This is a genomic window from Cupriavidus sp. HMR-1 (genome assembly GCF_000319775.1).
GTDB classification, from domain to species: Bacteria; Pseudomonadota; Gammaproteobacteria; order Burkholderiales; family Burkholderiaceae; genus Cupriavidus; species Cupriavidus metallidurans.
Window position 1 is genome coordinate 1 of record NZ_ANKP01000028.1, and the last position, 53,898, is coordinate 53,898.

Annotated in this window: 65 protein-coding genes (1 of these 65 only partly in view); 14 read left to right on the forward strand and 51 right to left on the reverse strand. The window is 65.6% G+C overall.

Annotation, left to right across the window (positions count from 1 at the left end; translation table 11 throughout):
• Positions 1-537: 537 nt before the first annotated feature.
• The 23 genes from D769_RS03055 to D769_RS03165 all read right to left on the reverse strand — a co-directional run bounded on the left by D769_RS03055 (position 538) and on the right by D769_RS03165 (position 16,008).
• A complete protein-coding gene (locus tag D769_RS03055) occupies positions 538-753 on the reverse strand; it encodes a hypothetical protein (RefSeq protein WP_008641998.1) in 216 nt (71 codons plus the stop codon).
• Between the two features lie 357 nt (positions 754-1,110).
• Entirely contained in the window at positions 1,111-1,953 is an 843-nt protein-coding gene (locus D769_RS03060) for a helix-turn-helix domain-containing protein (protein WP_008642000.1), read from the reverse strand.
• 94 nt (positions 1,954-2,047) lie between these two features.
• Complete coding sequence (locus D769_RS03065) at positions 2,048-2,809, reverse strand: hypothetical protein (RefSeq protein WP_152414917.1); 762 nt, start codon at positions 2,807-2,809, stop codon at positions 2,048-2,050.
• A gap of 84 nt (positions 2,810-2,893) precedes the next feature.
• The gene (locus D769_RS03070; RefSeq protein WP_008642004.1) at positions 2,894-3,319 is read right to left on the reverse strand and encodes a hypothetical protein; all 426 of its coding nucleotides are present in this window, start codon (positions 3,317-3,319) and stop codon (positions 2,894-2,896) included.
• Positions 3,320-3,744: 425 nt separating this feature from the next.
• Positions 3,745-4,512, reverse strand: coding sequence for a helix-turn-helix domain-containing protein (locus D769_RS03075; protein ID WP_008642006.1), 768 nt, complete (start codon positions 4,510-4,512; stop codon positions 3,745-3,747).
• On the reverse strand, positions 4,509-4,880 hold the full coding sequence (locus D769_RS03080) for a hypothetical protein (protein WP_152414918.1): 372 nt from the start codon (positions 4,878-4,880) through the stop codon (positions 4,509-4,511). The genes D769_RS03075 and D769_RS03080 overlap by 4 nt, the downstream gene beginning before the upstream one ends.
• An 81-nt stretch (positions 4,881-4,961) precedes the next feature.
• A complete protein-coding gene (locus tag D769_RS32195; RefSeq protein WP_008642008.1) occupies positions 4,962-5,420 on the reverse strand; it encodes a helix-turn-helix domain-containing protein in 459 nt (152 codons plus the stop codon).
• Between the two features lie 92 nt (positions 5,421-5,512).
• Positions 5,513-5,932, reverse strand: a complete 420-nt coding sequence (locus tag D769_RS32200) for a hypothetical protein (protein WP_008642009.1) — start codon at positions 5,930-5,932, stop codon at positions 5,513-5,515.
• Positions 5,933-6,288: 356 nt separating this feature from the next.
• Positions 6,289-6,981, reverse strand: a complete 693-nt coding sequence (locus tag D769_RS03095; protein WP_008642010.1) for a helix-turn-helix domain-containing protein — start codon at positions 6,979-6,981, stop codon at positions 6,289-6,291.
• A gap of 82 nt (positions 6,982-7,063) precedes the next feature.
• Positions 7,064-7,774, reverse strand: coding sequence for a hypothetical protein (locus D769_RS32205; protein WP_008642011.1), 711 nt, complete (start codon positions 7,772-7,774; stop codon positions 7,064-7,066).
• Between the two features lie 606 nt (positions 7,775-8,380).
• Positions 8,381-8,701, reverse strand: coding sequence for a hypothetical protein (locus D769_RS03105; protein ID WP_008642012.1), 321 nt, complete (start codon positions 8,699-8,701; stop codon positions 8,381-8,383).
• Positions 8,702-9,127: 426 nt separating this feature from the next.
• The gene (locus D769_RS03115; protein WP_008642013.1) at positions 9,128-9,529 is read right to left on the reverse strand and encodes a hypothetical protein; all 402 of its coding nucleotides are present in this window, start codon (positions 9,527-9,529) and stop codon (positions 9,128-9,130) included.
• 506 nt (positions 9,530-10,035) lie between these two features.
• Complete coding sequence (locus D769_RS03120) at positions 10,036-10,266, reverse strand: hypothetical protein (protein ID WP_008642014.1); 231 nt, start codon at positions 10,264-10,266, stop codon at positions 10,036-10,038.
• A 57-nt stretch (positions 10,267-10,323) separates the two neighbouring features.
• Complete coding sequence (locus D769_RS03125; protein ID WP_008642015.1) at positions 10,324-10,512, reverse strand: hypothetical protein; 189 nt, start codon at positions 10,510-10,512, stop codon at positions 10,324-10,326.
• A 402-nt stretch (positions 10,513-10,914) separates the two neighbouring features.
• On the reverse strand, positions 10,915-12,507 hold the full coding sequence (locus D769_RS03130; RefSeq protein WP_008642016.1) for an ankyrin repeat domain-containing protein: 1,593 nt from the start codon (positions 12,505-12,507) through the stop codon (positions 10,915-10,917).
• Positions 12,508-12,730: 223 nt separating this feature from the next.
• Positions 12,731-12,964 (reverse strand): hypothetical protein, encoded by a 234-nt coding sequence (locus tag D769_RS03135; RefSeq protein WP_008642017.1) that lies wholly within the window; start codon positions 12,962-12,964, stop codon positions 12,731-12,733.
• A 53-nt stretch (positions 12,965-13,017) separates the two neighbouring features.
• A complete protein-coding gene (locus tag D769_RS03140) occupies positions 13,018-13,293 on the reverse strand; it encodes a hypothetical protein (RefSeq protein WP_008642018.1) in 276 nt (91 codons plus the stop codon).
• A gap of 138 nt (positions 13,294-13,431) precedes the next feature.
• Positions 13,432-13,689 (reverse strand): hypothetical protein, encoded by a 258-nt coding sequence (locus tag D769_RS03145; protein ID WP_008642019.1) that lies wholly within the window; start codon positions 13,687-13,689, stop codon positions 13,432-13,434.
• Positions 13,676-13,990, reverse strand: coding sequence for a hypothetical protein (locus tag D769_RS03150; protein ID WP_008642020.1), 315 nt, complete (start codon positions 13,988-13,990; stop codon positions 13,676-13,678). Before D769_RS03150 ends, D769_RS03145 begins: the two co-directional genes overlap by 14 nt.
• A 43-nt stretch (positions 13,991-14,033) precedes the next feature.
• Positions 14,034-14,573: a hypothetical protein gene (locus D769_RS03155; protein ID WP_008642022.1), complete on the reverse strand. Its 540-nt coding sequence runs from the start codon at positions 14,571-14,573 to the stop codon at positions 14,034-14,036.
• 50 nt (positions 14,574-14,623) lie between these two features.
• Positions 14,624-15,238, reverse strand: a complete 615-nt coding sequence (locus D769_RS03160; RefSeq protein WP_008642024.1) for a hypothetical protein — start codon at positions 15,236-15,238, stop codon at positions 14,624-14,626.
• Positions 15,239-15,374: 136 nt separating this feature from the next.
• The gene (locus D769_RS32210; protein WP_155630251.1) at positions 15,375-15,542 is read right to left on the reverse strand and encodes a hypothetical protein; all 168 of its coding nucleotides are present in this window, start codon (positions 15,540-15,542) and stop codon (positions 15,375-15,377) included.
• Positions 15,543-15,546: 4 nt separating this feature from the next.
• Positions 15,547-16,008, reverse strand: a complete 462-nt coding sequence (locus D769_RS03165; RefSeq protein WP_008642025.1) for a hypothetical protein — start codon at positions 16,006-16,008, stop codon at positions 15,547-15,549.
• A 479-nt stretch (positions 16,009-16,487) separates the two neighbouring features.
• Here D769_RS03165 and D769_RS03170 point away from each other — a divergent pair, with 479 nt between their 5' ends.
• Together D769_RS03170 and D769_RS03175 are read left to right on the forward strand one after the other, a co-directional pair.
• Entirely contained in the window at positions 16,488-16,724 is a 237-nt protein-coding gene (locus D769_RS03170; protein ID WP_008642030.1) for a hypothetical protein, read from the forward strand.
• A 139-nt stretch (positions 16,725-16,863) separates the two neighbouring features.
• Entirely contained in the window at positions 16,864-17,121 is a 258-nt protein-coding gene (locus tag D769_RS03175; protein ID WP_008642032.1) for a hypothetical protein, read from the forward strand.
• 63 nt (positions 17,122-17,184) lie between these two features.
• Here D769_RS03175 and D769_RS03180 read toward each other — a convergent pair whose 3' ends face one another.
• Positions 17,185-17,502, reverse strand: coding sequence for a hypothetical protein (locus D769_RS03180; RefSeq protein ID WP_008642034.1), 318 nt, complete (start codon positions 17,500-17,502; stop codon positions 17,185-17,187).
• A 62-nt stretch (positions 17,503-17,564) separates the two neighbouring features.
• Positions 17,565-18,245 (reverse strand): LPD29 domain-containing protein, encoded by a 681-nt coding sequence (locus tag D769_RS03185; RefSeq protein ID WP_008642036.1) that lies wholly within the window; start codon positions 18,243-18,245, stop codon positions 17,565-17,567.
• Between the two features lie 629 nt (positions 18,246-18,874).
• Here D769_RS03185 and D769_RS03190 point away from each other — a divergent pair.
• The 3 genes from D769_RS03190 to D769_RS03200 all read left to right on the forward strand — a co-directional run bounded on the left by D769_RS03190 (position 18,875) and on the right by D769_RS03200 (position 22,497).
• Complete coding sequence (locus tag D769_RS03190) at positions 18,875-19,594, forward strand: hypothetical protein (RefSeq protein WP_008642039.1); 720 nt, start codon at positions 18,875-18,877, stop codon at positions 19,592-19,594.
• A gap of 119 nt (positions 19,595-19,713) precedes the next feature.
• Positions 19,714-21,579, forward strand: coding sequence for a DUF262 domain-containing protein (locus tag D769_RS03195; RefSeq protein WP_008642040.1), 1,866 nt, complete (start codon positions 19,714-19,716; stop codon positions 21,577-21,579).
• Positions 21,580-21,723: 144 nt separating this feature from the next.
• Positions 21,724-22,497, forward strand: coding sequence for a hypothetical protein (locus D769_RS03200; protein ID WP_008642042.1), 774 nt, complete (start codon positions 21,724-21,726; stop codon positions 22,495-22,497).
• A 90-nt stretch (positions 22,498-22,587) separates the two neighbouring features.
• Here the strand turns inward: D769_RS03200 and D769_RS03205 are convergent, their stop codons facing one another.
• The 20 genes from D769_RS03205 to D769_RS03295 all read right to left on the reverse strand — a co-directional run bounded on the left by D769_RS03205 (position 22,588) and on the right by D769_RS03295 (position 35,163).
• A complete protein-coding gene (locus D769_RS03205; protein WP_008642044.1) occupies positions 22,588-23,151 on the reverse strand; it encodes a hypothetical protein in 564 nt (187 codons plus the stop codon).
• A 169-nt stretch (positions 23,152-23,320) separates the two neighbouring features.
• Entirely contained in the window at positions 23,321-24,124 is an 804-nt protein-coding gene (locus D769_RS03210) for a hypothetical protein (protein WP_008642047.1), read from the reverse strand.
• A gap of 46 nt (positions 24,125-24,170) precedes the next feature.
• Positions 24,171-24,680, reverse strand: a complete 510-nt coding sequence (locus tag D769_RS30595) for an ankyrin repeat domain-containing protein (protein WP_008642049.1) — start codon at positions 24,678-24,680, stop codon at positions 24,171-24,173.
• Positions 24,681-24,693: 13 nt separating this feature from the next.
• A complete protein-coding gene (locus tag D769_RS03220; protein WP_008642052.1) occupies positions 24,694-25,047 on the reverse strand; it encodes a hypothetical protein in 354 nt (117 codons plus the stop codon).
• A 5-nt stretch (positions 25,048-25,052) separates the two neighbouring features.
• Positions 25,053-25,541, reverse strand: coding sequence for a hypothetical protein (locus tag D769_RS03225; RefSeq protein ID WP_008642053.1), 489 nt, complete (start codon positions 25,539-25,541; stop codon positions 25,053-25,055).
• A 273-nt stretch (positions 25,542-25,814) separates the two neighbouring features.
• The gene (locus D769_RS03230) at positions 25,815-26,138 is read right to left on the reverse strand and encodes a hypothetical protein (RefSeq protein ID WP_008642055.1); all 324 of its coding nucleotides are present in this window, start codon (positions 26,136-26,138) and stop codon (positions 25,815-25,817) included.
• 11 nt (positions 26,139-26,149) lie between these two features.
• Positions 26,150-26,974, reverse strand: coding sequence for a hypothetical protein (locus D769_RS03235; protein ID WP_008642056.1), 825 nt, complete (start codon positions 26,972-26,974; stop codon positions 26,150-26,152).
• A 16-nt stretch (positions 26,975-26,990) separates the two neighbouring features.
• Positions 26,991-27,230 (reverse strand): hypothetical protein, encoded by a 240-nt coding sequence (locus tag D769_RS03240; RefSeq protein ID WP_008642057.1) that lies wholly within the window; start codon positions 27,228-27,230, stop codon positions 26,991-26,993.
• Positions 27,231-27,406: 176 nt separating this feature from the next.
• Positions 27,407-27,640: a hypothetical protein gene (locus D769_RS03245; RefSeq protein WP_008642058.1), complete on the reverse strand. Its 234-nt coding sequence runs from the start codon at positions 27,638-27,640 to the stop codon at positions 27,407-27,409.
• A 137-nt stretch (positions 27,641-27,777) separates the two neighbouring features.
• Positions 27,778-27,942: a hypothetical protein gene (locus D769_RS32215; protein ID WP_008642059.1), complete on the reverse strand. Its 165-nt coding sequence runs from the start codon at positions 27,940-27,942 to the stop codon at positions 27,778-27,780.
• 15 nt (positions 27,943-27,957) lie between these two features.
• Positions 27,958-28,335, reverse strand: coding sequence for a hypothetical protein (locus D769_RS03250; RefSeq protein WP_008642060.1), 378 nt, complete (start codon positions 28,333-28,335; stop codon positions 27,958-27,960).
• Between the two features lie 214 nt (positions 28,336-28,549).
• Positions 28,550-29,128 carry an ankyrin repeat domain-containing protein gene (locus D769_RS30600; protein WP_008642061.1) on the reverse strand — a complete coding sequence of 193 codons (579 nt, stop codon included), beginning with the start codon at positions 29,126-29,128 and terminating at the stop codon, positions 28,550-28,552.
• 67 nt (positions 29,129-29,195) lie between these two features.
• The gene (locus D769_RS03260; RefSeq protein ID WP_008642062.1) at positions 29,196-30,041 is read right to left on the reverse strand and encodes an N-6 DNA methylase; all 846 of its coding nucleotides are present in this window, start codon (positions 30,039-30,041) and stop codon (positions 29,196-29,198) included.
• 45 nt (positions 30,042-30,086) lie between these two features.
• Positions 30,087-30,458 (reverse strand): hypothetical protein, encoded by a 372-nt coding sequence (locus D769_RS03265; RefSeq protein ID WP_008642063.1) that lies wholly within the window; start codon positions 30,456-30,458, stop codon positions 30,087-30,089.
• Positions 30,459-30,573: 115 nt separating this feature from the next.
• The gene (locus D769_RS03270; RefSeq protein ID WP_008642064.1) at positions 30,574-31,119 is read right to left on the reverse strand and encodes an ankyrin repeat domain-containing protein; all 546 of its coding nucleotides are present in this window, start codon (positions 31,117-31,119) and stop codon (positions 30,574-30,576) included.
• A 179-nt stretch (positions 31,120-31,298) separates the two neighbouring features.
• Positions 31,299-31,835, reverse strand: coding sequence for a hypothetical protein (locus D769_RS03275; protein WP_008642065.1), 537 nt, complete (start codon positions 31,833-31,835; stop codon positions 31,299-31,301).
• Positions 31,836-31,892: 57 nt separating this feature from the next.
• Positions 31,893-32,489 (reverse strand): ankyrin repeat domain-containing protein, encoded by a 597-nt coding sequence (locus tag D769_RS31635; RefSeq protein WP_008642066.1) that lies wholly within the window; start codon positions 32,487-32,489, stop codon positions 31,893-31,895.
• 37 nt (positions 32,490-32,526) lie between these two features.
• Complete coding sequence (locus D769_RS03285) at positions 32,527-32,931, reverse strand: ankyrin repeat domain-containing protein (protein ID WP_008642067.1); 405 nt, start codon at positions 32,929-32,931, stop codon at positions 32,527-32,529.
• A gap of 268 nt (positions 32,932-33,199) precedes the next feature.
• Positions 33,200-33,508: a hypothetical protein gene (locus D769_RS03290; protein WP_008642068.1), complete on the reverse strand. Its 309-nt coding sequence runs from the start codon at positions 33,506-33,508 to the stop codon at positions 33,200-33,202.
• A 437-nt stretch (positions 33,509-33,945) separates the two neighbouring features.
• Positions 33,946-35,163, reverse strand: coding sequence for a hypothetical protein (locus tag D769_RS03295; RefSeq protein WP_008642070.1), 1,218 nt, complete (start codon positions 35,161-35,163; stop codon positions 33,946-33,948).
• 157 nt (positions 35,164-35,320) lie between these two features.
• On the opposite strand from D769_RS03295, the gene D769_RS03300 reads away from it, so the two are divergent.
• The 4 genes from D769_RS03300 (at position 35,321) to D769_RS03310 (ending at position 40,513) form a co-directional block, all read left to right on the forward strand.
• Positions 35,321-37,924: an N-6 DNA methylase gene (locus D769_RS03300; protein ID WP_008642072.1), complete on the forward strand. Its 2,604-nt coding sequence runs from the start codon at positions 35,321-35,323 to the stop codon at positions 37,922-37,924.
• A 299-nt stretch (positions 37,925-38,223) separates the two neighbouring features.
• A complete protein-coding gene (locus tag D769_RS03305; RefSeq protein WP_008642073.1) occupies positions 38,224-39,066 on the forward strand; it encodes an endonuclease NucS domain-containing protein in 843 nt (280 codons plus the stop codon).
• Positions 39,063-39,779, forward strand: coding sequence for a hypothetical protein (locus tag D769_RS30605; RefSeq protein WP_008642074.1), 717 nt, complete (start codon positions 39,063-39,065; stop codon positions 39,777-39,779). Before D769_RS03305 ends, D769_RS30605 begins: the two co-directional genes overlap by 4 nt.
• Positions 39,776-40,513 (forward strand): hypothetical protein, encoded by a 738-nt coding sequence (locus tag D769_RS03310; protein ID WP_008642076.1) that lies wholly within the window; start codon positions 39,776-39,778, stop codon positions 40,511-40,513. The genes D769_RS30605 and D769_RS03310 overlap by 4 nt, the downstream gene beginning before the upstream one ends.
• A gap of 3 nt (positions 40,514-40,516) precedes the next feature.
• Here the strand turns inward: D769_RS03310 and D769_RS03315 are convergent, their stop codons facing one another.
• Genes D769_RS03315 through D769_RS03330 form a run of 4 tightly spaced genes read right to left on the reverse strand, consistent with a single transcriptional unit; the run spans position 40,517 to position 44,989 of the window.
• The gene (locus D769_RS03315) at positions 40,517-41,038 is read right to left on the reverse strand and encodes a hypothetical protein (protein ID WP_008642077.1); all 522 of its coding nucleotides are present in this window, start codon (positions 41,036-41,038) and stop codon (positions 40,517-40,519) included.
• Positions 41,035-41,808 carry an abortive infection family protein gene (locus tag D769_RS03320; protein ID WP_040010839.1) on the reverse strand — a complete coding sequence of 258 codons (774 nt, stop codon included), beginning with the start codon at positions 41,806-41,808 and terminating at the stop codon, positions 41,035-41,037. The genes D769_RS03315 and D769_RS03320 overlap by 4 nt, the downstream gene beginning before the upstream one ends.
• A gap of 5 nt (positions 41,809-41,813) precedes the next feature.
• Entirely contained in the window at positions 41,814-43,259 is a 1,446-nt protein-coding gene (locus D769_RS03325) for a piwi domain-containing protein (protein ID WP_008642081.1), read from the reverse strand.
• A gap of 2 nt (positions 43,260-43,261) precedes the next feature.
• Positions 43,262-44,989, reverse strand: coding sequence for an SIR2 family protein (locus D769_RS03330; RefSeq protein ID WP_008642082.1), 1,728 nt, complete (start codon positions 44,987-44,989; stop codon positions 43,262-43,264).
• Positions 44,990-45,341: 352 nt separating this feature from the next.
• Between D769_RS03330 and umuD the strand changes: the two genes are divergently transcribed.
• Positions 45,342-45,791, forward strand: coding sequence for a translesion error-prone DNA polymerase V autoproteolytic subunit (umuD, locus tag D769_RS03335; protein WP_008642084.1), 450 nt, complete (start codon positions 45,342-45,344; stop codon positions 45,789-45,791).
• 3 nt (positions 45,792-45,794) lie between these two features.
• Positions 45,795-47,075 carry a Y-family DNA polymerase gene (locus D769_RS03340; protein ID WP_008642085.1) on the forward strand — a complete coding sequence of 427 codons (1,281 nt, stop codon included), beginning with the start codon at positions 45,795-45,797 and terminating at the stop codon, positions 47,073-47,075.
• A gap of 23 nt (positions 47,076-47,098) precedes the next feature.
• Here D769_RS03340 and D769_RS03345 read toward each other — a convergent pair whose 3' ends face one another.
• Entirely contained in the window at positions 47,099-48,031 is a 933-nt protein-coding gene (locus D769_RS03345) for a hypothetical protein (protein ID WP_152414921.1), read from the reverse strand.
• Between the two features lie 281 nt (positions 48,032-48,312).
• Here D769_RS03345 and D769_RS03350 point away from each other — a divergent pair, with 281 nt between their 5' ends.
• From D769_RS03350 to D769_RS03360, 3 genes are all read left to right on the forward strand, one after another.
• A complete protein-coding gene (locus D769_RS03350) occupies positions 48,313-49,839 on the forward strand; it encodes a hypothetical protein (protein ID WP_008642090.1) in 1,527 nt (508 codons plus the stop codon).
• 71 nt (positions 49,840-49,910) lie between these two features.
• Entirely contained in the window at positions 49,911-50,585 is a 675-nt protein-coding gene (locus D769_RS03355; protein ID WP_008642091.1) for a hypothetical protein, read from the forward strand.
• Between the two features lie 176 nt (positions 50,586-50,761).
• Positions 50,762-53,599, forward strand: a complete 2,838-nt coding sequence (locus tag D769_RS03360) for a UvrD-helicase domain-containing protein (RefSeq protein WP_040010841.1) — start codon at positions 50,762-50,764, stop codon at positions 53,597-53,599.
• Between the two features lie 65 nt (positions 53,600-53,664).
• On the opposite strand, the gene D769_RS03365 is transcribed toward D769_RS03360, so the two are convergent.
• Positions 53,665-53,898, reverse strand: partial view of a type ISP restriction/modification enzyme gene (locus D769_RS03365; protein ID WP_008642093.1) — the end only. Its footprint extends 4,566 nt past the window's final position; only the last 234 of its 4,800 coding nucleotides appear in the window; its start codon lies beyond the right edge, outside the window; the stop codon is at positions 53,665-53,667.

Here is a 53,898-nt window from a genome sequence, read left to right on the forward strand (position 1 = left end):
CCGGGGTCGTCGGTGGTGCGGGTGCCGCTGCCGTGGGGATCGTGTCCGCGCCGGTGAGCCTTCCGGTCGTGGCGGTGGCCGCCGGCGTCGGTCTCGCCGTCAGCGCGGTGAGCGCCCTCTGGGACAGCATTTTCGACTGACCGGACAAGCGGGGCCCGTGCCAGGGCACCCGCTTGCCCCGCAGCCTCACCACCCTGCCTCAATGGCACTTGCCCTTGCGTTTCCGTATCGGCCCCGCCGGTAAAGCCTGCAGTCTTTCGACCTGGTGCACGTGGTTCTCGAATCCCCGCCGGTCCGATGGGCTCACCGGGACCGCCATCCGTCGTCCGTTGGGCGCCACGAGTTTTCCGTGTGTCTTGCCCTTCATGTAGGTCCACCCCTGCTTGACCAGCCCTGCCACGTGGCGGTGGAGGTCCTTGTCGTTCGAGTAGTGCGGTTTGCCCATGTTCGTGGTCCGTCCAGCGGAGCGGGACGCTCCGGTACGGACGAACCCACCGTCGCCGGTGGGCCCTGGGCCAACGGTGGTGCTGGTGGTGGTCAGGCCATCGCCGCGCTGTACTCCGGTTGGGTGTCAAGCGCCGCGCGGATGACGTAGCCCTCCGCGAAGCTGTCGGACGTCAGCATCGCCGCGTCCAGCTCATCGACCGAGAGGCCCAGGCCGCGGGCGATGGCTTCAGCCTTGGTGGGTGCTTCGGTGTAGCGATCGTCGTTGCCGGCGTAGAAGCGGAACAGGTTCCAGGTGGGGGTGCTCATGGCGGGGTCCTCGGGGTGGTGGCGGTGCGTCGATCGCGCTGCCTATAAGTCCAGTGTAGAGAAACACTCGGACCCGTCAACGGTTTGACACAGCGATTCGCCGGGCCATCCATTTGTATTTTTCAATGGTCCCGCCACCGCTATAGCAGCCGGTCTAACCGTGCCAGGGCACGGCCCAGATGGGTACGGTGGAGCCCCGCCCCGTGCCTTCGGCGAGGTTCGGGGTGGCCCGGGTCCGGCGTTGGAGTGCCGGGCGGAGCCCCGGCGGGGTTGGGGTCATGGGGCCCGGTCGTGCTGATTGCGACGCACTAACGACAAGCCCACCGCGACGGTGGGCCCTGGGTGCAGCGGCTGCGCTCAGCAGGTCTGCTCGATGCCCCCTTTGGGTTTGGGTCCCGTGCGCGCCTTGGCCTTCTGCATGAACTCGTCAAGGTCTTCTCGCCGGACCAACCGTCGGCCGTCGATCAGGACCGTGGCCAGTTGCCCTTTGTTCACGTACTGATGTGCGCGCTGTCGGGTGACGCCCAGCTCGCGGGCAACGTCCGACGGCGTCAGCATGCCGTTGGCCAGCGCCGCGAGCACCTCGGGCCCATTTGCCTTCGTGATACGTGACCTGAGCGTGTCGAGGTCCTCCCGCCGAATCCAATGACGGCGACGCACCAAAACCGAAGCAAGATGCCCGACCTTCACGTGATACCTCACCGTGGCGTCATCCACCCCCAACTCGAGGGCCGCGTCCCCAACGGTCATCAGGCCGGCCGGGGCAGCCTTGGCGGCCAAGGCCGCCCTGAACGTCTCCAGCTCTTCCGGCCGCACAAGCCGGTGCCCGCCGACCACCACCACGGGAAGGTTTCCGTGGCGGACGTGATACCACACGGTGCTCTCCGCCACACCGAGCTGTCGTGCAGAATCCGCTTGCGTCAGCATCCCCTCGGCCATCCCGCGGCGAACGTCCTGCCCCTGCGACCGGGCAATGGCCCAGTCGACGCTCCGGTTCTTCCTCCATTCGATCTCGAACGCTTCGAGGTCCGCCCTCCGAACCCAGTCAAATCCGTCCTGCTGAACGGTGGCCAGACGGCCCTTCTCGATGTAGTACCTCACGTTGCTCGCGTTCACGCCCAACTGCCGTGCGGCGGCTGCCTTCGTCATCAGCTCGCTGCTGAAAGCGGCGTCAAGCTCTGCTCGGTTCGGTGTCGACATGCTGCTTCTCCAACGTTGTGGGGCTCCGGGCCCCGGTACCCCGAAACCCACCGTTTTGCGGTGGGCCCTGGGTCAACGTTGGTGCAGCGGGTGGTCAGAGCCGCGACCGGGCCCGGGCCCGCATGGGCTCCTCGACGGGTTCCGCGTCGAGCGCCTGGCGAAGGTGCCGCGCTTCGATGTTCGTCACCATGTCCTGCAGGACCGGTTTGCTGCGCTTCCACGTCACCGTCTTGGCGAGCCCGAGGTCAGCGCCATGCTTCGCCGCCAGGCTCGCGGCCTCGTCGATCCACGCGATGTCCGCTTCGCTGAACGATTTCTTGTGAGCCAGCACGCCGATCGACCTGGCCGCGTTCGGTCGGCACACGCACAGCAGCAAGACCAGCCACAACGGACCCTGCATAAAATCTGAGCCGTTGTCGTTGAGCCCCGGGGTCACGTAGAGCGAGACCTCGCGATTCAGGTCGGCACCCAGGAGCACCACCAACTCCGGGTAGACGTCGGGCTGTACACCGTAGGTGTTCGCGACCCGCCAGACGGCGGCCACGGGGTCCTCGTCTCTCGCGACCCGCCAGACGGCAGCCATGGGGTTCTTGTCGCTCAGGGTCAGGAGTTCGCCGATGAACGCCGCACGACCGGCCGGCGCCCGCACCATCCCGATCACCTGGTACAACCAGGTTTCCAGGTAGAACGGAAACCGCTCGGGCACCGCTGTCCTGTCTTCACCGCAAAACCGGGCCTTGATGGCGGCTAAGGCCTCGTCGTAGCGCCCCGTGTAGATCAGCGTCTGCACCGGGGATTCCGCCTGTTGATAGCGCTCCCGACGGTCTTGCACAGCTTTCAGTTCATCGTTCGTCATGTCGTGCCCCATGGGTGTGGGAGGGATGGTACCCAGAATGCCGCGTTCCCGCGGCCCCGGGATCAACGTGGGTGGTGGTGCCGATCAGGCGGCCAGCGCCAGGCCCTCCTGCGCTTCGCGCTCGCCCGGAAGGTAGCCGTCCTCGTCATATGGGCACGGGCCAGCCGGAGCACCGTTCTGGAACGCGTCGAGGACGTCCAGCAGGGTCCGGCGCACCGCTTGCCATTCGGGGGTCTCCGGCCACACGCGTGTGCGCTGCACCTTCGGCTCAAGCCACTTGCCGGACCGGCTGCGGACCAAGGTCACGCGTTCGATGCGGCCGTGCTCCTCCATGCCGTACTCCAGCGACACGCCCAGGCCATCCTCGGCGCGCTCGACCACCTCCTCCAGGCTGGTCGCTTCGAACACCGCGCCGGTGTGGGCGATGAATCGAACGATGGACTTGGTAGCTTTCCCCTTCTGGAACGTGAAGAGCTTTTGCGTGTTGGTGTGCGGGGTGGCGGTGGTCATGAAGAACTCCGTGGGTGGGGTGGTGGCGGGGCGTCGATCGCGCGCTGCCCATACTTCCAGTTTACGAAAACGATCAACTCAAGCAACACCGGTAAGCGGGATTTATGCGGTAAGAACGCAGAAACTTTGTGCTATCGGACGAACGGTCGACCCTCGCCGATGAATGGTGGATCCACCCGGTGGAGCCGTGCCGTGGCACATGCGAAAAACGGGGCTCGCGCCCCACTCGCCCTCCGGGCCCTCACCTCGCGTTCGCCGCCTTCCTCTCACCACCTGGCCTGGGCCCGCCACCTCCGCGTGCGGTGCGATGTTCGGGCCATCGCCCTGGAGCCCCGCTTCGTCCGCTCCGCGGGTCCGGGGTCGAGTGGGCCTTGTGCCCAAGATTTTGGTGTTCGCGCTGGTGCCGGTGGTCCCCGCCCCCTGGTTCAGCCCTGGGCCCGGGCCGCCTTGTCCCGCCGGCGCTTCAACGCCTGCACCGACTTCACAGGGTAGCGCCAGTACCGCCCGACGCGGACCCGGTCGAGCTGGCCCCGCTCGGCGAACCACCCGATGGTGCTGCGGTCGGCCACGCCCAGGACCTCGGCCGCCTCCTTCGCGCTCAGGGTGCCCGGCACGTGGCGGTCCTGCTTCGCGCGCTCCGCCAGGAAACGGTCCAGCTCGACCTGGTGGAACCGGCGCCGGCCGCTGGCGTCGACGAACGCCGTCAGCTCGCCCCGCTTCACCGCGTCGTTCAACGTGTTGAGGTGACGGAGCGGGGAGTTGACCTGCCCCAGCGAGCAGTACCGCGCGGCCTGGGACGCGGTCAGCCCCTCGCGCTGCACCGCCAGGGCCTTGACGTGAGCCGCAATGCTCTTGCGCGAGAACGACCACCGGCCCCGATCGTCCAGGGTCCCGGCCAGCACGCCACGGGACGCCCACTCGCGAACCGTGGTGATCGCCACCTCGAGCAGCGCCGCCGCCTCGCGGGCCCCGACGCGGGACGTGTCGGTGGTCCGTGCCTTGTAGCTGTCCAGCTCGGCTACCGGGATGAACCATGCGCCCCGGGCGTCCTGCAGCCCGTGCAGGTGGCCCGCCTGAATCTTGCGCCAGACCGCCGCCTTGCTCGACGCGGCGAGGCCCAGGTGCACGGTGGCGTCGGCCAGCCCGAGGCAGGGCTTGCCGTTGATGGTGGTGGGGGTCGCGCGTGCGGTCATGGTCGGTCGGGCTCCTGAAGCGTGAAGGGTAAGGCATGGGCCTCGTTACGCCAAAACCCGCGTTGCCGCGGGCCCTGGGCTGAACGTGTTGGCGACGTTTCACGTGTACCGGGTGCCGGTGGGCCGGTGGGCCGGTGGGTGATCCCCACCTCGGTCGTCCAGAAGTCGTCGATCGCCTGCTTCGAGAACCGGAACGGGTGCCGGTGCTTCGTCTGGGTCGGCTTCGGCAGCGACGCCGTCGCGCCCATCGTTCCACCAGCGCCGACCAGCAGGGGCTCACGGCCACCGTACAGGCGGTGGTTGACCTCGTTCTCGGGAAGGCCCATCGCGTCGGAAAGGCCGCGAACGTCAAGTTCACCGGAAAACACTGGATACCTCATCGGGGGGTTGTGGTACCCCAAAACCAGCCCTCTTCGGACTGGCCCTGCCCCCAGAGGTGGTGGTCCCGGTCAGTGCCCGTCGCGGCGCTGCTTGAACGCGTCGAGGTCGGAGCGTTGCACCAGGCGGCGGCCGGCGACGGTCACGGTGGCGAGGTTGCCGCGGTGCACGTGAAAGTGGAGCAACTGGCGGGACATGCCCAGCTCGCGCGCCGCGTCCGCCGGGGTCAGCAGGCCCTGGGCCTGGGCGTCGAGGAGGGTCTGCAGGCGCTGCCGTGCCGTGAGGAACGTTTGTCGCCGGGCCTCCCGCGCGGTCCTATCGATCTGTGCCAAGGCACGGGCCAGCCGCAACGCCTCGACCGACGACGGGTCGACGTGGTGCTTCGAGCGATGGGGGCTGCTGGACGGATCCGGGTTGGCGCCCAGGGTGAGCACGCCGGCGCGGAGGAACTGCATCACACGCCCGTCGCTGACGCCCAGGGCCTGGGCCGTTTCTTTGACGGTCAACGGGGAGGACGGTGCGGGGGTCATGGAACGGCTCCGGTGCGGTGGAAGCCCAGGGGCTTGTACCGCAAAGCCCACCGGTGAGGGTGGGCCCTGGTCGAACGGTGAAGCCTTGGGGGTCAGGCGGTGTGCTGCGCGTCGTACACGTACTGCGCTTCCCTTGCCACCGCCGCGCACTCGCGGACGATCTCGGCGCCCAACGCCTTGGCTGCGGGCGACGCCTCCCACTCGTCCGGGAAGCCTGCAAATATGTCCTTCACGTCGAGCGCGTCCTGGCCATTGAAGTCGCCGGTGAGCTTCAGGATGGCGATGTACACGTCCGCCATGCCCCACGACTCCCACGGCGCCTCTTCTACCATGCCGTCCGTACCGCGCTGGTACACGACGGTGTGGGTGGCGCCGTCGATGGTCACGTTGACGTAAAGGTTGGTGCTGTAGACCTCCGGGTTCGGATCGAACTCGTCGAACACTTCGATGCGGTCCACCGCGATGCTGGAGAGGATTGCGTCTTGAACGGCTTGGGTGAGGATCGTTGCCATGTTGGGCTCCTTGGGGTGGTTTTGGCATTGCGTTGATCGCGCTGCCTACATACTTACCTTCTCGTACCAAGGGCCTTCAGTCAAAGGTTTAAGGCATGACGAAACAAGGTATTCCGTTGTTTTTCAATGGTATTTTTCTATGCCGCTCGTCTTGCCTATAGCACGTTTTAACGTGTGCCTTGGCACGTATAAACCAGGGCTCACGCCCCGCCTCACCCCCTTGCCTCCAGCCCCTTCCTCACGCATCGCTTGACCACCCCGCCGGCCTAGGCCCCGCTTCGTCCGCTGCGCGGTATCGGGGCGAGTGGGCCCTGTGCCCAGGGTTTTGACGTTGCTGTTTCGCCGGTTCCGGCTTTTCACCGCACCCTGCCCGCATGTTCCAACGCGATCCCCGCAAGGCGCGATGCGCGGAGCTTCTTGAACGCGTCGAGGTCGGACCGTCGCACCAGGCGGTGGCCACCCACCGTCACGGTCAACAGGCGCCCGCGATTCACGAGTTGGCTGACGGCCTGACGGCTGATGCCCAAGTCCCGCGCTACGTCGGTCGGGGTCAACAGGCCCTCGGCCAGGGCTTCGCGGAGCGCGCTCACACGTTCACGTTCGGCGATCAGATCCAGCCGTCGGGCCTCGCGCTCCTCCGGGGTTTTCGGCTTGATCGTCGCCAGACGTTGGTCGCGCAACGCTTCCACCTCCGCACGGGCCAGGTGGTGCTTGCGATGCTTGCCCTGGGCCACCGCGCCGCCCGTCGTGGTGAGCTTCCCTTCATCGACAAGCTGGAACACACGCCCTTTGCTCACCCCCAGGGCCTCGGCCGCCTCGGTGGTGGTCATGAGGTCGGACGGCGTCGCCTTGTCCGCACGTTGATCCCGCAACGCGACCACGTCCGCTGGGCCCAGGCGGTGCTTACGGTGCCGGCCCGGCACCACTGCGCCGCCCGAGCTGGGGAGCTTCCCCTCGTCGATGAGCTGCAAAACCCGGTTTTTGCTGATGCCCAAGGCCTGGGCCGCCTCGGCGACGGTCATGTGGGAATCTTGTGCGGGGGTGAACATGGGCGGCTCCGAATCGTTCGTGGTTGTGGTACCCCAAAGCCAGCCCTCGCGGACTGGCCCTGGTTGAACGTGGAGTCTCGGGTTAGGCGTAGATCTCGCCGCTCTCGTAAGCCTCCCGTTCCGCGCGTTCTTCCTGGCGGATCGCCTGCCGCTCTGCGTAGCGCCGGTAGACCTCGGCCGGTTCGAGGTGGAAGTGGAACATGTCGGCCTGGCCGGCCTCGCACCAGTCCCCATCGTTGCTCTTCGCGAACACGTCGAAACGGAGCAGGTTGGCGAACTTTTCGGTGCTGTGCTCGAACACCAGAACAGCCCGTTCGCTGTCCAGGCCCACCGCGTTGCCGTTGGCGTCCACGCCGAACTCGGGGGTGATCACCAGCTCAGCCGCGCGCTTCGTGTCGAAATCGGCCTGCTCGGCCTCGGCCACCTGAGCGATCTTCTGGTCGATCGCGAGGCCCAGGTTGAACGCTTCGGTCGACACGTGGTCTTCCGACTTGTGCTCGAACATGTCCAGCACGTCGTCCGCTTCTTCGTCGTTGTACTCGCCGGTCAGCTTCATGACGGCAACGTAGACGTCGACGATGCCGCAGCCGTCGTCCGGTGCGCGTTCCACCTCACCGTCCGTGCCGCGCTCATGCACGACAGTGTAGGTCGTGCCGTCGATGGTCACGTCGACGTAGACGTTGGTGCTGTAGACCTCCGGATCGTGTTCGTCGTCGAACGTCTCGATGTCGTTCAGCTCGACGCTGGCGAGGATTGCGTCTTGAACGTCTTGGGTCAGGGCGGTGCTGGTCATGATGAACTCCGTGGGGTGGGGTTTGGCGTTGCGTCGATCGCGCTGCCTACATAACAAGTCTCTCGTACCACCCGACGAAAGCAAGCGGTCCTAGCACTGAATACCCGCCTTCTTCAATGTATTTTTAAATGATGGTGCGCTGCCCTATAGCCTTTATCAACATGTGCCGTGGCACGGCTAAAAATCTGCCCACGGTGCAGTCCGGACTCAGTCCAGGGTCAACCGTGCTCGGTCCAGGCCCGGGCCAGGTGATGGTGCTGCGACTTGGACAGGCCTCGGACGCCCTGCCCGCCTGGCTTCCGGTCATGGTTGTCCAGGTGTCCAAGGGGAAGGGAGGTACGGGGCCCGCGTGTGCTGGTCGAACCATGGCCTCGCCGTCGGACCGGCGGATCCAGCTTCACCAGGTGGTTTTTGCCTGGACACCTGGACAGATCGGACCCAGGACGCGCTGGCCCTTGCCCCACGGGACGTTCAGCTCCGCCCGTTGTCCAGGGTGTGAGCCACGGGTGCCCGGACAGCAGCGCCCCGCAGCCCGGACAAGAGCCCGGCCGTGCCCGCTGCGCGGTGACCGGGGGTGTTGCCTTTGCATTTGACCGGCCCGGGCCGCTAGGCCCCCGGGTTGGTGTTGGCGCTGGCGCGGGGTTGCCGTTTCGTGTGCGGCTTGCGGGGTGGCTTGAGCCACGCGTTCAGCACCGCTTCGACCACCAGGGCGTCCGGTTTCTTGTCGTGTTTGTAGAGCCAGGCCTGATGCAGCAGGTCGCGCAACGGCACCCCGTCCAGGACGCGGTCCCGGCACCCCACGCTTACGAGCAGGTGCACGGTGAACAGCACGTGCTGCTCGTGAAAGTACCCGGACGCCGGGTGCTGCGCGCCCAGGGCCTGCACCAGCTCGACCAGCAGGCCGTCCAACTCGGGCCGCTGGACCATGGCCCGCGGGGTGATGCTTCGCCAGACGTCCCACCACCTCGCTGTGGCTGGGCGTGTCGGGCATCAGCGCGAACACATGCTCCGGCAGGCGATACCCGAGGTCGAAGCGCTGCGTGGTGCCGGTGCCCGCTTCGATCAGCCGGAGAACCGTCGGGGCGTCGAAGGTGCGCACCGCCGCCACGATTCGGGCCCGGTGCGACTGCGCCCGGTCGATCGCCGCTTCCAGCTCCGTGAGCGCGGCCCTCGCCTGGTCAGCGACGCTTTGTGTGTCGTGCACGGCCTCGGCCGGCGGCAGGACGGGGAACGGACGTGGGACATTGGCGGTGCGCATGGTGGGTCCTGGTTTGGTCGTGGTGGGCTCGGGCCCCGGTGGTACGGACGAACCCGCGTTGCCGCGGGCCCAGGGTGAACGGTGGATGGGGTGGCTTACAGCTCGGAGCCTTCGAAGTTCCAGGAGCAGTAGAGGTCACCGCTCTCGGCGGTTTCGCGCTTGACCACCAGCGCGGTGTTTTCCCACTCGGCGCGGTCGTCCAGGTCGTCCTCGGTCGCCGGGTATTGCTCGTTGAACGTGCTCAAGAACCCTTCCTCGTTGACGAACCCGTCTTCCATGGCATGGAGGACGCGGCGGACATGCGAGGCCTCGCGGTCGCCTTCGCCGCTTACGTTGACGTGCAGCGTGACAGCATGGATGACGCGCGGGTCGGTGTTCGGGAACAGCTCGCCGACGAGCGCGTAGAACTTCTGGTTGTTGACCAGGGTGAAGTCTTCAGCTTCGGTTTCGGCGAACTCGCCTTCGAGCTGGTCGATGGTCAGGGACGTGATGGTCATGGTGGGGCTCCTTGGGGGTGGTTTTGGCGGTGCGTCGATCGCGCTGCCTACATATTTACCTTCTCGTACCAAGACCCTCTAGTCAAAGGTTTGAGGCATGACGAAAGAAGGTATCCCGTTGTTTTTCAATGGTATTTTGCTATGGCAAGCCAGGTCTCTATAGCTACGATTAGCCCGTGCCATTGCACACCTCAACACCGACACCCGGCCGCATTCGCGCCCGCACCAACCCCGGTCCCTCCGGGCCGTTTCTGCTCCGCAGTGCTGGGGTGGGCGCGATGACACGCTGACGTGGACGTGGTCCTCCACCACCTGCCCTGAGCCCCGCCCCTGCCCTTGGCGCCGTTCGGGGTGCGGTGGTCCCGCCTTTGGAGTGCCGGGCCTCCGGCCCCGGCGGGGTTTCACCGGGTCTCAGCACCACCACGCGGACGGCGCGCTGGTCGTCCTCTGCCCCGTACAGCAAAAAGCCCGCCGATCAGCGAGCCCCGGTGCCAGGCGTCCAGCGGTTACGCGCGCTCGACGCGGACGCCGCCCTTGGGTCCTCTTTCGAGGACGAAATCCGGGTATTCCACCACCTCGTCCATCGTGTCCGCGATGTGAAGCGACGCGGTGATGGACTGGCCGTAGCGGTCCAGCTCGTCCGACGTTTCGCGGAACGCTGCGATCGCGCCGGCCTTCGAGGTGTACTTCACGGCGTCCTCGAGGTAATCGTCGCCCATGCGAAGAAAGTAAGCCATGGTGTTCTCCTGTTGTTCGGTTGGTGCAGGCCCCAGGGCGCTGCGGTTCGGGTTCGGTCAGGCGTTGCTCACGCGGACGTTCCACCACTGGCCGCCGGTGAAGCGCATGAGGATTCGCGCGCCGTTGAGCACCACCTCCCGGGTGTCGCCTTCCCCTGCTGTTCGCTGGTGAGCCTCGGGGGTGCGGGGGAACGCCGCGGTGTGGTTGTTCGGGGTGGTGCTGCTGCGGGTGGTGGTCGTGCTCATGGTTCTGCCCTTCCTCGTCGTTGTTGCCGTGTTCGCTGGAGCCGCCTCGACGCGGAATGAGCGATGCCCAGGGCAACGTGCAGGGGCAGGACCGGAGGCCGCACGCACGACCGGAGGGAGGGACCGGGTGAGGACCTGGCGAAGCGAACCTTTGCGCGGTGTACGGGCTGAGCTACGCGTCGAAGAAGAGGCGGAACGGGGAACACGCAACGGGGTGAACGACGGGCCCAGGACGGCACAGCCACGACGGTTCCCGCAGCATCAGCACCACGGCACGGGCGCGGTTGCCCGTGCGCTTCTGAGCCAGGCGACGCTGGACGTGGAAGGAGGAAAGGCCCCGGGTGGGGCCTTGAAGGTGTGCCAGGGCACGGACGTGCCCCTGATCTGGTGGTGGTCGAGCGGTCAGAGCCGACGCCGCGCCGCGCTTGCAGGGGCGGCCGGGGCCTCGTCCGCCACTTTTCGGAGGATCCTAGCTTCGTACTCTCGGCAGTACGCCTCGACGGTCGATGAGTACGTACCCCCGTCGACCCGGGCGAAGTTACCGATGATCGGCATGGGGTCGAGCCCGGCCGCCACCAGCCGTTCGAACAGTTTGAAATGACCGTGCACGACCGCGTAGTGCCCTGCGTTCCATCCGTCGTCGCTCTGGAGGTGCACGTCGGCACCCGCCGTGAGCAGCACGTTGACCGTGGCCAGGTAGCCCGCACTTGCAGCCTTCATCAAAGCCGTCTCACCGCTGGTGGCCGTTTCGTTGACGTCCGCCCCGTGCGTAAGGAGGTACGCCACCAGCTTCGCGGTCTTCGTGTCGCTGAGGTACGGCTCGTCGGCGATGGTGGTCAGCAGCGCACCCGAGCCCAGGAAACCGGTGCTGAGGTTGGTGTGGGCCGGATTCGCGCCAGCCTCGATCAACCGTTCGATGTGGGACTGGGAGCGCCAGCACCCGTTGAACAACCGGTTGAATGCCGCGTGCGTGCGCTCCGGTCGACGCGGATGCCGCGCACGGTAAGCCTGGACGGCGTGGAGTTGCTGGGTGAACCGGTGCTCCGCCCAGGCCAACGCGACGGCGCGGTGAGCGGCCTTACCCTGCTGCATCCACCCGCGCTTGCCGTTTGGAAGCGCCAGGATCGCGTTGACCGTGACGCACCCGGGGAGGTGGTGGGCGAGGATGTCGAGCACGCGCCAGGCCTGGGCCACGTCCAGCGGTTGCGCCAGTTCGTAGAAGCGCACGGTCTCTAGGTAGTTGAACGTCTGGCGCGGATCGCCCCCGTCCACGTGCCCGAAGATCTTCCACCAGAGGGGCGTAGCGTCCCGGGTGGTCCCGTCGATGCCAAACGTGACGTACGCGCCGGAACTCATGCCGTCCCGAGCTACGGCGGCCCCGATCAGCGCGTCGAACAGCCCCTCATGCCCCTGCTGGACCAACGGCTCGGCCTTCGCGAGGAAGTCCGCGAGGTCATCGCCCTTGCGATACGTGATGTCGATCGCCTCCACCATGCGGTCCACCTGGGCCCGGGCCTCCGGGGGGAGGTCCACCGCGAACGGTTTGCGCCGCGACGGCGGCGCCGGAGGAACGAAGGCCTGCAGGCGCGCGTTCCAGTCGTCCCACATGGCGTTGGCCTCGGCCAAGGTCACCTCGCGGTTGAGCCGCTGCTCCATGGCCCTGTACAGCCGGTCGCGCTCCGCGAAGGACAGCGTTACGGTGCCGCAGAACGGGAGGGCGTCAGCCCCCGCCAGGAACGCTTCATCGTGGGCCGCCTCGCACGCGGCGCAGGTCCACACGTACTCCTGCTCTTGCTCGTAAGCCATGGTGGCGCCGCACGACGGGCAAGGCGGGTTCAGGTGGGGCGACGCAACGTGGACATCGCCGGCGTGGTAATCCTTTGCCTCCGTTCGCTGGGAACGGGCGAAACGGACCATGTGGATGCGCTTCTCGCTGCCGGGCGGTTCGTTCCGGAAATCGGCGGACGTGCGAAGCTGTTGTGCGTTGACGCTCATGGTGGCTCCCCTCCAGGGCTGCGGTGTTTCGATCGTTCGTTCTGATTTAGCGGGTTCTGGCCCGCCGTCAAGTCGTGATGGTGGAACGGTGAGTCAATCCAGGAGTCGTGCCATGGCACGGACTGGGACGGGCCAGCCCCATGACCCCACCCGGCGCAAGGGGCCGGGGTGAGTGCCTCCGGCCCAGGCCGCGGGACACACTGTTACCCCCCGGCCACCGGCGTCAGTCGGTGGCGACGTACGCCGTAAAGGCGACCACGTAGCCCACGCCATCAGGGTGCTTGGGGAGGTACGCGAAGGCCGTGAGCACGTGGTCGTGGAAGACCGCCTGGCCCGTCGCCGCGCCGTCGAACAGACCGACCGTGACAGCGAGCCATGCCGCATAGAGGACGTTGAGCGCTTCGACGGGGAGCAGGGCCGCGAGCTGAATGAGGTGGGACAGGACGAGCAGGGACATGGAAGGACACCGTGGTGGGTGGTGGTAAGGGTGATGGCGCTGAACGGCCCAGCTCAGAAAAGATTGTTTTGGATCGAATGGGTCACGGCATCGGCAGCCGGGTTGTCGCTCGACGATGCGATAGACCCGTCGGGCCCGCCCTCTTCCGGTTTCTGCGTGGTGCCCGTCGTGTCGGTGTTGCCGCCACATCCACCTGCATACTTCATGATGACGATGACCATCACCACCGTCCCACCCACCATCGCGGCGGTTACGATCGAAGCGAGAGCGACGTAAAACACTTGGATGAGGATGAAGAACGAGAAGAAGTCGTAGGCGGACGAGAACATAGGGGCACCTCGGTGGGTTGGTTGGTGGCGACGCTCCTCCGCGTCACCTCATGTTTTAACGTAGCGGGATTCGCGCGCTCGTCAAGCGTTCGGCCGGCCCTTTGGATGAACGGTCTACCCGTGCCAGGGCACGGTCCTTCAGAAGGTCACGACGGTGAGCTGCACCTGGCCGGGCCCCTGACCCTGCGTGCGGTGCTCGACGGTGGGCGGTGCGTTCGCGCTGCAGGTGGGGTCCCGCTGGTCCGTGGACACGCTGCACGCGCTGAGCACCGTGACGGACACGGTCATGGTGGCCCGGGCCTGCTTCGCGTGAACCGGCCCCGCCGCGACGAGCAGCAGGGCCAGCAGCGCATAGGCCAGGCGGTGCTGCGCGAGTCCGCCGTTACGCGTGCGCACGGGACGTCTCGCCCGGGTCCCGGAAAAGCAGGACCATCAGCGTGAGGAACACTGCCAGGCCCAAGGGGATGCCCACGCACCAGATGGGGCCGGCGTTGTCGGGCCAGCCCAGGGTGTGGTCGCTCGTCAGCGCTCGCACGACGATGCCGGGGCCGACCGCGAGGCTCAGGCCCACGCCAGCCCCGACCATGTACGAAAACACGGCAGAGGCGAGCACGGTCAGGCAGACCGGGCAAAGGAACGCCACGAGCGTCAGCACGCACGCGCCCCCGAGAAACAACTGCATCGGGTCGAATACCATGGGCTCATCCTCCCTGGTTCGTTGCTGGCCTGCGGCCTCCGGTTTACGGCTTCGGATCGTAGACGACGCCGTACTCCGCCCCTTCCCCGTTCCGGTCCGCCAGCACCACGACGATGTAGCTGTCCTTGAGCACCCCGTGCCACTCCTGGACACCGTTGTGGTCCGTGAAATCCGGCAGGCCCACGGTGTCGCTCGTGCTGTCGCTGAACTCCTGGGCGTACCGCGCGTCGGCGAACGACAGGATGACCCAGTCGATCGTCCCGTTGTGCGTGGTGACGTCGGTCGCGCCGAACACCAGGCGCCCGGCCCCGTCCTTCACCGGCGGGAGCCCGTGGACCTCCGCGGTGCCGTACCCGTCGATCTCGGGCGCGGTGAGCACGCACGGCGCGGTGGCGGTCGACGGATCGCCCTTGCACTCGTGGAACGACGCCACGGGCACGCCGATGGGAACGCCGTTGAGCGTCAGGTGGCCGTGGGCGTCACGGTCCAGCAGGCGCAGAGACGGGGCCGAGGGAGCCGCGTGCGCGGTGCCGAGGGTCAGGCCGACCAGGGCCAAGATGGTGGTGAGGATGTGCTTGCGCATGATGGTGATGGTCTCCTATGGTTGGGATGGGTGTCCAAAAAGGTGGCGGGTTAGTTCTTGGTGCGAAGGGAGATGAAGGAATCCCAGTCGCCGCCGGTGAGCATGACGGTCTGACCACCTTTCATCTGCCAGGTCAGATCCTCGAGGTCGTTGTCCCTGCGCGTCGGCTCACCGAAGCTATCGATCATCTTGAACTGCATGTTGAACGGTGCCGCTTTGCTGAGGTCCGCATAAACGGATTCGATCTCCGTCGAATAACCCTTCGTATCGACCCAGACATCGGTCACCACCGGGTCGCCCCTGCGGTCTTTAGCCACAGGAAAGCCAAAAACCTCCGCCCTGTTCAGCTTGAAAATATCGTCTCGAACCAACGGGCCATGGCAAAGCACGGTCGTTTTCTTAGGATTGCCTTTGCAGGCGGGCATCGCCTCGTCGATGTCAACGCCCACCGCGACGCCGTCCAACGTCATGTTCTTCTTCCGGTCCGTGCCTACGAGCGTTTCACCGACGTTGGTGTAAGCGTTCCGCGCATGCGCGGTCATGCTCGATGTTTGGCTCCGATGAAGCATCGCGTCGACCACGGTCACCAGTCCAACGCCGGCCAAGCCGCCGATCACGGCTCCGATAACGATGGCGCAGCACTGTTTGACGATGAAGTTGCCCATGGGTCCCCCTGTATGCGATGTGATCCTGCTCTGTCCCCAACTTAGCGGGTCTTGCACGCTGGTCAAGCCCCGACGGGTGGTTTTTTAACTGTGCCATGGCACGGTCACGCTGAAGCGCTATGGGCCCGTGCAGTGGTCAGAGCCGTGCCCTCGGTCGCCGCGCCGGCTCTTCCTCCACCAGGGCGGCCAGGACCTCGCGCTCGGCGCGGATCTGATCCGCCCGGTGCGCGTCGTGCTCCGCGAGGATTCCCGCGAAGCCCTGCTGCAGGTCGTCGTTGGCGAGGAGGTCGGCCACGGTGCTCATCGGATCAGGCCGCTTCGAGGACGGGTTGAGCGAAGGCCTGGGCCGCGCGTTCCGCGACGCCATCCAGGCGCGCGAGGACCTGCGCCGCGAACTGGCCCACGGGACTGGTGCGGCCGGCGCTGCGGAGGTAGTGGTGCTCGAGCTGGTCTTCCTGGTGGCCGTCGCCCTCGAACCGGAAGCGCTCCCCGAACATGAGCGTGAGCTGGAACAGGACCCAGGCGAGGCCGCTCTCGTCCGCCGGTGCCCGCGACACGCGGCCCTGGTCGTCCGTCTCGTAGGTGACGCCGTAGGTCTTGGCGCCGATCGTGAGGGTGGTCTCGATGCTCAGGCGCGTGGCGTTCAGGGCGAACACGCCCCCGTCGTCGTACCCGTGGTCGCGCTCGTCACCAGGGACGGCGATCGAGCGGGCCCAGGCGAGTTTGACGCTGGACAGGATGGCGTGAAGCTGTTGCGGGTCGGTCGGCATGGTCGGTCTCCAGGGGCGGGGCTTGGCGGTTCGCGTGCCCTATCCATTCAACCTAGCGGTCCGATGCGTTCGTGTAAAACGCACCTGTCATAAACCGGGGCCGGCCCGCTCGTTTCTCCGATGGTATTTCTTCATCGGGTACGGCGAGGCTATAGCATGGAGCCGTGCCAAGGCACGGGTTGAGGTCGGACGGGTACTCGGGAGGAGAACCGCAGGATTCAGGTGGGAAAGGCGGTGCTGACGCCCAGGTTGCGGACAGCGAACGATGACCCAGGCCCACGGCGCGCAGCGGGGTTTCCCTGCCCTCGCCTTCTGCGGGTTTTGACATTGGCGCCTGGTCCCGGGTTTTGCCCGTGAGGGTCTTGCCAAGCCCGTACGACCTGCTAGGTCCTGGGGTAGGCGCTCGGTGGCTCCCCGCCGACGGCATCGGACCCGCCCATCCGCCGCACCACCCCGGGCTCACGCAATGGGAGGAGGCCATGCTCAACGTTTTAACCTCGCTCGACCACCTTCTGACGGTGCTGCTACCCTTCGTGGCCGTGGCCCTGTTCGTCCTGTTCACCGTGCTGAACGTCGTGAAGCAACGCCGGGAGCGTGAACGCCGCGAGGCCGCGATGCTGGCCGCCCAGGCCCAGGCCCAGGCCCGGTCGAACCCCGCGCAGAACGAGGCGCGCGGTTTCATGGGGATCCAGGCCCGCATCAACGTCCCGTTCTGATCGCCGATCGAGCGATCGTCCAGCGGCCCGCCCGGGCCGCTTTTCGTTGGTCACGCCACCGTGTTGACATGCCGCCAGGACCCGCTAAGTACAGGGTGACGGCCCCGCCCGGGCGCCACTCACTGGAGGAGATAAGCCCATGCTCGCACACGTCGGAATCGTTCTGGCGGTCATCGCCGGACTGTTCGTGCTGGTCACCGTGTTCGGCGTGTTCCTGAAACGCCTGAACGACAAGCGTCATGCCCGAGAGGTCCGTGCCGCGCGTGCTGCGTTCGACGCAAAGACCGCCCGCCTGGCGGCCGACGTGGCCGCGGCCGAGTCCAACAAGGTGAAGGCGGACCAGGCGGTGCTGGACGCGCTCGGGAACCCGCTGATCGGGGACGCCACGCGTCACTGATCGACGTGCAGCACCATGCAAACGCGGCCCACCCGGGCCGCTTCGTTTTGCTGCCTGTGCTGCTCATCCGTGGCACGGGCACGGGTCCCCCCGCTCGTTGTTGCAGCCCGAGCAGTTCTGCATGTCCATCAGGTCGTCGTACCAGGTCCAGCCGCTGAGCCATTCGCGTTTCAGTTCGGGAACGTCGACGAAGAACATGGGCACCGGGATGTCCTCCCCCGTTTCGTGCGCGCGCTGCGCGTCCTGGGAGCCCAGGGCCTGGGCGTCGACCAACGGGGACCAGGTCTCGTCTTCCCCGTCGGGGTTGGCGATCAGGGCGAGCTTCGCGAGGACGTACTCGCACCGTGCGTTCAGGTAGGGATTGGTGCTGGTGTAGGCCATGAAGGGGATCTCCGGGGAGGGGGTGCGGGACCGTCAAACCGTAGCGTGCGGTCCCCTTGGGTTCACGCTTTCCGGGGCTTGCGCACGAACAAGCCGGCGGCCGTCGCGCTGCGCGGGTAGCCTTGGACGTCCGTGTGGTCGTGCAACGCGCTCTCGACGTCGGTGTGGAGGGTGTTGCCGGCGAAGTGAACACCGTAGAGGGCGACGGCCACCAGGGCGCCCTTCTTGAAGCTCTCCACGGTCAGCAGCTTGCGGGTCTCCGGGTCCAGGCGGCCGACGTGGCGGTGGGCCAGGCGCTGCAGGACACTGCCCACCAGGCTGTCAGAAAACTTGCGCTTGACGGTGATGCGACCAGCGCCCAGGCGAACGCGTTGCGGGCCCTGCGCGGTCAGGCGGAAATGCTCCACCGGGGTCGTACCGCCCCACTGGCCCGGGGTCGACGATTGCAGCGGGAGGAGGAGCTTGTTCACCTGTTGCTCGCGGGGGCCGTCCGTCCATTCGACGTGGAGCCGTGCGCCGTTCGCGTCGCGTTGGGTCTTGACGTAAAAGCCCGTGGCCGGGAACGCCTCACGCAGCACCTGCTGGACGAGCTGGGCCGTCTCGACCAAGGTCAATACCGTTTTCAGCACTTCCGGGGTGGTCGCCGTGGCCGGTGCCTTGGGGTGGTTGTTAAACCGTGCTTTTTGGTGGGTCGGGACGTTGCTGTTCGGGGTTTGCGTGCTGTGCTGTTGTGCGCTGGTCATGGTCTTGCCCTCGTCGTGAAGTGGGTGCTTTTCGGAGCCGTCGGTGCGCCTGAAGCAGCACGGGGACACCCGGCGCAATGGCCCGCCCGGAGGCCGCACGCCCGACAGGGATCGGGTGAGGACGGGGTTCACGGACCATTGCGCATCAAGGGTGGCCCTGTGCCAGGCGTCGCTTAACCGACGGGTTCGAAAGCGCCTCACGACGAGGCTGGATCGGCGCACAACGGGGGAGCCCAGCACGCGCGTAGGGGTTCGAGCGCTCGGGACACCGGGCGCGTTCGTTCGGCGCGTCAGCGCATGGTGGGAGGACGTTCAGGGGGTGGCAGGACTTGGCGCATGGCGCCCTGCTCGCTTCACCGCGGTGTCGCGTTGTCCACGCCGTCCATCAGCCGGTCGGCGAGCGCGGGGGCCGCGCGATGTCCGGCCGTGCCGCCTGGGCAAGACCTACGGTTCTTGCGAAGGGGCGGCTGTGCTGTGGCCGAGGTGGGCAACGCGTGCGGCCAATGTATAGTCGTTGCTGAACCCAACGACGGTCAGGCAACCGTCGGCGTTACAGCCCCAGCGGCCACATAGCGTCAGCGCTCGGCGGCGCCATGGCCTATTGCACATCAACGGAAGAGAGGCACCCCGTGAGCATCGAGGAGTTCTCCCACATCGAGCATCAGTTGGTCCTTGGTGCAGAAGAGCGTTATGGCGACTTCTTCACCAACGCTCGTGATGTAACCCTGTTGCTCTCGAACATCATGAGGTGGCCAACCAAGGATTGCGACATCTTCATACGCTTCCTTTCGCAGATGAAGAAGGGTCACACGTTGTGCCTGATGTCGCTGGTGAGGCAGCACCGGATTCAGGCCAAAATGGTCTTGCGCTACTTTCTCGAATCGACCGTACATGCGGCGTATTCATTGGTCCACGTCGACACAACGAACTATTTCGATACGACAGAAGGCAAGAAGCACGACCCGCAAAAGGCTTCGAGAGCGGCCTACGCCTGGCTCGGTCAGCATTTCAAGGCGCAATCCGACGAGATCAAACGGATGAAGGATCTGATCAACGAGCAAACCGCCCACGCGAACGTCTACAACAGTTTCCACAACTTCGAGTTCGTTGGCGGTGAAAACGCCGCCATCTATACCAGCTACTTCGACTTTGACGACGACCACTGGTTGAAGGTCGACCTCTGGGAGTGCGGCCAGGCCGGCCTGGTCGCAGCAGATCTGATCCTTGCGATTCGAAAACAGTACGGCGGATTTTTCCCGTCGCGGGATGCGGACAAACTTCCCCAACTGATTGACACGTCCAACCGCCTTCTGGATCTGCTGGGAGAGCAAGCGAAACCGCCAGCGTGATGCCTCGGGGCACTTATGGTGAGCCCTTTCGGGAACGATGGTGAGCCTTTCCGGGGAGCGCCGCTGGTATAGTAGCGATCGAAAATCGCCCTGAAAAACAGGCTCGCACGAGGGACCAAATGAGCAACTACCAAGACCGGATCAAACCGGTTGACTTCGGCATCCAGACGTATCTCGGCAACATCCAGGCCGGGTCCTACCAGATTCCGACGTTCCAGCGCGACGTCGTGTGGGAGCGCGGCAACGTCAAGCTGCTCTGGGACAGCGTGTACAAGTTCTACCCGTTGGGCAGCATCCTGGTTTGGCGCACCCCGCTGCCGCTCCATAGCCACCGCAGCATCGGCGGTCACGTCCTGACCGAACCGCTCAACGCGGCCGAGTACCGCTACATCCTGGACGGCCAGCAGCGCACGACCTCGCTCTACACCTCGATCTACGGTGGAACGATCGAGGGGCAATCCACCGACCCCAGCGTCTACGTCGACCTGTCCATCGCCCTCAAAGGGCCGACGGACGACGAGAGCTACCGCGAACGCTTCCTGTTCTGGGACGAGATCGACGACAAGGACGGCGCCCTGATCCGCAACAAGGGCCGCCAGATGCGGTACACCCAAGGCTTGATCGTCTCCCTGCGCGACATCGTGTTTGACTTCGGCAAGCTCGACAGCAAGCTGTCGAACCTCCCGTACGAAGCCCCCGAGCGTCAGCGCCTGCGCCAGATGCAAAGCATCCTGGCGAACTACCGCCTTTCGTTCATCGAGCTGCACGGGATCGAGGTCTCAGAGGTCTGCCAGATCTTCGAGCGGGTGAACCAAGCCGGGCGGCCCCTCAACATCTTCGACATCGTGGTGGCGAAGACCTACCGCGTGGCGAACCCCGAGGCGGGCATCACCGGGTTCTACCTGCGCGATCTGATCCAGGGCTTCCGGACCAGCCTGGGTACGTCGAACTATGCCCTGCTGGACGACTGGACCTTTTTGCAGATGGTGGCGGTGTGTGTACGCATCCACCAGCAGAAGGTACAGGGTCGCGCGACCGTGGCGAACATCACCGACAAGTACCTCAATGAGCTGAAAGCCGAGGACATCGAGGCAGTGTGGGAAGGCGCCCAGGCGGCGATCCGCAAGACCTTGGGCTTCCTCGACAACACGCTCGACCTGAACGGGCCGAACCTGATCCCGTACCGGTACGTCTACATGACGTTGACGGGCTACTTCTTCGACAACCCGGCGCCGAGCCTCGATCTGGCCCAGCGGTATTTCTGGTTCTCGTCCTTCCACCAGAGCGACCTGCTGAGCAACACAACGGGCCTCTGGGAGCACGTCGATCAGCTCAGGGACGGCGACGGCTCCAAGGTGTTCAGTAAGGGATTCACGCTGGACCGCAACGCGCTGCGCCTGACGCAATACTCGACGCGTGGTGGTCGTGCGCGTGCCCTGCTGGCGTTCTACGCCCACCACCATCCGCGCGACTGGGGTCAAGGCCACGGGCCGGTGCTCAACGCCGTCTACTACACGCTGACCGACCGGCCGAACCTCCACCACATCTTCCCGAGCGATTTTGTGGCGAAGTCGAACCTGCAGCACAAGGATCTGTCGGACAGCCTGCTGAACATCGCCTACCTGCCGCAGCTCACGAACCTGCAAATCTCCAACAAGAACCCGCTGGACTACCTCGGGTCGTACGTGGGCCTTTCGACCCGGGCCCGCGAAGCGTTCCTCGACGTGCTGAAATCGCACCTGGTGCCCACGGAAATCGTGGAATGGCAGGAGACCCTGACGGAACTGCCGCCGGACGCGCTGGAGCGGTTCATCGAGGCGCGCCTGGACCTGGTGCTCGAAGCACTGGAGAAAAAGCTCGACGGGATCACCACGAAGATATACGACAGCGCGCCGCCCCCGTTGGCGAAAGCCGTTGCATCGGCGAACGCGGAGAGCACCGTCGTAACCCCGCAGGCGGATGACACCACATCGGCTAACGCTTGAGCTTCCTCGGACCCGTTAAGCCCGGTCGACGAACGCTGTCCGGGCATCGGCATGTCGCGCCCAGTCGCACAGTGCTACTTCCCGTCAAAACTACGATTGCCGCCCCATAGACGTCTCCTACGGCTCAACGCAAGAGTCAATATCATGAATCTAGACGAAGCAATCACGTTGTTGAAAGGCGACTTCGGCAAGGAGCTTCTCCATAATGCCCGAAACTACGCGATACCGTTGGCATGGGGGATCGAAGAAAGTGGCGAGTGGACGATACTTTCAAACGGCACAGCATTCATTCTCGACTGCGGCCAAGGTCCCTTCCTCGTAACCGCTGCGCATGTCTATGAGGGGTATCTTGAAGCGCGGGAAGAACACGCGGCTCTGCGTTGCCAGCTCGGTATGCTGGAGTTCCGTCTTGAGCAACGACTAATCTGCACCCTCGGACAAACGGTGCTCGACATCGCAACTTTCAAGATCGAGCCTGACGAGATTGCGGCACTAAACAAGCAAATCTGCCATGGCCCCGCTGATTGGCCACCACGAAATGCTGCTGAGGGCGATGCCGTGTTTTTTGGTGGTTTTCCTGGCGTCGAGCGCAGGCAGATCGCTGAAGACACGATCAATCAAGGATTCTACGTCGCACTGACGCCCGTGTCGTCTTCGAGCGAACGTCAGTTCGGATGCGCCTTCGAACGAGAGAACTGGATCGACACTTTGGGCCATGGCATTCCGGCAGAGGATTACGACTTAGGCGGAGTCAGCGGCGGGCCAATGCTTCTCCTGAATGAATCAGAGGGCGGCATTTTCTCGTGGCACATTATCGGCGTCGTCTACAACGCGACAAATGCGCTCGGGGAAATCGTGCTCGCACATCATGTGAGTTCGATTAAGGCGGATGGCAGCCTAATCGCGCCGGCCCGATGAGCGCTTCCGGCTTGCTCGAAGCCACCATAAGCTTGGCCAGGTAGTCGGCCCACGGCGCGGGGGCAATGACCTAGAAGCCCGGCCCTGCGGTCAGCCGTGGAGCGCCACCCGCACGTCGGTGCCCTGCCCGTCGTCCGAACTTCCCACGGTCAGCGTCGCGCCGTTCGGCAGGACCCAGTGCCCCTCCTCGCTCCACCCATCCTCGGCCCTGTGCCCTGGCACATACGCGGTTGCGCCGAGCGTGCGCGCAATCGAGCGCGCCCACGCCGGGTCACCGTAGGCCTGGTCGAGCGTGTAGACGACGGCCTGGACCGTGCCGTGCACCACCTCCACGGTCGTCATGCGTGCGCCCTGATTCGGCGTCGCGCCGTACACGCTGTAGAAGCCGTCCCCGGTGATCGCGTCGGTTTGGGGTGGCGTCACCCGGTCGAGCACCACGCAGGGCCTGAGCGCCGCGTACGGGTCCCCCGAGCAGGCCGGCCCCACGGTGGCGAGCGGGACGCCCAGCGTGATCGTCGGGGCGGTGACCACGCCCGCTGCGTGGGCCCGCGGGGCTGTGGCCGCGGTGGCGATCAGGGCAGCGATCGCCACCAGGCTCGTGGCCAAGGTACCGAACAGGAAAGCGTTGAAAATGCGCGCGTGACGGTTGGGCATCGGGGTCTCCTCCTCCGGTTGGGTCGTAAGCCCAACATGACGGGTCGTGCTGGCCTGTCAACCCCAAGCTGTGCCAGGGCACGCGGTAGGACGCTGAGTATGGTCGGTGGGCGTCAGCGTATCGCCCGATCCTCCGGATCGGGGTTTTGCCTCCGGGACTCGCCCAGCGTCACAACCGGCGACGGGGACGGTGGACAGGGGGTGCCTCCACCTCGATCTCGGCCGCCGCCGCGCTCAGCTCGATGTCCTCGATGAACTGGCGAAGCTCGGCGTTTTCCACGTGGACGCGCACCTCGCGGAGCGCCGCCCACAGATGGAGCTCGATGCCGCTCACGTCGCCACCCGCGTCCAGAAGCAAGTCAAGACTTGCCAGGCACGCAGGGTCGTAGGTCGCATCCTCGGCTGCATGCTGCACCACGTGATAGCCCGGCTCAGCGCCTTCGGCGAGGAGGACTTTCACCAGTTCCGGGTTCATGTACAGGTTGCGCAACGCAAAGTTCAGCACTTCTTGGCGGAGTTCTCGCAGCTCGGGATGGCTCAACGCCGTGGGAACAAAGTCGGGCTTCAAATCGTAGACGAACGTCCCATCGGCCAGCCTGGCGCCATGGGGTAGGGTTCCACCACGGTGGCCACGGCCACCCTGCACCGCCGCCCGTGCCGCCGCCTCGGTCAACGCCTGGTTGCGCGTGACACCCGTGGCGCCGGCCGCCAGGTAGGCGTCGAGCAGCGGGACCCACTCGTCCAGCTCGGTGCCCAAGCAAATCCGGTTGAAAGCGGCCTGCCACATCGGTTGGCCTGCAACACCCACCGGCGTGAGACGACGACGTTGACCTTCCTTATGGCCCACATCCAGGACCACGTCGACCTTCAAGGGGGCGTTAAGCCTGGATGCTGACGCCTGGGGCGACAGCGATTCGACAGCGCGACAGCAGCGGTTGTACCGGAAGCGCTGGATGCTGCTGATGATGGTCATGGTCTCCTCCTCGGTTTGATGGTCCGTGCCAGGGCACAGCGTTGGGTCAACGCCGTTGCGGGCGCTTCGGACGCTTCTGGCCGTTGGCCTTGGCGGTGTCGATGGCGAACCTGGTGGCGACGCGCACCAGCTCCTTGTCGCCGTCGGACAGGTGGTCGGCCACGGCCCAGGTCAGGTAGTCGATCGGTCGCCGCCCCTTCGCGTCGGTGAGCAGCGGGTCGGCCCCGGCCTTGAGCAGCAGCTCGATGGTGCCGTCGCCGATGCTCTGCACCACGGCCATGTGCAGCGCGGTACCGCCCCAGCGGACCGCCACCTGGTTCACCGGTGCGCCTGCGTCGAGCAGCATGCGCACGATCTCAACGTTGCCGATCGCCAGGCCCAACGGGGTGGTGCCCGGGTGCATGCAACGGCCCGACGGTTCGGTGGTGCGACGCGTCAGGTCCGCACCGGCTGCGATGACCTGGGCCACCCAGTCGGTATTGCCCGCGTTGATGGCCGCTTCCAAGGCCCAGTCGTCGAGCGGGTAACCGGGGGCGGTGCTGGTGGTGATCGTCATGGTGTGGTCCGATTCAGAAGCGCCGGCGGCCCTTCGGTTGTTCGCGTTCCGAGGCGTGCGCGGCCTGGTCCGCCGCGGCCCTCAGTTCCCGCCGCTCGTGGTCCAGCTTGGCTTCCGCCCAATCCTCAAGGAGGATGACCTCGCTGAAAAAGCCCAGCCGTCGGCGCATCCCGGCGTAGTGCGGGTCCGACGGTCGGTGCCCCAGGCGCGCGAACACCTGCTCCACCGTTCGAACGGGATCCCCCGCATGAACGAGACGCCGACCGAACGCGTCGTCGTCCACGTGTCGCGCGGTCGCCCTCACGTCGCTCACCACGTCCGGGCGGGTGAGCCAGTCGTCCGGATGGGTTTCACTGGGATGGGTCATGGCGATTACTCGGACAGGTCCACGTCGTCCTCGTCGGACACGTGGTGGCGGGACGGGAAGGCTTTGCGGTGGGCGGCGTTGGTCCGGGCTTCGGTCCAGTGCAGGAGGCCAGCGCTCGCGACGAAGAAGAACAGGACCAGTGCCACGCTGCAGGCCAGCGCGCCAAGGTTGAAGGCCAGACCGTGCAGGCCCATGGCCAGAAGGGCGTACTTCGTCCCGCAGACCAGCAAAAACGTCGCCCATAGGGCGGTCGACCAAGCGAACGCAAGCGACCGGATCCAACAATCGAACGACCCGTGGTCCTCGTCGAGCATCCACCGCTGAAACGGTGCGGTCAGCCAGAAGCCCAGGAACAGCGAGAGCCAGGCGGCCACGCCGATGACGTTGGACTCCGTCGCGGACCAGAGATGGACGAACGGTGGCATGTTGGCCACCGACAGGACCAGCGTCGGGATCAGGGCCAGCCAGCGGAGGGGCAAGCGATTGTCGTTCATGCGGGAAAGGTCTCCGGAGGGTGGCGAGCCCCGCGATCGCGTTGCCCATGACTTCAACCTAGCGGGATTTTCGGCTCGGTCAATAGCCGTGCCAGGGCACGGGCTAAAACCGGGGCTCGCGCCCCACTCCAACCCCTTCCTGACGGCCACCTTCCCCACGCACCGCTGCACCTGCCGCATGGCCCTGGGCCCCGCTTCCTGCCGCTTCGCGGTACCGGGGGGAGTGGGCCCTGTGCCCAGGTCTTGGTTGGCGCGGGGTCGAGCCTTCCCCCGTCATGGCAACAGGCTGTCGTCGTGCGTGGCCGTGGCGTCGTCCGCTGTGGTGCCGTCCAGATCCGCCTCGTCGAGCGCCGAGCGTTCGGCGTCCTCCTCCATCGCCAGGCTCCAGTCGATCTCGACCATGCGCTGGTGCAGTACCGCCCGCAGCGTGGCCAGGTCCAGCACCACCTCGCGCCGGGCCACGGGCTCCGGGATCGCGCCCACCACGACCAAGGACCGGCTCCATCCCGTGGGGCCGATCATCGGCAACGGCGGGTCCTCCGGTTCGTCGACGGCGCGGCCGGTCACGCGGTTCAGCAGGTTGCGAAGGAACGCCATGCGCCCCCCCGTCAAAGGCGCCGACGGGCGCGGGTTTGATCGGCAGGTGCCGGTGCCGCCTCGTCGGCGACGGCGCGCAGTTCTGCGGCCAGCACCTGGTGGCGGTAAAGGTCGAGGGCATGGACGGCCTGCGAGGTCGCGCAAGTGCTCACGATCCGCCATATCTGGTCGTCGACTCCGAGACCGACCGGCCCATTCGCCATCAAGTTGGCCCCTGCCGCGTGGAGCTTGGGGTAGACGACGGTCAGGAATCGTTCCATCGGGACCTGAGCCCGCATGAACTGCATCCAGTCGTAGGTCCCGGTTTTCCCGTTCAAGCTGTCCTCGTCGTGCACCGACAGCAGAGCATCCAGGCAGGTGTCGTCGGCCACCACCTCCTCGGACCTCGCCAGGTGCCCAACGTGAGCACGGCCCAGTCGGCGGATCATGCGGGCCACCACGTCCTTGCGGCCGTAGCTCATCGCGGCGTTCAGGACCTGCTCACCCATCTCCTCCTGGTCCGCGGCCCCGGAGACCATCAGGGCGTCGATGTCAGCCAGCGGGGCGTGCTGGAAAAAATGCGCGACCTCGCGCAGCCGAACGCCCGAGTCCGGCGAGACCTCGGCGTTGACGAGCAACGCGGCCATCAGACGGCTCGGCCCCTTGGTCTTGGACGGGCGCCCCACCCGTTCCGGATGGGCGTCCCCGATGCGCTGAACAGCCGCCACAAGACGGTCGTACGCGCTCGAAAGGGGATGGCCCTGGCCCCACTGCATGGTGCAGCGATCCATCGCCATGAAGTATTGCCACATCCTTGCGGCGTCGTTCGAGGATTGAAGGGGTTTCATGATGGACATGGCTCTGCTCTCCGGTTCAGTGAACGACGGCGTTCAGGCCATGGACCAGGACAGGCTCGCCCCGGAGTTGCCGGAGGACGTCCGCGGTCTCGTCGTGCCCGTGGGCCAGCGCGATCTGCAGCGCGTCGCGGCCCTGGTCGTTCCGTGCGAACACGTCCGCCCCGAACCAGACGCACACGAGGACGCCCGTGCTTTCGCCAGCGGCGGCGTCGATGAACAATCGGGCGGTGGCATCAGCCGGGGTAACGGGTCGCATGGTGGGGTCCTGGGGTGGTGGTGGCGTTGCGTCGAACGCGCGTTGCCTATACTTCCAACCTACAAGGTCCACCAACTAAAGCAACGGTTTGGCGAGCGACGAACGCAGAAACTTCGTGCTAGTCGACGAACGGTCGACCCTCGTGGACGAGCGGTCGACCCGCGCCTGCAGGATGGTCAGCCCTGGTACTCGATGGCGTTGGGCAGGACCGCTCGGACGTTGGCCCACGCGCTGCTGATCGCCTCCTCCTTGCTGCTCGCCTGCCGGGCGAAGCGCAAGCTCAGCACCCCCGGGATGCCCGACCCGATGATCGAATCGTCGCACCCGCCCTCGTAGAGGTCGTCCACCACGTCGTCGAGGTCGCGGCTCCCGTCGTGCCGCACGTTCAGAACGAAATCGAAGGTCTGCATGGTCCATCCGGGTGAGCGGGAGCACCCGTGCGCTCCCATCACCCAAACCTAGCGGCCTGTACGGCCCCGTCAACCCTGCGCGCAAAACAAAACCGCCACCCTGGGGTGACGGTCGTGCGTGCTGGGCGGTGGCCTGGTCAGTGGATCTTGAGCGCCGTCCGGAGGAGCCGCTCCGGGTCCACGTGATCGCGCCAGTTCTCCTTCGTCACGGAGGTGGTGCCGCGGCGCTCGATGCCCTTGAACGCGAGCAGGCCCTTGCGGTTGAGGAGGTTGCTGGCCGGCGTGATGTCCCAGAAGCGCACGAAGGCGGTGACGGCCTAGCTGCTGTCGTGGTCGCCAATCTTCTCGATCAGATCCGCGTGGGCATGGATGAGCGCGGCGAACGGGATACTGAACGACCCGCTGTGCGAGATCGGCGGGAGCGGGGCGACCTGGTGGAACCCGAGGGTGTGGCAGTGCTCGCCGGCGATGTGGCCCAGCCAGACGTCCTGGCGTTCAAGCAGGTGGCCCATTGCCTGCTCCCACTCGATTCCGGGCTGCGGCTTGTAGACCCCGTACGTGATGTACAGGGGGCCGTTCTCGTCGGGCTTGGGCCCGAGGTCACGGATGCCGTCGTGGAACGTGTCCAGCGCGCTCAACTCGTGGGCGTCGATGATGAACGGCGTGTCTTTCAGCGTGATCAGCGCGTATTGCATGCGGTCTCCTCCGGTGGTTTGGCCTCGGCTAGGCCGTGGGACCACCATGGCAGGTCACGCGGGCTTGTCAAACGCCGACGGAGATGATTCCAGGCTGTGCCGTGGCACGGGTCGAGGTGGTGCTGTGGCGCCAACAAGATGGGGAGCCTACGGCTCCCTGGCGGTAACCCCATGCCTCCGGCCCCGTTGGCGTCAGCACCGGGTTTTGATCCCATCAGGGCCGGTTGTCCGCCTGGTTTTTTTCACGCCGCGCACGGAGGATGTCGACCTGCCGGACTGCGCATGCCCCAGCTTGGTCGCCCACGTCCACGCGTGCGGCCTGTACGTCGGCGCCGGCGCGCATCATCGCGCGCACGCCCAAGCCATGGTCCTCGCCGAGGGCAAAGGTCAGGCCCAACGTCGGATCGGCCCCACCGTCAAGCAGCAGCCGGATCACACGCAGATCGTTCCGCCGGGTGGTCTCAACCATGTTGTCAACAAAGAGATGATCGAGAATGGAGCGGTTCGACTCATCCCATGCGTTCGCGTCAGCCCCCGCCTCGATCAACACCCGTACGGTGTCGACCGAGCGCTGCTGCACGGCAAAAAGAAGCGGCGTGTGCCCGTCGAGCGTTTTGGCATCGACCTCCGCCCCCAGCTCGATCAGCGCTTGGGCGGCTTCGGCATTTCCTGCCCAGGCCGCGTAGTGAAGCAACGTTTGCTCGTGTTCGCTCTCGTACTCGTTCGGGCTCACCCCAAACACGTTGACGAGCATTTTGATCATCGCCCCGTTAGCGTACGGCTTGTCGTTCATGCAGTTCTCCAGGTTTGATGTTTGTGCGTTGAACAGGGCGCCCATCGCGCCCCGTGGTTCGGATCGGTTAAGCCACCGTGCTCGTCGTCGCCTGACCTGCGTTCGCGGCCTTGCGGGCCGCCTCATCACGGACGTGCTCCACGCTGCGGGCCCCGTCCGGGCAAATCTGAACCGCCACCGTGTCGGCCTTCGCGTCGTGGTAGTGGCGGATCAGGTCCGAGCAATGCACACGCAGCCCGCCAAACGGTACGTTGTGCACGATGCTGGACAGCACGATCTGCACCACCGTGGCCTTCATCATGGCGGGGTCGATGTCGTTCGCGAACACGTACATGCGCGCCACGCCTTCCTTCCCGTGGGACGCGAACTCCTGACGGAGCTTTGCCAGCAGCAGCGCACCATTGCCGCACGCGGGGTCGCAAACGATCTGCCCTTCGTTCGGGTTGAACGGGCGGGAGGCCTCCCCGGTCGTTGCGCCCTGGCCGCTCTGGGCCGCGAACCGCGCGAGCCCGTCCGCCAGTCCTTCCGGCGTCAGGTGTTGACCCATCGCCTTGGCCTGCTTCGGTTCGATCGCGGTCCCGTAGACGTCCCCCATCACATCGGTGAACGGTGCCGAGGTCTTCACCAGCTCCACGTACATCGCGCCAAGGGCCAACTGCTCCGCCCATGCCTTCGGGTGGTCGCGGTACTCCTCCAGCGCGATCAGATGATCCTTGTTGAACCATGCCGAGCCCGCGGTCAGCGCGTACGTCATCGGGGCCGTGACCGACAACACGTTGAACTGCAACTGGATGATGTCGTCGAGGATCGCCTTCGCTCCCGAGCGGATCGGGTTGGTCTGCGCGAAGTGCTCCACACGGTCGGTGAACGCCTTCATCGTGGTGGTCGTGCTCGTGCTGGTTTTCTGGGCCATACGGTTCTCCTGGTGGGTTTCGGGTGAGGTGATCAGGGGCTGGGGTTACAGGACGCCGGAGATTTCCAGCTCGGCGAACTCGATGCAGCCGGAGCTGAAGGTGGCCTTGTAGGCCCACGTGGTCGCGCTGGCGCGCAGCACCATGTCGAACGTGATGCAGCAACGGGAGCCGGCGCCGATGTGCTTCGCCACGGTCTTGAAACGGCCGGCCATCAGCTTGCGGGGCGGAGCGCCCGAGTCACCCAGACCGCTGAACAGTTCGTCGACCAAGCGATTGACGATCGGCAGGTTGTCCTCGGCCGCTTGATCCAGACCGACGGTCGAGGTCGTCCACGACAGCAAGGTGCCCGTGTCCCAGCTCAGATCCTTGCTGGCCGTGCGGGTGGCGTTGATCCGTTCGATGGGGGTGTAGCGCATGGTGGTGTCCTCGTGGATTGGTTGAGACCGGTTCAGTGTCCAGGCTCGGGCCTCCCCCGCTGAGTCGCGGACCGCTCGTCGAAAACGCGCGGCGCGACTCAACGGGGGGCGGCCCTCATGCGCCCCGGGCGGTCAGGGCTTTCACCACCGCGTGGTGGCCGCGGCGCTCTGCCAGGTCGCGAGCGGTCTTGCCGCACGCGGTGCGCGCACGGGGATTCACCCCCGCTTTGAGCAGCGGACGGACGAACTTCGCCATGCCGTGCAGGGCCACCACGTGCAGCGGCGTGAGGTCCTTGAACGCGACAAACGCCCCGCCCTGGTCGTTCTGGTGGTAGCGGACGCGGTGCAGGTGCTCCACCGCCAACGGCGAGGACAAGGTCTCGCGCACCCCCACCATCTCGCCGGCGGCCAGGTCGCCCAACAGCGCCATTCCCAGCAGGTCGACGGTGTGGGCCTTGCGCACCAGGTCGAGGGCGAGCACCGCCCCGCGCTGGTTGGCGGTCTGCACCGCCAGCAGGTACGCCGCCGCGTAGTAGTCGTACGGGACCCCGTGCGGCGGCATGGGGATGGAAACGGAGCGAGCGGCCGACGCCTGGACGGCGATCGGGTCGATCGGACGGCGCGCGTATGGCGTGCCGAGGACGCGGTTCTGCATGGCCATGGGGGTCTCCCGGTGGTTGGCGTTGGGGGATGCGTGGGACGGTGGGGTGCCCCCGACGAACCGGGGCGATCTCTCCGGTAGGACCCGGACGTGTCGCGAGGAGGAGCGCCGTGGCGCTGGGTGATACGGGTGGTGCGGGCGGTGCTGGAACTGCGGTGATGTGGGTGGTGGTGCCGGGCTTACCAGCGGCGGCGGACCGGGCCGCGCAGCTTCTCGAACTGCTCGAGGTCCTTCACGCGGAAGCGCATGTGGCCCGCCACCATCGTCGGCGTGATGCGACGCTGCCCGATGTGCAGCAGCAGGCCCGACGGGTTCTTGTAGCCCACCAGCTCCGACGCTTCGGACAGGCTGAACGTCTCGCTGTACAGCTTCTTCAGGGCCAGCACCTTGGCACGGTCGTAGTGGTTGGTGCGCCCGCGTTGAACGACCGGGATCTCGGCACGCTCCATCAGGTCGTGCACCGACTGCGGCGTGGCGTAGTCAAACAGGTCCATCACCTCCGTGGTGCTCATGGTCGACGATTGCTCCACCGGGGCAACATGTGCTGCCACCTGCGCAACCGGAGCAGGAACCGCCGACTGTACGACCGCCTGCGCGGCCTGTGCGGCGGTAGTGATCGCCGCCGGGATCACGTTCAGCGTGAAGTCGGTCAGCGTGGCGAGCAACGGCATGAGGTTCGGAAGCTCAGCGGACGTGCATTGGATCTGGGTGGTCATGGTCAAGCTCCTTGGTGTGAAAACGGGTGATTGGTCAGCAATGGATCGGTGGTTGGGTTATTGGTCGTCGTCCTCCACATGGATGCAGCCGGAACCGTCCAGCGTCATCAGCAGGGCCAGCGCTTCGGCGCCAAACTCCCCACCGATGCGTTCGGCCGTCGCTTCCAGCGTTTCGCCGTACCAGAAGCGGCCCAGCGGTTCGCGCAGATCCGGGGGCGAGGTGATGCCCATTTCGAGCCCATGGCGCTCGAGCGAGGACTGCTGGTACTGCCATTCGTCGATCGCGGCCTGCAACGCGTCCAGGTCGCGGGCTTCCAGCGCCGCGCGCATCGCATCCACGTGCGGGAAGACCGCTTCCACGGCCAACACGTTGTAGATCACCCCCATGTTTCCGTACGCGGCGGCCACATCAGCCGGGGATTCTCCGTTGGCGTCCGATGCCTCCGGGTCGAACGAGTGTTCGAGCAGCGCGTATGCGATGCTGTTGTTGCCCATGCGCGCCGCGAGGTGCAGCAGGCCCTGCCCGTGTTCGTCGCGGTGGTCGCGGGCCTCCGGCACCAGCGGCAGCAGCGTGCGGACCGTGTGGCCGTCGCCGGCACGGATCGCCGCTTCGAGGACGTCGATGGTGGGGATCGGGTCGAGGTTGATCGTCATGGCAGGCTCCTTGGTGGTGGTTGGGACGATTCAGGGTTCAGCGGTTCAGCAGCGCGTGCGCCGCCGTGCCGGGCCGTGTCAGGTCGATGGGCTTCACCAGCTCGGTGCCGCGGTTGTGGTCCGCCGTCGCGTGGCGGTCCGCGCCGTGGACCATCAGCACCGCCACCGCTTCCGGCTGGTTGGCCATCGCTGCGCAGTGCAACGCGGTCACACCGGTTTGCGGGTCGGTGAAGGTGGGCGATGCTCCGTGCGCGAGCAGGAAATACATCGCTTCGATGCGGCCGCCGGCGCTGGCCCACATCAGCGGGGTGAGCGCTTCGCCAGCGTTGTTCATGGTCGTGCCGTTGATGTCCGCCCCGTCGTCGAGGTGCGCGCGGATCGCGTCGAGGTCGCCGAAAAACGCTGCGCAGCACAGGGAGGCGTTGGCGAAGGTGGTTGTCATGGGGTGCTCCGTGGGTGTGGGGTCGCGATGGGCTCAGTATCGCGAGGGGGTCCGCATTGGTTGAGTCGTGAGTCGGGGGTCGCCCAGCGCGGCGCACGACTCAAGCGCTGGGCGATGCGGATGGGTTAGGCGTCGGCCATCGGCGCGAGCTGGAAGTTCAGACTCCCGAGCATGTGTCGCAACTCCGAGCTGATCGCTGCGAACTCCTCGTCGGTGATCGATTACTGATTGAGATGCAACAAGATTTCACACATCGCGGCGTGGTCTTTTACGGTGCAGCCACCTCCTCCGCAAGCTCAGGCATGGCGAGCACGATCGTGGGTTGCGCACGGCCCATCAACAAGCCGAACATCAACGTGGTCCAGAGGCGTTGGGCAAACAAGTCGAAGGTGGCCTCGCCCCCCTCGTCCACCGAGCACGAGCAGGCGTCGAAAAACTCCTGCGGAACGAGAAACTGGGCGACCCACGCCGCGTGACACCCGGCTGCGCGGATCAGTGGGAGAACATCGACCAAGGGCAGCTTGACCGTCTTGGTCGTTCGTTCGGTGGTGCCCTCGATGCGCGGTCGGTTCGACATGCTTTTGCTCCTGTGTGTGGGACGGATGGGTCAAGTGTGGTCGGGCTTCAGCCGGTCGCTGGGTCTTGACCATTGCTTCGCGATCGGAGGGCCAAGACTCAGTTCGGCCATCGCGCTGCGGTACGCGGTCGTCGTTGCCGCAGAACCACGGAGCCGAGTTTGAGGGGGAGTCTGGGATGTGCTGAGCCGTGCGCGGTCCGTGCGACCCGATGGGTTACGACTCACGCGTGGGATGAGGATCGGGGTGCCAGGACGCCGACGGCCCGGAGGGCGAAAGCAGGATCGCTCACGCCTCCGGGCGGGGATCAAGGGAGCGGGTGAAGCTGGGATGGTCGGTGGCACGCGAACCCCAAGACGGGGCTGCTCCCGTCGCTCCCATCGGGTCGTTGCCGAGGGAGGACGGCTTCGCCCGGTGGGGGGGCCGGGCCAGCGGGGGATCAGTCGCTGGACGTGGTGGTCGGCGTGGTCACGCGCGTCTTGGCGGAGTACCGAGCCGCGCCCAGGGGGCGGTTCTTCCGCGCCCCTCGGAATGCCACCTCCTCCGGATCCTTGCCCACGAAGTCGGCTGGCGCGGGGGTGAAACCGTAGCCGTTACGGTCCAGATAGTCGCTGTGTAGGCGCCGGAGCCAGCGACGCACGCCCGCCTCCACGCCGAACCGTGCGGCGTAGGCCAGGACGCGCGGTCGCACGGCCCGCAGGACGTGGAACACCCGCTCCTCAAAGTAGTCTTTCCGCCATTCAAGGCCTTGGCGCTCGCCCGCGCTGATGCTGGTCGCCACCGCCAACACCAGCGCTTCCGCCACATACAGATAGCCCTCGTCGGGGGGCACGGCCGGCGGCACGACCTCATCCTGCCGGTCCGGATTCTTGCGGTGATCGGTCGACGAACCGATCAGCATCGCCCGCATGAACCCCTGACCGGTGAAGCGGGACAACACGTCCGCGTGGTACTTCTCGTTGCGATCCAGCAGACCCGTGGGTTCTTCATTCGGCGGTACATCCGGGACGAACCAGGCTCGCAGCCCCCGTGACAGGTCGTCGGTCTTCGACGTCCCGGCCTCCGTGTGGAACGCCACCCCATCCAGCTCGCACACTTCTGCCACGGACCGGTGACCGTCCGACGCTCCCTCGCGGTAGCGAAGCACGGGAAGCCAAAGCGCGTCGCGCCCGGTGATGCCCTGCATCATCGCCCACAACGGCAAAGGCCGGTCCTGGTCGTCGCGACACGGGCCGACCTTCCAGAACTGCAACGCGCCCGGAACCACCCCGTCGACCACTTCCCAGAACTTGCGGTTGAGCGTGGCGTCGCCGGTCGCCTTCTCCTGCTCGTCGATTCTTGCCCGCCCGGGCACGATCTCGCCCGCTTCCCAGCGGGACCAGCCGTTACCTCCCCGACCAACCAGACGGTCCATTTCGCGCGCCGACACGATACGGCGCCCGTCCGGGCCCCGGGCCGCGTTAGCCGGCTTCTTGTGGGCGACGTTCGCCTTGTTCAGTTCCTCGTCGAGGTGCTTGCGGACGTTGGCCGACGCCTGGCCAGGCGGTAACCCCGGGTCCTCGTTGATGATCCGCTCCGCCGTCGTACGCACCCATTTCGCCCAAGCCCGCCCCCGGACGCTTTCCCAGTCGTTCTCGTTCTTCCGCTTCGTGGCCATGCCCAGCTCGCTCCTTGTACGTCGGAGCATTTTAGCCGTGGTCGATGTCGGCGCCGGGCTTGAGTCGTGACCCGCGCCGCCGACCGGGGGTCGAGCGACTCAGGTTTGGAGGTGTGGGAGAAAAAAGTAGAGGTCCACCCACTCCGGAGCGGACCTCGTGAAGACCAAGCACTCCATCGGTCGTGATCTCGACCAGTTTTACACCAACCCCCAACTCGCTCAACGCCTTTTGGCCGACCTGATCGCCGACCACCTCGGTGATCGCTGGTCGCACGACGTGCGCTGGCTCGAGCCGTCGTGCGGCACCGGGGCGTTCCTGTCGCTGCTGCCCGAGGACGCCCTTGGGGTGGACCTCGATCCGAAGTGCGCGGGGGCCGTTCAGGCGGATTTCCTGAACTGGACGCCGCCGGCCACCGCCGACGGTGACGATCGCCCGTTGGTGGTGGTCGGCAACCCGCCGTTCAAGCACGACGTGGCGTTCTTCAACCGCTGCGCAGAACTGGGTGCCGAACGCATCGCGTTCATCGTGCCGCGCTCGTGGCAAAAGCCGTCGGTCCAGAACCAGCTCGACCGCGCGTTCCACCTCGTCCACGAGGAGGTGCTGCCGCTCGACGCGTTTGTATTCGAGGGCGGACCCGCGAAGGTGCCCACGGTATTCCAGGTCTGGGAGCGCCGCGACGAGCAGCGCCCGCTGACCGTGCTGCCCACCACGCACGCGGATTTCGCGTTCGTGCCGTACGCCCAGTGCGACACCGCGGACTTCGCGATCCAACGCATCGGGGTCAACGCCGGCGCGGTGAAGGACCTCGACGCCAAACACCTGAGCCAAAACTCCCATCGCTTCGTGCGCGTGACCGACCGCACCCAGGTCGCCGAGGTCCGTGCGGTGTTCGAGGCCGTGGACTGGTCGTCGATTAAGGCCTGCGTCGCCGGGTGCCCGAGCATCTCCAACCCGGAAATGGTGCAGGCCTACACGACCGCCGTGGCCGATCGCCAGCTCATCGCCTCCGACTGGTTTGCGGGCCTCGCCGAACCGGTGGAGCAACCGGCCGCCGAGCAAGCGGAACACGTGGTCGAACCGACCGAGCCGGTGGCCACGGTGGTGGTTGCTCCGGTGGACGCCGCCGTCGCCCCCATGACGATCCCGGCGGTGTACGCGCGCATCGCCGAACTGGTCCGCGCGTCGGGGTTGGACGCCCAGGGTCGCATGGTCGGCGGGGTGGTCTACACGCCGTTCGAGCTGGCGTCGTCGATGGTGGAGCTGGCCCGTCTGCAGCCCCACGAGACGGTGCTCGAACCGTCCTGCGGTCGCGGGTCGCTGGTGTTCGCGATCATCGCGGAATGGCTGGCCCGCGGATTCACGCACGAGCAGGTCGCGCGCTGGGCCGAGGCCAAGCTCTTCGTGGGCGATCTGGACGGTCAGGCGGTGGAGGACCTCCGCGCGCTCTACCGCTCGTATTTCGCCGAGCACGGGGTGACCACCGAGCTCAACGCCCGCGTTGGCGATGCCCTGTTCGCCGGGTGGTCGGACCGCACGTTCTCCGTGACGATCGCCAACCCGCCGTACGTTGGGCTGGGCAAGCTGCCGAAGGACTATGCCGCCCGTGTCCGCGCATCGTTCAGCACCTGCGCCAAGGGGATGACCGACCTGTATCAGGCCTTCATCGAGCAGGCGCAAACCCAGTCCACCCGCTCGGTGGTGATCGCCCCCAACGCATGGATGCGCACCAAGGCGGGGACGGCGCTGCGCAACCTGCTGCGCCCGCGCGTCCGCTCGGTCGTGGACTTCGAGCATCGCCGCGTCTTCCTCGGACCGCTGGGCGCGAGCGTGCTGACCGCCATCGTGGTGACGGGCCCCGCCACTCAGGCGCCGGTGCTGTTCCGCACGGACATGCCCCACGAGAGCGACACCCCGTGGACGGTGGCGTTCCGCCAGAAAGACGAAGCGATGGGCCCGGCCGCATGGGCGCTGGACCCGGCGATGCCCGGGGACGCGATCGACCCGAAAGCCCTCACCGTGGGCGATCTCGCCGATGTGCTGGTGGGAGTCAACACCAACGCCAACGGGGCGTACATCGTACAGAACGGCACGGTGGACGGTGACGCGGTGCAGGCGGTCAACCGCCACGGGCGCGCGGTACGCCTGCCGGTGGCCGACGCGCCGCTGTTCCTGAAGCTCACCAAGGTCAAGACGCTGGCCGATGCCCTCGCGTCGGACCGTCTGCTCTTCCCGTATGGAGAGGACCTGAAGCTGATCGCGGAAGCGGCGCTCAATCCCGAAGTGCTCAACTGGTTCCGCGATCACTCGGCGCTGCTGCTGGCGCGCGACGGGGGCGATCTGCGCAGTTACGAGGCATGGTACGCCTACGGTCGCAAGCAGGGGTTTTATGCGTTCGCCCCGGACGAACGCCTGCTGCTCGTGCCGTGCATGGCCAAAGGCCCCATGGACGTGCTGGACGTGACGCCGGCGGATCTGGGCGGGCGCTTCCTCTGGGCGTCGGGCTACGTCGTGCGTGCGAAGAACCCGGCGGACCACGTCCGCGTGAAGGCCCTGCTGAACGCGCCGAGCACGTGGCGTTTCCTGCGCCGCCGTGGCAAGCAGTGGACCGGTGGGCACCGCACGTTCACGCCGGAACAGCTCCGCGCGGTGCCGGAGGTCGTGACGGTGCCGCCCGCGACGCAGCCGGTGATCGCGGTACCGAAAAAGAACGCGGTCGTGATCGACCTGTCGACAATGATGGCGGTGGTGCCGCCGGTTTAACAGGGTGGTCCGGCGGCGGAACGACGAAGGGGTGCTTCGGAAGCACCCCTTTTCCCGTACGGACCGACCGTGCCCCCTGTCACCTTCCTCGGAGCCCGAGGCTCCTGCGCGCGAACCCCGGTGCCTACGGCCTCGTTGGCGTCAGCACCGTGGTTCCTGCCCGGGCCTACGCCCCCGGGGTGTCGCGCAGCGCGAGAGAGCAACACTTTTCCGCTGGTGCCCGCACGACGCGACGTGGTTCAATCGGTGCCTGCCTGGGCGTGGCGCCCGGCGACACGACCAACGCGAGGACCCGAGCCGTGAGCACCGCCCCCACCACCCCACGCCCGCCAATCTGGCAACTCATCCGTGACGCGGTGCGGCCGCTCGGTCGCGAGACCAGCAACGCGGAGATCAAGCAGATCCTGGCGCATGAGCACCCCGACCTGAACGAGGGGACGGTGAACTGCCAGATCGCGATCTGCACGGTGAACCGGGTCGGCCGGGTCGGCTACCCCGAGAACAAGAGGGCCCGCCTGGCCAACGGCCGGTACGACTTCCTGTTCGCCACCGGGCGCGGCAAGGTGGTGTGGTACGACCCGGACAAGCACGGCCTGTGGGCGATCGAGGAGACACTCGACGGGTTGAAGGTGCGCCGCGTGGACGACTCCACCGAGGAGGTGCCCGCCGCTCCGGACATCGACGCCGCGGAGCCGGTGGGCGATGGGTTCGGGGGTGGTGCATTCGCCCTAGAAAGCCACCTGCGCGACTACCTGGCGCGCAACCCGCCCAGCACCACCGCACACGGCCCGCTGACCCTGTTCGTCGACGCCGACGGACGTGACGGTGTGGAGTACCAGACCGATTGCGGGCCCGCGGACCTGGTGTTCCTGGACCGCGATGGCAACTTCGTGGTGTTCGAGCTGAAACTGGGCCGAGGCCCGGACGCCGCGCTGGGTCAGGTGCAGCGCTACATGGGCTGGATCGAGCACCACGTGGCCAAGGGCAAGACCGTGTCCGGCGTGATCGTGGCGAACTCGATCAGCGACAAGCTCAAATACGCCGGCAAGGTCGCCCCGGGCGTCCAGCTCATGGAGTACCGCCTGAGCGTGGACCTGGCGCCCGTCGCGTTGAGCGTGCCCGCTCCCGGAGGTCGGGCATGATCGCGTGGTTGTCGCACGCCTGGACCGCGGCGATGTCGTTCATCGAGCACCTCACCGAAGGCGAGCTGCGGTTGCTGGCGGGTGCCGTGCCGGTGGTGACCGTGCTCATCTCGGTCTTCGCCATCACCCGCCCGTTGCGCTACCAAAAAAGCGCGGCGCTGCTCGACCAGGCCGTGCATGCGCTCGAACGCGCGTACAACGCCCTGACCGACAACGGGGCCCAGACCGCCCCGGTCCCGCCCAGCCGGTTGAACTGGCTGACGGCCGCCCGCAACCTGGAAACCTACAAGGCGCTGAAGCGCGAGATCGGGGTGAAGGTCCACCGCCGGATCGCCGACGACCACGAGGAGCACTGGCGCCACCTGTTCTACCTCGCGCTCCAAGGCGACGCGTACCACCAGCCGACCTACTACCGCGAACCGGTCGCCGCCCCACGGGCCCAGCGCACCGGCGGGATCGAACCGCATTCCGCCGTGATCGTCCACGCGTTCGCAAAGTGGCCCGACGGTCGCCCGGACCCGGTGGAGCACGCGGACTTCGATCGGATCTTCGAAGAAACGGACCCGCGCCCAGGCAACGTGGGGCTGAGGTTGTTCCTGGACGACACCGAGAGCCGCATTACCCGCCGCTTTCGAGACCTGCCGTCCCCTTACCCCAAAGGGACGTGGTGGAAGCGCTGCCTTCGAACGTTCCGCTTGGGCAAACGCCTATGACCACGGTCGACACCCACCGCTGGGACACCCGCTTCGAGTTCGAGGACGTCCAGCTCGCCCTGCACTGTCCGCGGGTCCGCGCGTTCCTGAACGACGTGGTGCACCCGGCCCTCGCCGCGATCGACGCGGACATCGAGCGCTGGGCCACCACCCAAGAGGGCGGCTGGATGTTCGCCGTCGCCGACGGGCAAGCCCTGTTGCAGGCGACCATCCAGGCGTTCTGCCTCTCCATCCAGTCGCTCTGGGAGCGTCAGCTCCGCAACTGGTTGAACGCCTGCATCGTGCCCGGGCCCCAGAGCGTGCGCCAACGCCGGATAGCGCGCGATGGAAGCCTGTCCGAGTTGAGCGATCTCCTGCTCGAACTGCGAGGCATCGCCCTCACCGCCTTCCCCAGCTTCGCGGACCTGGACCTGCTGCAACGGGTCGGCAACGCTTGCCGTCACGGAGACGGGCGGTCCGCCATTGCTCTGTTCCGCAGCAACCGGGAGCTATGGCCCAACTGGTCGTCGGCCCCATTCCCCTGGTCCGACGACAACCCACCCGTGGGCCCGCCGCCCCCGCCATCGTTCGAGCAGGCGCTGTTGCCTCGCGAGCTGCTCGATCGGTTCGCCACAGCGATCATCGGGTTTTGGGAGGACGTGGAATACATCCGGCTGCACAGCATCGCGACGAAGCACCATCAGCTCCACGTCGAAATGGAGCGTCTTCGCAGACAGCGGCGAACACGTTGCTGAGCCTCAGCGCTCCCACATGGGTTTGGTCGCGGTATTGGTGATCAATCCATGCAGCGCCACCGCCGCTTCGTGGATCTTGGCGGTGACCTCCTTGATGTCGGCGACCCGCACGATCTCAACGTTGGTCTTGAAGGTGCCGCGGGCCGACATGTATGCGATGTGAACCAGACCATCCTCGTCCAGAGACAGCGCGTTGTGCGCGTACTTGTTGCGCCCCGCCTGGGCTGCCCGGACCTTCTTGATGACGGCCTCGTAGTCCTTTAAATGAGGCACCTGATCCACGAGCTGTCCGCACAGGGAGCTTACGATGTCCACCCGCTGCTGGAAGTTGCTGTGTGCCACCATCGCCAACGCGCGGATGTCGGTCGGCGACTCGTAGCCGGCCAGTTTCGAGATCGCGACCGCCGTCGTCGATTCGAGGGAACCCCACACGCTCACCATGCGCCCCAGTTCCAGTAGGTATTCGTCGGGCACTGGCCAGTTGGGGTTGAACTCGCCGCGTTTGGAGGTCTTCTGGGTGGTCATGACTGGCTGGCCTGAGTCTTCGCTTCGATGGTTTTGAGAAAACGGACAAGACCACCGATGTGGCTGACGATCAGAACGGCCTCGTCGTGATTCAGCATGGGGTTGTCGTGCGCCAGGCTTTGGTCGTTACGCACCGCGTTCATCGCTTCCAGGGTGGAGATGCTGGTCTTGAGGATCCGCTCGGTCATTTCGCTTTCGATCTGGCCGGCGCCACGCAGGTGCTTCACGTACTCGCCCATCAGGCTGTGCAGCGGTTTCTCGCGCGTAACGGCAATGCCGCGTCGCTCGCAGAGCGTCCGCAAGAACTTCATCATGAAGACGTGCACGCGGTCCAAAGCCGTGGCGGGCTCGTTCGCCTCGATCGCGGCCCGAATATGCTTCGCCGCAGCGGTGAAGTCCAGCGCGTTGACGCTCGCCGTAAAGGCATCAACCTCGGGGACCGGACTGCTGAGTTTCAGCCGGGCAATGATTGCTTCGACGGCGGCCCGCTGTTGCGGGTCGTCCGGCAAGCATCGAAACTCCTCACCCCATTCGATCAGCGCGTCGAGCGCCCGAGCGACCGTGTGGTCGGATTCCAGCTCCCAGAATGCGCGCATCCGCTTGGCCTTGGACGTGCCTTTGAACTGGTACTTCTCGTCATAGATGTTGAGGCCAACTTCCTCCTGGAAAAACTCACCCATCGTTCGGTCGGAGAAGTTGAGCACGAGGCCACTGCCCATGTCGAGGAACGGTTCCAGGCATCGACGATCGCGTGAGGTCAGGCTCGACATAGAAGTCACATGAAGAGGCGATAAGGGTATGCATGCCCCGGAAGATCTGGGACGTTGGCAATGGTCCGCGCCAGCCGTTGCGAATAGCGAATGGTCACCGGAACCGGGTCGTACAGCGCGTCGTTGTTCCAGTCCATTTTCGTCAGCGCGAGGGTCTCCAACGCAGCCACTTCCAGCGGTCCGCTGCCCGCGTGCCGGATGATGTTGAGCGGGCGTGGGATGCTCTTGCTTCCCTGGAAGAACAATGCCCCGCTGAGCGCTGCCGACGGGGCATTGCCCGACGCCCACAAGAGCGCCGACCGGTCCGTTCGCGTGAGGACAGTTCCCCGTGGCACCGGCGCTCGATCAGGCACACTTTTGGGTCCGCCCTTCTTCCCCTGCTTCAGCCACACGCCACGCCAGGTGGCGCTGCTGCCGATCTCGATGCACTCCACCTCTGGAACCGTCGACAGGCCGTCGAAAACGCCTTGGAGTTCTTCGTCCTTGAACGACGTCGTTTTGTGGACGACGAGACGTCGCGGCAGCCGTCCACCATTACGCCCAAGGTAGAGGCTCAGGCTACGCGCCATGACCGCCCGCATGTCGCTTCGGCTGAGAAATGGGTTACGCCGTGCTTCGCGCGGATCCGCCACCTGCTCCTTGGCCTCGAAAGCGACGAACTGCATGCCGCCCCCGTCCGCATCGAAAACCTGCGAACAGCATGTGACGAACTGTGCGGACTTGGGGTCGCCACGCAACGCGTAGGCGAGACCAATATAGGCCGTGTCTTCTGGCACACCGGCCATCGGCGCGAGTTTCCAGGGAATGCCGCCCGCCTTGGTGAAGAGCGCGATGGCCAGGCGCCAGGCCAACGACGCCTTGAGCCGGAATGTGAAAACACGATCGTTGATGACCTGCGTTGGGATGGCGTACCGGGCTCCAAGGGCCTTCAACGCGTCATGAGCGTCGAATCCGTTGGCCGTGAATGCAGTTGCCCACGCATCAGGGAGATGTACCAAGACGACATCAAACTGATCGTGCAACGCATCCAGACGCGCCATGGCTTCCGACATCGCCGAAAACAACCGCTCATGGGGCGCCCCGGTGCGCGCAAGGGCCATGAGATCGTCGGGCCACTTAATGTGCACGTCCTTCGGTCCTGCAACGAGCGGAACGCGAAACAGGTTTTCAAATCCGGGAAACGACGGCACGTAGTTGCGCCGGTCGCTCGCCTCGTGGCCCGATCGGATGGTGTTCACCAGGTCTCGGAGCTTCGGCCAGCCTGACGCAGGGGCGATCGTCGCGACGCGAAGCTCCGGGGTGTACCCCTGGAATGTCTTGCCGTTGTAGGCACCGAAACGCAAAAGGCCGCGCAGCGGGTTCTCATCGAGGTCCGTGTCTTCGCTGCTAAACGTAAGAGCCGGCTCGTCCAGCAAGGAAAACGATGGCGCCTTCGAAAGGTTGTAGTCCATCGTTACTGGTTCCTTTGGAAGTACGCATGCTCATGGCTCGGACGGCTCCACGCCGTGATGGGCGAAACCTTGAACACGGCGTCGATGCCCTCGTCCTGGGGAACGCCGGTCGTCAGCAGAACGCGGCTCCCATCGCCGGCCAACGTATCGGCCCACGCGTCGATGATGGCCGACCAAACGTGGTTGTAGCGCTGAGCCCATCGCTCCCGCCGCCAGTCGATGGTGGGGTCAACGAAGCGCGGACGGTCGAGGCTCGTCTCGGCGTCGGGCCGATCCTGCGTGGGTTCGGGATAGGGGACGTCGACGAAGGTGGCTGGCTCGAACGTCAACCACCAACGATCGGCAGCCTGCTCCAGGTGAAGCTCTACCCCTTCCTGGAACGGGTATCCCTGCGGGGTCTTCCCGTACAGCGCGCTCGAGTACGCGTTCCGCAGCTTGGCTTGCCGGGCCAGCCGCGCCTCCCGAGCTTCGGGCGTTTCCTTGTCCGAGTCACCTCGAACCATCACCGCATGACCACTGCGCCGCCAGCGCACCCTCAGCGGCCGATTTCGGCAGACGGCTCGCGTCAAGGCGTCGTATAGCAGTCCGAGCGCCCAACTGTCGTCGGCGGGTGCCAGGTTGACCGTACCGTCGAGCCGCCCGCCCGCTGGTGCGAAGGCACGAGCCAGCTCTTCGTCATTCCCGAACGCGGCTATTTCCTTTCCTCTGCTGGCGACGATCGCCCACACGTCGGCGTCCCTGAGCATCTGACGAGCATCCGGCGTGGTCACGCTCCGCTCCAGCGTGATGCGCCTCGCCACCTTCGGCATCTCCAGCACTGGGATGGCCGAGCAACGAAGAATGGGGAAAGCGCTGTGCTCCTTGGTTGGCAACGGCACCGGTCTAACCACGCTGGGCGGAGCGAACGATCCGATGTGGGCGTCGAGCTGCTGCGGCCACGTCGAACCATCGGCAATGTCTGCCGCCAACTCGTCGAACGTCTGACACTCGACGACCGTGACCCGCACGCCCTTGGCCACTGCGGCCTCGAGAAAGGCCTGGACGTCTGGCAACAATCCGTCGGCCGATCGGGCTACCCAATGGATCCCCGCGGGGTACGGCGTGGGCTGGGCCAGAGCATCGTTCAGAGCATTCATCACGGAAGCGTCGCGTCCGCTGTAGCCGATCACGACCAGGCCATACCGCCCGCAAGCACTTGTCAGGACCGTACGCATCTGCGCGTCTTGCTCGCGCAGTTCGTCGGTGGTGTTCTTCAGGCTGACCGACTGATAGTCGCCGTGGATCTTCGCCAAGAGCGGGCGGCTCTCGCCCAGAGCGTGCATCGCACGTTCCGCGTTGTCGATACCCGAGACCGATAGATTCGCGCGGTCATCGGGAGCCACAAGTTGGTCCGTCACCGTCGCCGCGGTTTCCACCAGGCTGTCGAAGTTGGTCGTGAACACGCAAGGGACGCGACCGGTGGTGATCAACCCTGCAAGCACCCGGTGCGCGTAGGACGGCGTGCCCTTTTGCACCGCCAAGCTGATGTAGTTTCGCCGGTCCTGCGGCGTTGGGTAGACCGCCTCAAATGCCGCGGCGTACTCCGTCGGATCGTTCGGCGGCGGGAGGACCGATCGTGACGCGAGGAACGCGTCGATGCGCTGAATCCAAAGCGGATCGTCAGCATCAACCTCCTTGAGCTTGGCGCCAGACAGCTCGCAAAAGATCCGTCTTTTGAAGTCGGTGATCATCGCGTAGCCGGTTGGTATTCCGGCAGCGGCTGAGGCACCGGCCCCCAAAAACCATGCGTATTGCGTTGGGCGAAGGCAAAACATTCTGGCGAACTGCGACCCCGAAACCGTTTGAATGCTCAAAACCGCTCCCGTCTATTGTCGTTTTGGGCGCCCCCGCAGCGCACAGGATTCTCCCGCCCTCGCGCAACGGCACGCATTACGGGGCTGCCAAGCCGTGTCGTCAGCCCCATCCTATGTCCGACGATTGTAATCAAAAGCTCCGGTGCCACAGGGATGTCGCGATCACGTCGAACTCCCCAACGGCAATCTCACCTGCTAGACTGTATATCCATACAGTATTTGCATCACCATGAACCACCCCGTCCCCCTCGCCGAGGACCCGGCCGCTCTTTTCATCGTCGAGGCGCTTTCGCGCGTGCCGGCGGGCTTCCCGAGCCCAGCCCAGGATCACGCCCAGCGTCGCATCGACCTGAACGACGTCCTGGTGCTCAACCCGCTGTCGACCTTCCTGTTCAACGTCGAGGGCGACAGCATGAGCGGGGCCGGAATCTGGAACGGCGACAAGCTGGTGGTGGACCGTTCGATCGAACCGAAGCACGGCCTGATTGTGCTCGCGTGCGTCGATGGGGAGTTCACGGTCAAACGCCTGTACCGCCGGGCCGGGGTGGTCAAGCTCGTGGCCGCCAACCCAGCGTACCCGCCGATCGTGTTCTCCGACGCCCAGGAAATGACCGTGTGGGGCGTGGTGACCTGGAACCTGCGCCAAGTGCTCGCCACCAAAGTCCGGACGTGGGCCTGAGCCATGCCGACCTTCGCCCTCGTCGACGGGAACAACTTCTACTGCTCGTGCGAGCGGGTGTTCCGGCCCGCGCTAAACGGCCGCCCGCTCATCGTCCTGTCGAACAACGACGGCTGTGCTGTGGCACGGTCCCAGGAGGCGAAGGACCTGGGGATCAAGATGGGCGTGCCCTTCTTCCAGATCCGCCACCTGGTGCAGGAGGCCGGCCTGGTGGCCCTGTCGTCGAACTACGCCCTGTACGCCGACATGTCCGCCCGGATGATGGCCATCCTCGGCCAGTTCAGCCCGGTGCAGGAGGTGTACAGCATCGACGAGTGTTTCGTGGACCTCACCGGGATGGGCACCCTCGCCGGGAGCCTGACGGTCTACGGCCAACTGATGCGCGAGCGCGTGCTGCGCTGGATCGGGATTCCCACCTGCGTGGGGATCGCTCCGTCGAAGACCCTGGCGAAGATGGCCAACCACATCGCGAAGAAGAACGTCGGGCGCCCGTGGTCGGGGGTGTGCGACCTGACCGCGTTGCCGGAGCGCGATCGCAACGAGCTGCTGGGCTTGGTCGAGGTCGGCGAGGTCTGGGGCGTCGGCCGCCGGTTGCGGGAGCGCCTGGTCGCCGACGGGATCGCCACCGCGCTGGACCTGAAGCGGGCCAGCCCGTCGTTCATCCGGTCCACCGTCTCGGTCGTGCTCGAACGCACGGTCCACGAGCTGAACGGGATCGCCTGCTACGGGTTCGAGGCCGAGGCCCAGCCGCAGAAGCAGATCATCTGCTCGCGCTCGTTCGGTCATCCGGTGCTGCTGCAAGAGGACCTGTCGATCGCCGTGCGCGATTTCGCCGCCACCGCCGCCGAGCGCCTGCGACGCCAGGGGTTGAAGGCAGGCCAGGTCCACGTGTTCATCCAGACCTCGCCCTTCCGCAAGCAGGACAAGCAGTACAGCGCCGCGGTGGTGGTGCCGCTCGCCGTCCCGGTGGGCGACACCCTACGCCTGGTGGAAGCCGCGCTGGCCGGCTTGGCCCGCCTGTACAAGCCTGGTTTCAAGTACGCCAAGGCGGGCGTCATGCTGCTGGACCTCACGGACCGAGCGGTCGAGCAAGCCGACCTGTTCGCCGGGCCCGCGCCACGACGCGAGCGCCTGATGGCCGCGCTCGATGCCGTGAACGACCGCTTCGGTCGCGGGACCCTGCGGGTTGGGAACGTCAAGGGCCACCAGGCCTGGCACATGAGCCAGAACGCGAAGACCCCGAGCTACACCACCGAGTGGGAGGGGTTGCCCATCGCGCGGTGAAGGCTCAGCGGTTCCATCAGGTGCTAAATGATGTGGTAATACTTACCCAGAGCTTCTGCCAAAAAACCGCCTGCCGCCGCGATCCCAATATTCCACGTGCCCGAAGCGGCCTTCATGACCATATTAGAGACCCAGGCGCTGACCTTCGGACCGAGGTGCTCGATTGACCGAGGCTTGGGATCCTCCTGCACTGCGCACTGCAACTCGTCAAGGTCATCCTGACTGACCCCTCTGCCCGCCAAATGTTGTGCGAGGGACGCAAAATCAGCGGCCATAACCTGCTGGGTATTCGTTTGGGTAACCGAAGCACCGGCTTCCACATTTCCCAAAACGCCCTGAAAATTATTGATATTGAAGGTCTGCATAACGGCTCGTTTCTCTTTCTCGGAAAATGATAACCCCTCTCCCATGATGCCATCTTTTTCAAGCGTAAGAGCCCATTCCAAGATTGTCGTCCGCACAGCATCTAGGAGCGCCATGATCCGGTTCTTCGCGACCGTGCGGGTCGCCCTGAAGCGCTTTAGGCTCTCAACCGGCAGTGATTTCAGGATCCTTTCTTGTTCAGGGGAGAAATCATAAACAACGTTATCGGTCTGCTCACGGTCCAACAAGTGAATAAGCGAGGCCACGGATTCGGTGACGTTGATCAGTACCAGTTCATTGTATAGCTGCTGCGGCAAGGCCCGAAAAGCAACAGGCCCCATCGTCGGATGATAAAGGCTCATCTCTCCACGGATGAGGCGATATGGAGGGAGGGTCTTGCGAGCCTCTCCGGTGTATCCGTGGAGTTCGGCGGTAGCCCATGCGCGGAACTCCTTGACTTCGAGCTTAGTCGCGACCACCAGCGTCTTGCGGAGCAGATCGTTGATGTCGTGATCGCCGTCAGAAGCGAGGTCCTGCAACTCGAGAACGATGGACTTTGCCATAAAAGAGTTTGAGGTTTTACGATAATCCACGCGAACGGCTATGCGCGGTTGGAGGATGACGAACGCGTCCCGTCTGATTGCGCGGTTCGTATCATCGCACGCTTGCCGTCGTCGAGAGGACATGAAGACCATCGGATCACATTCGAGCGCGTACTACTGATATAGTGGTGGCAGGCTGTCGTCGCCTGCCGCACGCGCCCTTCGGGGCATGACGAAGACGATGTCTCACCGCACCTACCCCATTCCATAGTCCTTGTTTTCGATGGGCGGTCCGCAAAGCGTGCACCGGATTTGCCGCCCAGGAGAAAGCAATGGATACGCAGCAGTTGAAGCTGCTGGCCGGGCTCGTCCGCGGCCTTTTGCAGCCCACGCACCCCTCCCTTGGTCATGGCCAGGCGCTCGACCTGATCGCAGCATTGCCCGGGCTTCGTAACTGGCCCGAGGTCATGGCGTTCCCCGAGCGCGTCGCCGCGACCGAGCTGGACACCACCTCGACCGGTCGCCTGGTGTTCCGCCTGAAGAAGCGCTACGCGGTCGATATGTCGCCGCAGGAGTTGCTCGTCGCCTTGTCGCCGCCCGGCGCGGTCGTCGCCCGCGGGGCCCCGCAGATCTGGCCGTCGGGTCCCGTGCCCGGCGTCTATATCGCGACCGCCCAGAAGGCGATCGACGCCCTACTGGAGGTGTACGAGGACGCCACCGACGGCGCGCTGCTCTACGCCGAACGCGCCGGCAACGGATGGTCCAGCGCCATCGACCTGGGCGAATACGGCATCTGGTCGTCAGGCCTGGATCGTGTGCCCAGCGGTACGTTGCTGGTGGTCGGCCCTCTCGAACTCGACCAGCAATCCTGGGACGGAACCGCGAGCCGTCTGGAAACGGCTTGCAGGTATGCGCTCGACTCGGGGCACCGTGTCGCAGTGCTGCTCGACTCCCCGACGCCCGAGATGCTCCACCAGGACGTCCGGCTCATGGTCACGTCCAGGGACGGGCACGTGGACGAAGAAACGGCACTGATCGGCGTCGTCACCGACGAGGGCGAGTTGCAAGCGCGCGTGCCGTTCTCCGGAGCATGGCCCACGATAGAACCGATCACGCCGATGGGAACCGCCGACGCTTTGCCGACGCCGCTCATTGGACCTTTGCGTGATGCGCTCGCTGAACGTACGAACGGCTTGTTGCTGTTTGGGTCCGCCGTCATCGCCGAACATTCCGCGATGGACCTCGTGGCGGCCTCATTGGCGCTGACCGAGCACGCCGGTCCGGCCGCCCGCATCATGGCGCGCCACCGCTCGACGCCATCGAAGGACTGGGACGTGCCAGAAGCGATCCGGCAACTGCCCTTCTTGCCGTCGATGGAGAGCGCCTACGCCCAGGGCTATCGCCGCTTGATCTACCATCCCAGCTACACCGAACCCGAACTGTTGTTGAAGTACAGCGAGGACGCGCTGCTGATTTGCGGCACGTATGGTGCCGACGTTATGAACGTGTTCATGAGCACGATGCGCGCGGGTGGCGGGACGGACACGGAGGCGGACCTGCTGGCCCGCATCATCGCCATTGCAGCCACCACACCCCTCCCGTCCATTGACGGGAACAAGGTGGTCGCCGATGTGTACGTGGCTACCGGCGCGCCGATCGACAACGTGGCCACGTTCGAGCAGATCGAACAGTTCCTGAACGACAAACTCCTCACACGGTGGAAGGATGGGCTGGCCAGTCTCCTCGACGCGGGCATCGTCGCGCCCGCCGCGGCGAAGAAGGCTTTCCCACGAAGCGAGGGCATCAAGGCTTTCGTTGACGAATACGTCAAGAAAAAGAAGGCGCGCGCAACCGCGTAAGCGGACACGGCACCCGGTGCCGTCAAGGCGCCGGGCGCAACATTTCGAACACATCCAATCGGGGGACCGCCATGGACGTGGCCTGGTTTCTGAACCGCCGCCTGGATTTCATCCGGCAGCTTTACGCCAGTTCGTCGGCGCCCTTCGTCGATCGTCGGACCAAGATCGAGAACAAGGAAGAGCCGTTTGTGCCGCCGTACTCGGAGGACCCGGAACCCGCGTTCATGCTCGAATGGCAGGAAGCCACCGATTCGATCGACGTCCTGGGCCATGCCTGCCTGTGCATGCTCTCGTCGGCGTTGCAGGCGTACCTGCACACCCGCCACAAGCTGCACTGCCGAGACCTGACCGAGGAGGAGCGCAAACGCGTGTTCCGTCGAGGTTGGGTGCGGGGCTACAACCGGATCTTCAGCCACGCGTTCGGGATCTCGTTCCGCGACGGCCCGGTGCCCATCGCCGTCCTGGAAGACATCGTACTGACGCGCAACAGCATCCAGCACGACCTGGAGATCACCACCAACCGGCCCAAGCACGCCGACCGGAAACCAGGCGCCGAGCGCTCGGTGTTCCTGGACGCCCGCGAGGTAGAACTGCTCGATCGTCTGGACCCGGACGCGCGGACCTGGTTGGCACCGCCCATGGTGCACGTCAGCCAAGCCTCCCTCGAAACCACGATCAACACCGTGGAGCGCTTCGCAGCCTGGCTCGATGCGGGCATTGAGGAGAAGCTGTACGGTTCGGGTTGAGACCTGCCGGGAACCGAAAAAACCAACTTTCGATGCCGTGGCCACGAGCGATTTAGATGCTCGTTGCATGGCCAAGGGGTGCGTCGCCCGCCTGCAAAGCAGCGTCGGGCTATCATGGCGCGACCGGGTCTCGGGCATGACCGAGACCGGATTCCGGGGTTATTGCAGAGCAGACAATGAAAAAAGAATGGGCTCCCTCCGCGTGGGGCCGAAAACTGACACGATCGCCGGACTGGCGCCTCTTGCTTGACGGGTTGAAACTGTCGTTGACGGTGGATGGAAAAACGCACGCCGTCAACGTCGATGACGCCGGCTCGTACCAGGTGAATCCGGGCGTGTTCTGGACCGACGTCACACTCCACCCTGGCCCCTCGCGGGTCGTGAAGGTGGACGGGCTGCCCAACGCCCGAGGGACCGATTTGACCAGTGCTGCGGAAGCTGCGCTGGTCGAGAAGCAAATCCGCCAGGACGTGGCGTTCGTCCGCGACGCACATCAGACCGTGCTCGATTGGCTGGAAGACAAGAGCCAGCAAGAGCAGGCTGCAGAAGCCGGTCGGCGATGGATCACGCACGAGGTGCAGGCGGCCATTGAAGCGGCCCGACCGTCCATCGACGTGAAGGCCGTTCGTGCACGCATGACGAAGGCCAACGTGCAAGCCAGACTGGGAAAAGACGCCGCTGACATCGAGCGCTCCCTCGTCCAATGGGAAACCGACCATCGCCCCTACTGGGCCGCCCTCAACGAGGCCCATACGAAGCGCGAGTTGAAGGCCTGCAAGGACCTGTTCGACCGGGCGGAGCGCAAGGCGCTGAGCGAGGAGCAAGCGCGGGCCGTGATCTGCTTCGACAACCGCGTGCAGGTCGTTGCGTCGGCCGGCTCGGGCAAGACGTCCACCATGGTGGCAAAGGCCGCCTACGCGATCGACCGGGGCTTCGTCGCACCGAAGCGGATCGTTATGCTGGCCTTCAACAAGCAGGCCGCCGTCGAACTGGCGGATCGTGCCGCCAAATCGTTCGAGCGGCTCGGCATGAACGACGTCGCGGTGGAAGCCTCAACCTTCCACGCCCTGGGCCTTGCCATCATCGGCAAGGCCACGAAGGAAAAGCCGGACGTCCCGGATTGGGCCACCGACACCGCTGGCGGCATCAGCAAGCTGACCGAAATCGTCGACCAGCTCAAGGACCGCTCCGCCACCTTCCGAACCCAATGGGACCTCTTCCGGTTCGTGTTTGGGAAGGATCTGCCTGCGTTCGGATCGAACGGCTCACCCGACGTCTGGGACGATCAAGGCAACGGCCGAACCCTCACCGCCGACGGGACGCGCGTGCGCAGCCAGGAAGAGGCCACCCTCTCCAACTGGCTGTTTTACAACGGCGTGGATTACCGCTACGAAGAGCGCTACAAGTTCAAGACCGCCGACGAAGACCATCGCCAATACCGCCCGGACTTCTTTTACCCAGGGATCGAGCTGTACCACGAGCACTTTGCCCTGGACGCCAACGGCAAGGCTCCGCCACACTTTGGCGACTACCTCGCCGGCGTCGACTGGAAGCGCAAGCTGCATCGGGAACGTGGGACGTCGTTGATCGAAACGACGTCGCACCAGATCCGCACCGGCGATGTGTTCAAGCACCTGTCCCGCGAGCTGACCCGCCGGGGCATCCAACTGGATCCCAACCCGGATCGCGAGATTCCCTCGGGCGGTCAAAAGCCCATGGAGCCAGAGGAACTGGTGAACCTGCTGAGAACGTTCATCAGCCACGCCAAAAGCAACTGCTTGACCGTGGCGGCGCTGCGCCAACGCCTGGACGCCCTGCCGGACGATGCGTTCAAATACCGGTACCGCATGTTCCTCGACATCGCCGAGCCCATCATCAAAGCGTGGGATGCCGCGTTGGCAGCTGAGGACGGCATCGACTTCGAGGACATGCTCAACCTGGCTGCTGAGCACCTGGAAAGCGGTCGTTACGAGGCGCCCTACGAGCTGGTCATGGCCGACGAGTTCCAGGACGCCTCACGGGCTCGGGCCCGACTGTGCCGCGCCTTGGTTCAGAAGCCCGGGCGATACCTGTTCGCTGTGGGCGACGACTGGCAGTCCATCAACCGCTTCGCGGGCGCCGACGTGTCGGTGATGACCGGCTTCCGGGAATGGTTCGGCCACGGGCAGGTGCTGAAGCTTGAACAGACGTTCCGCTGTCCGCAAGCGCTGTGCGACGTGTCCAGCCGGTTCGTGTCGAAGAACCCAGCGCAGATCAGCAAACGCGTGACGTCGGTCACCCCCGCCATCGACCCCGTGCTGCAAGCGTTCCAAGTGGACAACAAGGAAAAGCTGGCCGACGCCATCGACCAGTTCGTGATGAAACTGGCCCATGGGGTCCAGGACGGCAGCATCCCGCCTGGGCGCGATGGGAAGATTTCGGTCTTCGTGCTTGGCCGGTACAACGCCGATCGACAGTACGTCCCGGCCAACAAGGCCCGCTTCGAGCGCTGGGTGGACGTGTCGTTCCTCACCGTCCACCGATCGAAGGGAAGTGAAGCCGACTATGTGATCTTGCCGGAAATGCTGAGCGTTCTACGCGGCCGGAGCTTTCCGAACACGCGCACTGACGACCCGGTACTGGGATTGGCCATGCCCGCCGGGGACAACTACCCTGACGGGGAAGAGCGTCGACTGTTCTACGTGGCCCTGACCAGGGCACGGCGCAGCGTGGCCATGTTCACGGCACGGGGTCAGCGTTCGAGCTTCTTGCGGGAACTCGAGCAGGACGGCGCGGTGTCGATCACCGACACCGATGGTGAGGTCGTGCAGGAGGAAGAATGCCCGTCGTGCAAACGAGGGGTCTTGGTCTTGCGCAACGGCCCCTACGGGGAGTTTCGTTCCTGTTCCAACTTCCCTGCCTGCAAGTACAAACCCAAGAAGCGGGGAAACGCGCCAGTGCCTGCGACCACCCACGGAGGTAGGGTGGCCCAAGCCAACCGCCGCCCCTCAGCCGCGCCGAACTCGCGTCGCTGACCGCCATCGTCCGCGCCCGTTCGGGTGCCCTGCGCGGGCATTCCGAGGGCGCGACGGCCCAACGCTCAACCTTGCAGCGGCGGGAGGGTCCGAACGATCCCCATCGTTTCGACGCTGACGCGGATCACGCGTTGCAGAAGCGTCAGAATGTACGCGGGATCGTCGTGCTCGCGGGACCAGGCGTTCGAATCGTTGCGGATGGCGCTCTCCCCCTCGGTGTAGTCCTGGTACTCCTCCATGATCCACTCGATCGCGCTCTTCGCGTTGACCACGTAATCGACTGCCTCCGCCGGGATCCC

Excerpts from the sequence above, each read along its gene's own strand:
- D769_RS03055 (WP_008641998.1), bottom strand. The coding sequence starts at position 753 with ATGAGCACCCCCACCTGGAACCTGTTCCGCTTCTACGCCGGCAACGAC.
- D769_RS03060 (WP_008642000.1), bottom strand. The coding sequence starts at position 1,953 with ATGTCGACACCGAACCGAGCAGAGCTTGACGCCGCTTTCAGCAGCGAG.
- D769_RS03065 (WP_152414917.1), bottom strand. The coding sequence starts at position 2,809 with ATGACGAACGATGAACTGAAAGCTGTGCAAGACCGTCGGGAGCGCTAT.
- D769_RS03070 (WP_008642004.1), bottom strand. The coding sequence starts at position 3,319 with ATGACCACCGCCACCCCGCACACCAACACGCAAAAGCTCTTCACGTTC.
- D769_RS03075 (WP_008642006.1), bottom strand. The coding sequence starts at position 4,512 with ATGACCGCACGCGCGACCCCCACCACCATCAACGGCAAGCCCTGCCTC.
- D769_RS32195 (WP_008642008.1), bottom strand. The coding sequence starts at position 5,420 with ATGACCCCCGCACCGTCCTCCCCGTTGACCGTCAAAGAAACGGCCCAG.
- D769_RS32200 (WP_008642009.1), bottom strand. The coding sequence starts at position 5,932 with ATGGCAACGATCCTCACCCAAGCCGTTCAAGACGCAATCCTCTCCAGC.
- D769_RS03095 (WP_008642010.1), bottom strand. The coding sequence starts at position 6,981 with ATGTTCACCCCCGCACAAGATTCCCACATGACCGTCGCCGAGGCGGCC.
- D769_RS32205 (WP_008642011.1), bottom strand. The coding sequence starts at position 7,774 with ATGACCAGCACCGCCCTGACCCAAGACGTTCAAGACGCAATCCTCGCC.
- D769_RS03105 (WP_008642012.1), bottom strand. The coding sequence starts at position 8,701 with ATGGTCCAGCGGCCCGAGTTGGACGGCCTGCTGGTCGAGCTGGTGCAG.
- D769_RS03115 (WP_008642013.1), bottom strand. The coding sequence starts at position 9,529 with ATGACCATCACGTCCCTGACCATCGACCAGCTCGAAGGCGAGTTCGCC.
- D769_RS03120 (WP_008642014.1), bottom strand. The coding sequence starts at position 10,266 with ATGGCTTACTTTCTTCGCATGGGCGACGATTACCTCGAGGACGCCGTG.
- D769_RS03125 (WP_008642015.1), bottom strand. The coding sequence starts at position 10,512 with ATGAGCACGACCACCACCCGCAGCAGCACCACCCCGAACAACCACACC.
- D769_RS03130 (WP_008642016.1), bottom strand. The coding sequence starts at position 12,507 with ATGAGCGTCAACGCACAACAGCTTCGCACGTCCGCCGATTTCCGGAAC.
- D769_RS03135 (WP_008642017.1), bottom strand. The coding sequence starts at position 12,964 with ATGTCCCTGCTCGTCCTGTCCCACCTCATTCAGCTCGCGGCCCTGCTC.
- D769_RS03140 (WP_008642018.1), bottom strand. The coding sequence starts at position 13,293 with ATGTTCTCGTCCGCCTACGACTTCTTCTCGTTCTTCATCCTCATCCAA.
- D769_RS03150 (WP_008642020.1), bottom strand. The coding sequence starts at position 13,990 with ATGGTATTCGACCCGATGCAGTTGTTTCTCGGGGGCGCGTGCGTGCTG.
- D769_RS03155 (WP_008642022.1), bottom strand. The coding sequence starts at position 14,573 with ATGCGCAAGCACATCCTCACCACCATCTTGGCCCTGGTCGGCCTGACC.
- D769_RS03160 (WP_008642024.1), bottom strand. The coding sequence starts at position 15,238 with ATGGGCAACTTCATCGTCAAACAGTGCTGCGCCATCGTTATCGGAGCC.
- D769_RS32210 (WP_155630251.1), bottom strand. The coding sequence starts at position 15,542 with ATGAGCACCGTGGCCGACCTCCTCGCCAACGACGACCTGCAGCAGGGC.
- D769_RS03165 (WP_008642025.1), bottom strand. The coding sequence starts at position 16,008 with ATGCCGACCGACCCGCAACAGCTTCACGCCATCCTGTCCAGCGTCAAA.
- D769_RS03170 (WP_008642030.1), top strand. The coding sequence starts at position 16,488 with ATGCTCAACGTTTTAACCTCGCTCGACCACCTTCTGACGGTGCTGCTA.
- D769_RS03175 (WP_008642032.1), top strand. The coding sequence starts at position 16,864 with ATGCTCGCACACGTCGGAATCGTTCTGGCGGTCATCGCCGGACTGTTC.
- D769_RS03180 (WP_008642034.1), bottom strand. The coding sequence starts at position 17,502 with ATGGCCTACACCAGCACCAATCCCTACCTGAACGCACGGTGCGAGTAC.
- D769_RS03185 (WP_008642036.1), bottom strand. The coding sequence starts at position 18,245 with ATGACCAGCGCACAACAGCACAGCACGCAAACCCCGAACAGCAACGTC.
- D769_RS03195 (WP_008642040.1), top strand. The coding sequence starts at position 19,714 with ATGAGCAACTACCAAGACCGGATCAAACCGGTTGACTTCGGCATCCAG.
- D769_RS03200 (WP_008642042.1), top strand. The coding sequence starts at position 21,724 with ATGAATCTAGACGAAGCAATCACGTTGTTGAAAGGCGACTTCGGCAAG.
- D769_RS03205 (WP_008642044.1), bottom strand. The coding sequence starts at position 23,151 with ATGCCCAACCGTCACGCGCGCATTTTCAACGCTTTCCTGTTCGGTACC.
- D769_RS03210 (WP_008642047.1), bottom strand. The coding sequence starts at position 24,124 with ATGACCATCATCAGCAGCATCCAGCGCTTCCGGTACAACCGCTGCTGT.
- D769_RS30595 (WP_008642049.1), bottom strand. The coding sequence starts at position 24,680 with ATGACGATCACCACCAGCACCGCCCCCGGTTACCCGCTCGACGACTGG.
- D769_RS03220 (WP_008642052.1), bottom strand. The coding sequence starts at position 25,047 with ATGACCCATCCCAGTGAAACCCATCCGGACGACTGGCTCACCCGCCCG.
- D769_RS03225 (WP_008642053.1), bottom strand. The coding sequence starts at position 25,541 with ATGAACGACAATCGCTTGCCCCTCCGCTGGCTGGCCCTGATCCCGACG.
- D769_RS03230 (WP_008642055.1), bottom strand. The coding sequence starts at position 26,138 with ATGGCGTTCCTTCGCAACCTGCTGAACCGCGTGACCGGCCGCGCCGTC.
- D769_RS03235 (WP_008642056.1), bottom strand. The coding sequence starts at position 26,974 with ATGTCCATCATGAAACCCCTTCAATCCTCGAACGACGCCGCAAGGATG.
- D769_RS03240 (WP_008642057.1), bottom strand. The coding sequence starts at position 27,230 with ATGCGACCCGTTACCCCGGCTGATGCCACCGCCCGATTGTTCATCGAC.
- D769_RS03245 (WP_008642058.1), bottom strand. The coding sequence starts at position 27,640 with ATGCAGACCTTCGATTTCGTTCTGAACGTGCGGCACGACGGGAGCCGC.
- D769_RS03250 (WP_008642060.1), bottom strand. The coding sequence starts at position 28,335 with ATGCAATACGCGCTGATCACGCTGAAAGACACGCCGTTCATCATCGAC.
- D769_RS30600 (WP_008642061.1), bottom strand. The coding sequence starts at position 29,128 with ATGAACGACAAGCCGTACGCTAACGGGGCGATGATCAAAATGCTCGTC.
- D769_RS03260 (WP_008642062.1), bottom strand. The coding sequence starts at position 30,041 with ATGGCCCAGAAAACCAGCACGAGCACGACCACCACGATGAAGGCGTTC.
- D769_RS03265 (WP_008642063.1), bottom strand. The coding sequence starts at position 30,458 with ATGCGCTACACCCCCATCGAACGGATCAACGCCACCCGCACGGCCAGC.
- D769_RS03270 (WP_008642064.1), bottom strand. The coding sequence starts at position 31,119 with ATGGCCATGCAGAACCGCGTCCTCGGCACGCCATACGCGCGCCGTCCG.
- D769_RS03275 (WP_008642065.1), bottom strand. The coding sequence starts at position 31,835 with ATGACCACCCAGATCCAATGCACGTCCGCTGAGCTTCCGAACCTCATG.
- D769_RS31635 (WP_008642066.1), bottom strand. The coding sequence starts at position 32,489 with ATGACGATCAACCTCGACCCGATCCCCACCATCGACGTCCTCGAAGCG.
- D769_RS03285 (WP_008642067.1), bottom strand. The coding sequence starts at position 32,931 with ATGACAACCACCTTCGCCAACGCCTCCCTGTGCTGCGCAGCGTTTTTC.
- D769_RS03290 (WP_008642068.1), bottom strand. The coding sequence starts at position 33,508 with ATGTCGAACCGACCGCGCATCGAGGGCACCACCGAACGAACGACCAAG.
- D769_RS03295 (WP_008642070.1), bottom strand. The coding sequence starts at position 35,163 with ATGGCCACGAAGCGGAAGAACGAGAACGACTGGGAAAGCGTCCGGGGG.
- D769_RS30605 (WP_008642074.1), top strand. The coding sequence starts at position 39,063 with ATGATCGCGTGGTTGTCGCACGCCTGGACCGCGGCGATGTCGTTCATC.
- D769_RS03310 (WP_008642076.1), top strand. The coding sequence starts at position 39,776 with ATGACCACGGTCGACACCCACCGCTGGGACACCCGCTTCGAGTTCGAG.
- D769_RS03315 (WP_008642077.1), bottom strand. The coding sequence starts at position 41,038 with ATGACCACCCAGAAGACCTCCAAACGCGGCGAGTTCAACCCCAACTGG.
- D769_RS03320 (WP_040010839.1), bottom strand. The coding sequence starts at position 41,808 with ATGTCGAGCCTGACCTCACGCGATCGTCGATGCCTGGAACCGTTCCTC.
- D769_RS03325 (WP_008642081.1), bottom strand. The coding sequence starts at position 43,259 with ATGGACTACAACCTTTCGAAGGCGCCATCGTTTTCCTTGCTGGACGAG.
- D769_RS03330 (WP_008642082.1), bottom strand. The coding sequence starts at position 44,989 with ATGATCACCGACTTCAAAAGACGGATCTTTTGCGAGCTGTCTGGCGCC.
- umuD (WP_008642084.1), top strand. The coding sequence starts at position 45,342 with ATGAACCACCCCGTCCCCCTCGCCGAGGACCCGGCCGCTCTTTTCATC.
- D769_RS03340 (WP_008642085.1), top strand. The coding sequence starts at position 45,795 with ATGCCGACCTTCGCCCTCGTCGACGGGAACAACTTCTACTGCTCGTGC.
- D769_RS03350 (WP_008642090.1), top strand. The coding sequence starts at position 48,313 with ATGGATACGCAGCAGTTGAAGCTGCTGGCCGGGCTCGTCCGCGGCCTT.
- D769_RS03355 (WP_008642091.1), top strand. The coding sequence starts at position 49,911 with ATGGACGTGGCCTGGTTTCTGAACCGCCGCCTGGATTTCATCCGGCAG.
- D769_RS03360 (WP_040010841.1), top strand. The coding sequence starts at position 50,762 with ATGAAAAAAGAATGGGCTCCCTCCGCGTGGGGCCGAAAACTGACACGA.